Origin of the sequence: Moraxella catarrhalis (assembly GCF_001656295.1) — a bacterium.
In the GTDB taxonomy this organism is placed as follows: Bacteria; Pseudomonadota; Gammaproteobacteria; order Pseudomonadales; family Moraxellaceae; genus Moraxella; species Moraxella veridica.
Map to the genome: position 1 here is coordinate 1 of NZ_LXHE01000016.1, position 43,731 is coordinate 43,731.

Consider the following 43,731-nt stretch of genomic DNA (forward strand, 5'->3'; position numbering starts at 1 on the left):
TGGTTGGTTGGTTGGTTGGTTGGTTGGTTGGTTGGTTGGTTGGTTGGTTGGTTGGTGAAAAATATTGATAATTTGTCAATACTTTTGGCTCAAAAAGTACATCAATGTCTTGTCTGTCCATCTCTAAATGCAAAAAGCGTTCGTTGCGTGCGGTGTCTTCTTTACTCATGCCTGCTTCTAGCACAGTATCTTTGAATGGGAAGCTGAGCACCACGTCATCGTTGTGCATCAAAAATCCTGTACGCGCATCGTTGGTGGTGAACAGTCCGATTTTGTTGCTATGGCGCGTGTAATTACCTTTGGTGAGTGAATTGTCTGACATAGATTATTCCTGAATGGTTAAAAATAAGGACGCCTGACACGTCCTTATTTGATGGTCAATGGTTATAGTTTGTGCTTTAAATCATCTAGCACAGATGCCAATGCTTTATCGGTGCCATCAACGTCATTGGCGCCGCCTTGGGCAAAATCAGGTTTGCCACCGCCTTTGCCATCAAGGTCTTGGCAAAGCTGCTTGATAATATCGCCTGCCTTGACTTTGGCGGTCAAGTCTTTGCCAACACTTGCTGTCAGGGCGACTTTGCCATCTGAGACACTGGCTAATATAGCAATGCCATCGTGTAGTTTTGATTTGATATCATCTGCCAGTGAACGCAGTGATTTGGCATCCAATCCTTGAAGCTTGGCAACCAAAACTTGAGTATCATTAATGGTGATAACTTTATCCATCAATGATTTGGCTTCTAGGCTTGCCAGTTTTTGGTTGAGCTGCTCAAGCTGTTTTTCCAAATCGCGCTGTTTATCACTTAAGCTTGTGATACGCGGCAATATCTCATCTCGCTTGGCTTTTAGGTTACCTGCCAAAGTGCTTAGTGTGCGTTCGCCATTTTGAATATATCGAAGTGCACCCATGCCTGTTAAGGCTTCGATGCGGCGAACACCGGCAGCGATACCGCCTTCTGAGACGATCTTAAACAGACCGATATCGCCAGTTCTGTGGACATGTAGACCCCCGCATAGCTCGATAGAAAATGCAGAGCGGTCTTGATTTTCGCCCATGGTTAGTACCCGCACAGTGTCGCCGTACTTTTCACCAAACAAAGCCATGGCGCCTTTTTGCATGGCTGAATCGATGTCCATATGCTCAATGCTAACTTCGGTGTTCTTTTGAATTTGCTCATTGACCAAGCGTTCAACTTGAATCAAATCATCAGCGCTAATTGAGCCATCATAAGAAAAATCAAAACGCAACACTTCACTGGACACCAAAGAGCCTTTTTGGGCGACGCCATCGCCTAATACAGTGCGCAGTGCTGCATGTAGTAGGTGGGTGGCGGAGTGGTTCTTGGCAGAGGCGCGGCGTACATCGTCAATCACTTGTGCGGCGGCATCTTGGTGATTGGAGATTTGACCCATTTTGACAGTGCCATGATGAATGACGGCATTACCTGATTTTTTGGTATCTTCGACAGCAAAGACGCCCGATGCTGTGCTGATTTCGCCTGTTTCACCAACCTGTCCGCCGCCTTCGGCATAAAACGGTGTGGCAGACAGTACGATTACACCTTGATCGCCTTCGCTGAGTTGATCAACTTCTTTACCTTCTTGATATAAACCGACAATGGTGGTTTGTGCTGCCAGTGACTCATAACCCAAAAACTCAGTTGGGCCATCAACCCTAATTGCAGCGGTGTAATCAATGTCAAATTTACCTGCATCGCGGGCGCGTTCACGCTGAGCTTGCATATGGATCTCAAATCCATGCTCATCAATGCTAATCTCTCGCTCACGGGCAATATCGGCAGTCAAATCGGTTGGGAAACCGTAAGTATCGTACAGCTTAAATACCGTCTCACCGTCCAACGTCTCACCGGCGCTAAGCTTGTCAAGCTCGGCTGAAAGTAGGCGCAGACCTTGTGCCAGTGTCTTGGCAAATTGTTCTTCTTCTTTTTTGATGGCGCTTTGGATTTCGTTTAGTTTTTCGTTCAGCTGTGGGTAAGCTTCACCCATCTCGGCAGCCAATGCAGGCACCATTTGATAGAAAAAGGCACCGTCAGCACCTAGCTTATTACCATGACGGACGGCACGGCGAATGATACGGCGTAGTACATAGCCGCGACCTTCATTACTTGGGCGGACACCATCTGCAATCAAGAATGAAACCGCACGAATGTGATCAGCGATGACTTTGAGCGACGCTTGACCGTCATTACTGATGCCCAAAATCTCAGCAGCCGCGTTCATTAAATTGACAAAAATGCCCAATTCATAGTTGCTGTGCAGGTTGCCTGTGATGGCGCTGATGCGCTCAAGACCCATGCCTGTATCGACCGATGGCTTTGGCAGTGGCTCCATTGTTCCATCTTTTTGGCGATTAAACTGCATAAAAACGCAGTTCCAAACCTCGATATAGCGGTCGCCATCTTCTTCGGGCGTGCCTGGCAGTCCGCCCCAGATGTGCTCACCATGATCATAAAAAATCTCTGTACAAGGACCACAAGGACCTGTATCACCCATCATCCAAAAGTTATCAGACTGATACGCGCCGCCTTTATTGTTGCCGATGCGGATGATGCGCTCAGGCTCAAGTCCGATGTCTTTGCGCCAGATGTCATAGGCTTCATCATCAGTGTGATAAACGGTGACGTATAGTCGGTCTTTGGGTAAGCCTAGCCATTCATCTGAAGTCAAAAACTCCCAAGCATAAGCGATGGCACTCGCCTTAAAATAATCCCCAAAAGAAAAATTGCCCAGCATCTCAAAAAATGTATGATGGCGCGCGGTGTAACCCACATTATCAAGGTCGTTATGCTTACCGCCGGCACGCACGCATTTTTGAGACGATACCGCTCGGACATAGTCCCTTTTTTCAAGACCTAAAAAGGTATCTTTAAACTGGTTCATGCCTGCGTTAGTGAATAAAAGCGTCGGATCGTCATGGGGAATTAGGCTAGATGAATGGACATGGGTGTGCTGTTTTGAGATAAAAAAGTCAATGAATGCTTTACGAACTTCATTTAACTGCATGGTTTTCATATAAAAAAATCCTTGACCAAAGGCGGCGGGTGTTTTGTATTTATGGGCTAAATTGATAGGGCAACCAAGTGGGCTTGGATAGACAAAATGCTTGTCAAAAATTACTCGCCATAGTCACCGCAAACGATTAATTTTAGCATAAATGATGATAAATGTAAGTGATTTATGCAGGCTTGGTGCAATTTTTGTACATAAAAAACAGCATCATAAAAATTTCATAGAAATTTTTGAAAAATCGCTTAACATTTGTGCAAAAAAAGTGTATAAATATAGTATTCCACAAAAACTATGGGGTTTTATATGAATATACCATTATTTAGTGCGATTTTTTCAATTGCGTTTACAGTGATTATTGGCGTGCTGATGATTGTTGCTTTTGTCACTGGGTTTGATCAAGGTATGCATATCATTGGTGCTGTGATTATTGGTGCAGTCATCAGTTTGCCTGTAGCACTCTTTGTTACCAAAAGACTTGCTCAGCTGACAAGTGGCCCAAATAAAGCACCAAAAGCGTAGTTAATTTTAAAAAATATCCGCTTGCCAATCTTATCAAAAGCCAGCTAAAAAATCACCGCAAGTTCACTAAGCGGTGATTTTTATACAATGTATTATTATAAATTATTTAAGATAATCTTTAATATTTTTTGCTTGAATGTCAGCATTGCCAATATAGGTGGCGGGGGTCAAGTCTGCCAAGCGTTCTTTCTCACTTGCTGGCACGGCATTTAGCTCATCACCATGAATAAAATCCAGCATCATCTCACGGGTCATGGCTTGTCCACGGGTTAGGGCTTTTAATTTTTCATACGGTTTTTCTATATTATAGCGACGCATGACGGTTTGAATGGGTTCAGCAAGCACTTCTTGCGCATTGTGCAAATCTTCATTAAGACGATTGGCGTTTATCTCCAACTTGCCAATGCCTTTTAAGCAGGCGTCAAAGGCAATCAAACTTTGGGCAAAACCCACGCCCATGTTGCGAAGGACGGTTGAATCGGTTAAATCTCGTTGCCAGCGTGAAATGGGTAATTTTTCACCCAAATGAGCCAAGACTGCATTTGCCAGACCAAGGTTGCCTTCAGAATTTTCAAAATCAATCGGATTGACTTTGTGCGGCATGGTGGATGAGCCCACTTCGCCTTCTTTGAGTTTTTGTTTGAAATATCCCAATGAGATATAGCCCCAAACATCGCGGTTAAAGTCGATTAAAATGGTGTTAAAACGACGCAGCGCATCGAACAGCTCTGCCATATAATCATGTGGCTCAATCTGTGTGGTGTATGGGTTGAAAGTCAAGCCTAAGCTTTCTACAAAGTCTTGAGAATGCTTCGCCCAGTCAATCTCAGGATAAGCTGACAGATGAGCATTGTAATTACCTACCGCGCCATTGATTTTACCCAATAATTCGACCGCTTGGAATTGCTTGATTTGGCGGTGTAGGCGATAGGCGACGTTTGCCATTTCTTTGCCGAGCGTGGTTGGACTTGCGGTTTGTCCATGTGTGCGAGATAGCATGGGCTGAGCGGCATGGGTATCGGCAAGTTTGGCAATCTCATCAATGATCTGCTGCATGGATGAAACCAGCGTATCGCGACCTGATTTTAGCATCAGGGCATGTGACAGATTATTGATGTCTTCAGAAGTACACGCAAAATGGATGAATTCGCCAGCATTTGCCAACTCGTCGATGTCAGCGATTCGCTCTTTTAAAAAATATTCTACTGCCTTAACGTCGTGATTGGTGGTGCGCTCAATTTCTTTGATGCGCAGGGCGTCTTGTTCGCTAAAATTGGCAACAATGGCATCTAAGCGCGCGTTGGTTTGGTCTGAAAAAGCCGGCAGCTCACCAATCTGTGGGTGGCGAGACAATGCCTGTAACCAGCGCACCTCAACAGTGACGCGCGCATGAATCAAGCCAAATTCTGACAGATACGGACGCAAAGCATCGCATTTAGAAGCATAGCGACCATCAAGTGGGGATAGGGCAGTAAGGGCGTTTGGCATAGTCTTAAGTTTCCTAAGCTTATTTTTGGGTTGTTCAATTTTTTTTGGGTTGTTCAATATTGTTAAATATGTACTGTTTGGCTTTATATCATAGTAAAGCATTGATGACTTATCATGATTTATCTAGGTTGTCTTTCACCAACTGAGTCATGTCTTGTTTGATTTCTTGGTCATTAATCACCGAATTTTCAATCAGTTGATTTAATTGTTTTTCATCGGTTTTATTAAAACTTTGTGAATCGTCTAATTTTTTTTGCATCAAAGCATAGATATGGCGGCGATTAATACGCTCGGTTTTAATCTTTTTATGGTTTTTTATCCATGCCAACGACAATACGACAAGAAGCAACATACCAATGTAACCAATGATGGGGAACATGATTGAGACCAGTTTTTTAAACCCTGCAAAGCTTAAGATAAAGCCGACCAAAACCAAGCCAATCAATATCCATTTAAAGCGTTGGTTGTCATCACCTGCAAAACGCTTGGCCAGCGAGTAATATAAACTGATGGCGGTATTAAAAATCATGGCAAAAATGATAAAACTCATCAAAGTGCCAAGCCATGGATGAACATTTGCCACCAATAATTGCATTGGTAAGTCAGCATCTAAAATCAAATCAATGTTGGCAAAGATGGTAAAAGCGGTGCAAGCACTGATTAAGCCGATGAGCGCACCCCCTAAAAATCCCCCACGAGCAGCTTCGCCGACATACATGGTTTTACCACCAAGCACAAACGCCATGGACGCACCTGTCATAATACACAAAGCGTAATAGTTGATTAAAGACAGCCACGCATTAGGAAAAATTTTAGGCTCTGATGACGCAATGCGGTCAAGATAATCCCAATCGTAGCTTTTGCCAACAAAGGTGTAGAGTGTCAAAGCAAAGATGATAAATACCACAATGGGTGTAAAGATACCGATTACAGCGGTGACTTTTTCAAAGTTTAGCATGCTAATGCCAATCACCAATAATGAACAAAGGGCTGCCCCAAGCCATGTGGGCGCCCCAAATTCTTGATTTAAATTAGCACCAGCACCAGCAATCATGACAAAGCCTAAGGTAAAACCACTGATAATCAATGACCAATCAAGTAATTTTGTTACCCAAGGACCTGCGATATTATCAAGGACTTGGCTATGTTCATTGGCACGATAAAACGAACCCAATGCCAAAATAATGCCCCCAAAAATGGCGTGCAAAATCCCTAAAATCACAACACCTATCATGCCCATTTTGCCAAAGCTTGCAAAATATTGAAAAATCTCTTGACCAGAAGATAAGCCAGCACCTGTGATGACGCCAACATAAGCCAAAGCAATGATGATGATTTTTTGATGGTTAAATGAATATTTTGGTGGGTTTTGATGAAGCATTGGTATGATGAATTTTGATAAATGGCTAATGATTTTAACAAAAAATAACAATAAAATCAATAAATCTTTGCATTCGTGCTCTCAATCACACCGCCGCCCAAGCACACTTCATCAACATAAAATACACACGACTGACCGGCAGTAACGGCACGCTGCGGCTCATCAAATACGACTTTGACTTTATCACCATTTTGAAAAACGGTGCAAGTTTGATCAGGCTGACGGTAGCGAGTTTTGGCGGTGCATTTTAGACCCTCACCAAAAATCTCAGGCGGCGCACCTGTCACCCAGTCAAGCTTGTAGGCGGTCAGCTCGGTGCTCTGTAGCCAAGGATGGTCATGACCTTGACCGACAGTCAAGCGATTATTCACCAAATCTTTGTGTAGCACAAACCAAGGCTCTTCAGGACGACCCGACACACCACCAATACCGATACCGCCGCGCTGACCGATGGTATAGTACATCAAGCCGTCATGTGCACCGATCCGCACACCGTCATCGGTGTAGATATCGCCTTTTTTGGCAGGTAGATAAGTTTGTAAAAAGTCTTTAAACTTACGCTCACCGATAAAGCAAATGCCTGTTGAATCTTTTTTCTTGGCGGTTGCCAAATCATATTTTTCGGCGATGGCGCGCACTTCGGGTTTTTCAAGCTCGCCGACAGGAAATAGCGTACGCGCGATCTTATCCCCTGATACAGCGTGCAAAAAATAGCTTTGATCTTTATTATTATCCAATCCACGCATGAGCTTAGCGACACCCTCAGTGGCGTGACTTCTGCGAGTATAGTGACCTGTGGCAATAAAATCTGCCCCCAAAGTGATGGCATAATCCAAAAACGCTTTGAATTTGACTTCCTTGTTACACAAAATATCAGGATTTGGGGTGCGACCTGCGCCATATTCTGCCAAAAAATGCTCAAAAACCCGATCCCAATATTCCATCGAAAAGTTAGCGGTGTGTAGCACGATGCCGATCTTATCCGCCACCGCCTGCGCATCCGCCAAATCAGTCATGGCAGTGCAGTATTCTGTGCCGTCGTCTTCTTCCCAGTTTTTCATAAATAAGCCTTCAACATCAAAGCCTGCTTGCTTTAATAATACGGCAGAAACCGAAGAATCGACACCGCCAGACATACCGACGATGACTTTGATGTCTTTTGGGGATTTATTTAGGCTGGGCGCAACATCGAGAAGCGTAAATGGGGTAGTTGTCATAGATGATAAAATACTGAAATAAAATGGATGATGCCAAAAATAAACTGGCTAAAATGATCAAAATTGGCAAATTTGACTGCCAAAGCTTTGCATTATTATAACATTTATTTGTGCTATAATTGGTGAATTTCAATGTTAACTCAAAGGTTTTTATGCTAAGAATTGGTCAAGGGTTGGATGTACACGCATTTACAGACGGTGATTTTGTGACGCTTGGTGGCATACAGATAGCGCACACGCATGGCATCAAGGCGCACTCTGATGGCGATGTGCTTTTACATGCCTTATCAGATGCACTGCTTGGGGCGCTGGCTCTTGGGGATATCGGACAGCATTTTCCTGATACCGATGATGCGTATAAAGGTGCGGACAGTAAAGTGCTGCTTCAGCATGTGTATGAGATGGTCAAATCAAAAGGGTATGAGCTTATCAATGCTGACATGATGGTGATTTGTGAATTGCCAAAACTATCGCCGCATAATCTTGCCATGCGCGAATGCATCGCAGGCGTTTTGGATGTTGATGTGGACTGTATCAGCATCAAAGCCACGACTAATGAGAAAATGGGTTATTTGGGGCGCGGTGAGGGGATTTTTGCCAGCAGTGTGGTGCTTCTACAAAAAGTGAGTGCCAATCATGAATAAAAATACGGCGCTTGTTTTAATAGATTTGCAGCGTGGTTTTGATGAGGTGAGCCGTTGGGGCGGCAATCGTAATAATCCTGACTGCGAAAAGGTGTGTCATCAGCTTTTAAAGCAGTGGCGCGACTATGATCTGCCGATTTTTCATATCCGCCATAATTCCACCAATCCCGACTCTGCGTTACATCCCAGCCATCAAGGCAATCAATTCAAAGCATTGACTGCGCCATTAGCCCATGAAATTATCATTGAAAAAACGGTTAATTCTGCATTTATTGGCACCAATTTTCATCAATTATTAACCGATAATAACATCTCTCAACTGGTGCTGGTGGGGCTGACAACCAATCATTGCGTCTCTACTACGGCACGAATGGCGGGCAATTTAGGGTTTGAGGTAGTGGTGGTCGAAGATGCAACGGCGACTTTTGATAGGGTGGGTTTTGATGGTAGGCATTATGACAGCCAGACAGTGCATCAAATCAGCCTTGCCAATTTACATGGTGAATTTGCCACCGTCATGAACAGCCAACTGATTTTGAGTGATAAATTTTGGCAAAATCTTAAAAATAGCGTATAATCAGACGATCGCTTATTAAACCATTTGGAGAAATTATGACTCAGATCAATCCAGAAATTAAAACACTGATCGAAAATCAAATCAAAGATCATGCTGTTTTGTTATACATGAAAGGTACGCCGCAGTTTCCACAGTGTGGCTTTTCGGCGCGCGCGGTGGAAGTGCTGACACAAATTGGTCGCCCATTTGCATTTGTGAATATTTTGGAAAATCCTGAAATTCGCTCAACTTTGCCACTGATCGCAAATTGGCCAACTTTCCCTCAGCTTTGGGTGAATGGCGAGCTGATTGGCGGTAGCGACATCATTTTACAGATGTATCAAGCTGGCGAGCTTAAGCCGCTGATCGAAGAGCACAGCCCAGAAGTCTGATGACTGAAGCATGCTAATGAACGACCGCTGAGGAAATTGGCGGTCGTTTTTTAAATTTGATTGAATTGTTGACTGGTATTATCTACAATGACAAGTACACTTTATTAAGATCAATCAACTAAAGCGAAGGAGCGCGTATGACCAAAACCTATCTATTGACCGTATTGGCAATCTCTATGTCGATCTCGGGGTGCCAAGCCATCGGTGGCAATCAGGCAAAGACTGATGATCAGCCTACTGGCATCGTAGGCGCTGACGCTCATGCCCCTGAGCGCGCAACAGGATTGACCGAACAAAGACAGGTGATTGCCAGTGATTTTATGGTGGCGTCAGCCAATCCACTGGCAACGCAAGCAGGGTATGATATCTTAAAGCAAGGCGGCAGTGCTGCAGATGCGATGGTAGCAGTGCAGACCACGCTAAGCTTGGTGGAGCCACAATCGTCAGGCTTGGGCGGTGGTGCATTTGTGCTGTATTGGGATAATAGCGCCAAAACGTTGACCACCTTTGATGGGCGTGAGACGGCACCGATGCGCGTGACGCCAGAATTATTTTTGGATAAAGACGGTCAACCATTGAAATTTATGGAAGCGGTGGTCGGTGGTCGCTCGGTTGGCACGCCTGCCATCCCTAAACTGATGGAGACAATACATCAGCGATACGGTGTATTGCCTTGGGGAAAATTATTTGATACGCCGATCCACTTGGCAAAACAAGGCTTTGAGGTGTCGCCAAGGCTTGCCATCTCGGTTGAGCAAAATCAGCAGCATTTGGCACGCTATCCAAAAACAGCCGCTTATTTTTTGCCGAATGGTGTGCCGCTACAAGCAGGCAGCTTGCTGAAAAATTTAGAATTTGCTGACAGTGTTCAGGCATTAGCAGCTCAAGGTGCAAAAGCTCTGCATACTGGCAAATACGCCCAAAATATCGTGTCGGCTGTCCAAAATGCTAAGGATAATCCAGGTCAATTATCCTTACAAGATTTGTCTGATTATCAAGTGGTAGAGCGTCCGCCCGTTTGTGTGACTTATCGTGTTTATGAAGTATGTGGTATGAGCGCACCAAGCTCAGGTGGGATTGCTGTGGGTCAGATTTTGGGGATTTTAAATGAATTTTCACCCAATCAGGTGGGGTATGATGCTGAAGGCTTGCGTCTCTTGGGCGATGCTTCTAGGCTTGCCTTTGCGGATCGTGATGTCTATTTGGGCGATCCTGATTTTGTACCTGTACCCATTCGCCAGCTGATTTCCAAAGATTACCTAAAACAGCGTAGCCAGCTGCTTGAGCAGTCAGATAAAGCGCTGCCCAGCGTATCTGCAGGTGATTTTATTCGTGAATGGGTATCTGCAAAAGCGATTGAGTTACCTTCTACCAGTCATATTTCAATTGTGGATAAGGCGGGGAATGTGCTGTCTATGACGACTTCTATTGAAAATGCGTTTGGCTCAACCTTGATGGCAAATGGTTATCTGCTCAATAACGAGCTGACGGACTTTAGTTTTGAGCCGACACAGCAGGGCAGACAGGTTGCCAATCGTGTTGAGCCTGGTAAGCGACCACGCTCTTCAATGGCACCAACCATTGTATTCAAAGAAGGCAAGCCTTATATGGCGATCGGCTCTCCAGGTGGTAGCCGAATCATTGGCTATGTCGCTAAGACGATTGTGGCGCATAGTGACTGGAATATGCCCATCCAAGATGCCATCAGTGCACCCAATTTATTAAATCGCTTTGGTAGCTATGAGCTAGAAGCAGGCACAGATGCCACCGAGTGGCAACAAGCCTTAACCGACTTGGGCTATAAGACTGATGTGCGTGAGCTTAATTCTGGCGTTCAAGCCATCGTTATTGAGCCAAGCAGACTGGTGGGCGGTGCCGATCCACGCCGAGAAGGTCGAGTGATGGGTGATTAGAGGCTAGGCTTGTATTTTGTGAATTTGACCTCATTAAATCTAATCAAAAATGGGGAAAATTATGACAAATCAAACAAAAGTGCAAGCCATCAAGCAAGTTTCTGAACAGATTTTGACAATTTGTGAGACGCCAAACACTGCTCTGCAAGCCATCCATCTGATATTACAACATGGCGGCGCAGGTGAGCTGTCTTGGCAAGTGGTGTATAATCGCGTGATGGCAGATGAAGATGTGATCGGTGCCAGTTATTTGGTTGATTTTGCACAGACTGCCGAAAATTTACCCTTTGATGTGCTGCCTTTGATCAGTTTAGTATTAGAAAAGGGTGGTGATGCACTCAAAGCCGCCATGCTAAACAAACTGCCTGACGACGCCAAAGAAAACTTGCGTATCATGGGCTATATGTCTTAGCTTTTTAAAGTATCTTTTTGGTCAAAAACCATTCATAAAAAAATCACTCATCGGTTGCCTGATGAGTGATTTTTTATGTTATTTATGTCGGCGTGGGGGTAAACCTGTATGCTGGCTAAGCACTTGCCCCTTTTTGGGCTACCCAGACGGTTTATTGGTGTGATGAGTCTGAAACTTTTGAGTGCGTCTTTTGACGCTATCGCCTTGCTGAGATGAGTTTTTCTTACGCGCTGACGTATAATTACCGCCACTACCTGCTGGTTGATAAGTCGGGATGAGATGGCGTTTGGAATTACCGATCAAATCACTGCGCCCCATGTCTTTTAAGGCTTGATGAAGTAGCTCCCAATTATTGGGATCGTGATAACGCAAAAATGCCTTATGTAGGCGGCGGCGCTTTTCATCTTTAACAATATCGACATCTTCACTGTGACGCGCCACCTTAGATAACGGATTTTTCTCGCTATAATACATCGCTGTGGCTGTCGCCATGGGTGATGGATAAAAGGTTTGTACTTGATCCGCTCGAAAGCCGTTTTTCTTCAGCCAAATTGCCAAATTCATCATATCATAATCACTGGTGCCAGGATGGGCTGCGATAAAATAGGGGATCAAATACTGCTCTTTGCCTGCTTCGCGGCTGTAGCGCTCAAACATCTGCTTAAAGCGATCATATGTGCCAATGCCGGGCTTCATCATTTTGGATAAAGGCGCAGCTTCGGTGTGTTTGGGGGCGATCTTTAAATAGCCGCCAACATGATGCGTTACCAGTTCCTTGACGTATTCAGGACTTAAGACCGCCAAATCGTAGCGCAGACTAGAGCTGATGAGAATTTTTTAACGCCTGGGATTTGGCGTGCCTTGCGATACAGCTGAGTGAGCGGCGCATGGTCGGTGTGCAGATTTTGGCAGACACCAGGGAAGACACAAGACGGCTTGCGGCAATTACGCTCAATCTCAGGATTCTTGCAGTGCAGGCGATACATATTGGCGGTCGGACCGCCAAGATCAGAGATGATGCCTGTAAAATTGGGCGCAGTATCACGGATAGTTTCAATTTCTCTTAAGATGGATTCTTTGGATCGATTTTGGATAATGCGTCCTTTGTGCTCGGTGATTGAGCAAAATGTACAGCCGCCAAAGCAGTCACGCATGATATTCACCGAAAACTTAATCATATCAAAAGCAGGAAAGCGCGCGTCGCCGTAGCTTGGATGAGGTAGGCGCGTGTAAGGCAGATCAAAAACTGCGTCTAGCTCTTCGGTGGATAATGGCAGTGCAGGCGGATTTAGCCAAACATCACGATCGCCGTGGCGCTGTACAAGCGCTCGGGCATTACCAGGATTGGTCTCAAGATGTAAAATACGGTTAGCATGCGCATAAAGAACGCGATCGTTGGCAACTTCTTCAAACGACGGCATACGAATCACTGAAAGCTCGCGTGGTGGCAGCTTATGTTTGATGACTTTAGGGGATTGTAATTGAACCACCTATGTGTCATCGGGCAGGTCATCGCCTGCTTTGACGACAATACCTTTGACAATGTCTTTATTAAAATTGGTATACTGAGAGAATTTTTGTTTTTCGATGTCGCAATCGGCGACATCTTCGGTCATCACATAAGGATTGATGATAGGATCGACGAGACCGATGGTATCGACATCATTGCTGGCGATTTCTATAAAATTTGCTTTTAAATGGCGATTGGATTTATTCAAAATAAACGCTGTACCTCGCATATCGACGATGTTCTTGATGGATTCGCCTCGTGCTAAGCGATACATGATTTCGATCAAAGCGAGTTCACCGTTTCCATACACCAAAAGATCAGGCTTGGCATCCATCAGCACCGAGCGGCGCACTTTGTCTGACCAATAGTCATAATGCGCAATCCGCCTTAGGCTGCCCTCAATACCGCCAAGAATGATCGGTACATCTGAATAAGCCTCGCGGCAACGCTGCCAATACACCGTTGCTGCGCAATCAGGTCGCTTATTAGGCTCATTATTTGGCGAATACGCATCATCGGAGCGAATCTTACGATCGGCGGTATAATGGCTGATCATCGAATCCATATTGTCCACTGTGACCCCAAAGGCAATGTTAGGCTTGCCAAGTGCTCGAAAAGCATCTGGTGATGTCTAGTCTGGCTGAGCGATGATGCCGACGCGAAAGTCTTGGGCTTCAAGGGTTCGTCCGATCACGCCTGAACAAAACGATGGATGATCGATATAAGCATCACCGCACACCAAAATAAAATCACAGCTGTCCCAGCCGAGCATGTCCATTTCTTCTCGGCCCATCGGTAAAAATGGCGCAGGTTCAAAGCAAGACGCTCAATATTTGTCATAATCTAAAATATTCTTGGCGGTTTGGCAGTTTGGCGGTGGACATGACTAACCTAAAATTTTGACTTGAAAATTTCTCATTTTAACATGAATAAATTTCAAATGCTTAAGTTTATGGGTTTTAATCAACTAAAATACACCATTTAGCAATGAAGCATCCGCCAAATCATAAGATAGGTTTGATGCGTATCTGTGATGCAATAAAAAGCCTGCTGTAAATTTGCAGGCGCTTTATAGATGGATGGCTTAATGGTTTTCTTTGGCGTGATTCAGAGTGTACTTTGGGATTTCAATGACCAGATTTTCATTAGCAACGATGCATTGACAAGATAGCCGTGAATCTGGCTCAAGCCCCCAAGCGCGATCCAATAAGTCGCCCTCGATGTCGTCCATCTCCTCTAGGCTATCAAAGCCTTGGCGGACGACGACGTGGCAAGTAGTGCATGCTTTGGACATGTCGCAGGCGTGTTCAATTTTAATGCCGCGATCAAGCATGGCTTCACACAGATTTTCGCCGGGATTAACTTCAATGGTGGTGCCTTCTGGGCAGATTTCGTGATGCGGTAAAATGGTTACAACGGTCATGAGTTTCTCTTATTAATGCATTAAAATTTTAAAATGAATCAAATCAACGATCATTTACCAATCGCTGGTGCGTGTGCCAGCAAGGGCATCTTTGACATTTTTATCCATGATCACACTGGCGAAATGGTCGCTATGCACCTTCAGGGCTTTGATGGCTTGATCAATGACTGCTTTGTCATCAGTGGTAAGGGCATCTGTCATCGCTTGCATATGATGGCGCAAATTGGCGTGCTCATCATCGCTTAGCAGATCGGCAAAGTCAGCCAAGGCTGATTGCAGAGCAAGCAGCTCTCTTTCGGCTTCGACTTTGGTTTCGATCAACATACGAGCGGCTTTGTCTTCAGCGGCATGAATGAAACCTGCTTGCAAAAGCTGCTCTTGCTGCTCTTCAGACAGACCGTAGCTTGGGCTGACCTGGATTTGGCTGACGATATCGGTTGTGGTCTCGCGGGCAGACACGGTCAATTGTCCATTGGCATCGATGGCGTAGGTCACCTCAACACGCGCCAAGCCTGCCTTCATCGGCGGAATGCCATGTAGCTCAAAGCGTGCCAATCCTCGGCAATCCGCTACTGTATCACGCTCACCTTGCACCACTTGGATGATCATACCCGTCTGACCATCTTGATGTGTGGTAAAAACTTGGCGGCGAGTCACAGGAATGGGCGTGTTACGCGGAATGATCACCTCCACCAGTCCGCCCATGGTCTCAATACCAAGTGAAAGCGGGGTGACGTCTAATAATAGCAGGGCATCTTTGGATTGGTTGATTAGCTGATCGGCAGCGATACTAGCTCCGATCGCCACGACTTCATCTGGGTTGATGCTGCACAAAGGCACACGCCCAAAATGTGCCTCCACAGCATCTCGTATCACCGGCATGCGTGTGGAGCCGCCCACTAAAATGATGTCATTTAAGGCAGATTTATCCACTTTGGCGTCTAGCATCACCTGCTCACAAGATTGCAGGGTGCGACGAATCACAGGCTCGATGATCTGGCTTAAAGTGGCATTATCCAAGCTGACCGATACTGGCGTATTGGCAATATTAAGCTCAATCAAAACGCTATCTTGCTCACTTAAAGCCTGTTTATAGGTTTTGGCAAGTTTTGCTAAGCGAGATTTTTCAGTTTCATTAATCTCTGCTGGGGTCAGCTGAGATGACTGTATTAACCAATGTGCAATCAGTCGGTCAATGTCATCGCCACCAAGGGCAGAATTACCCCCTGTGGCAAGTACCTCAAAGACACCCTCAGACAAGCGAAGCAATGAGACATCAAAAGTACCACCCCCAAGATCATAGACCAAATAGTTTCCTTGAGCGGTATTTTTATCGATCCCGTAAGCAATCGCTGCAGCGGTGGGTTCATTGAGCAAGCGAAGCACGGTCAAGCCTGCAGCGGTGGCGGCATCCTTGGTGGCAGTACGCTGTGCATCATCAAAATAGGCAGGCACTGTGATGACCGCACCTTGGATGCTGTCAGGCGGCAGGGCGGCAGCGGCATGATTTTTTAGGTGCTTTAGGATATGCGCTGAAGTTTCCACAGGTGATTTTTCACCTTGAGCGGTCACGAACGCCGGCATGGTCTTGTCATTACCAGCAAGCGTATAAGGATGAGAAAATTTAATGTCAGACTTAGCGCGCCCCATAAAGCGCTTGGCGGAGATGATGGTATTTTTCAAATCATCAGCATAGACCAAGGCAGCATTACCCACCACAGGCGCACTACTTTTATTACCATAATAGACCACGGAAGGTAACAGTGGCGAATCGCCAAAGGGCAGAGCATTAGCGCGACCTGAGCGCACGACCGCCACCAAAGAATGTGTTGTGCCCAAATCAATGCCAAGGGCATAACGATGTTGGTGAGGGTTTTTGCTTTGATTGGGTTCGCTGATGTGTAATAAGGACATGATGAATTCTTATACTGGCTAAAAATAAGAGCTTAAGTGATTGGGCATTAGCCTAAAAGTCACTTAAAATGAGTGCATTATACGGTAATTACTAAGCTTTTAAAATCCTGCTATGCCAAAAGTTTGATAAAACGGTCTGACTATACATACAAATCATCGTCATCATTACTTTGAGATAATGAGTCGGTGACTTTGGCGTCGACATCAACCAATAGCTTACCAAGGAATTGAAGCTTACGCGTCGCATCCATGGCTTCTGCCCAGGCTTGGTTTTGATAATTTTGTACAAATCTTGTGGATTGATCTTTGCTCAGTGCCTGAACTTGGCTTGAGATTTGATCCAAAGCCGATCTGTCGCTTGTCGCATCCAAGCGAATGCGCAAGTCCATCATCTCATCCAAAAAATCCCAATCATCAATGGATTGTGACAAATCCACAGTCTGATCAGACAGCTCAAGCATATACGCCGCTCGGCTGTCGTCATGAAAGAGAATTTGATAAGCGTGATTGATGAGTGAAGCTTGGTTAGTACTGGTTTTATTGGCGTCTACGCGATCGGGATGATGCTGTTTTTGTAGTGATAATAATGCTGATTTTAAGGCGTTTTTATCAATTTCAAATTCGATAGGCAATCCAAATAAACCAAAAAAATTAGCCTCACTCATCATAAGCTCCTTATCAAAATTGGCGGTCAAACAGTGAATGACTCGCCGCAGCCGCATTCGCCCGTTTGATTGGGATTGGTGAACTTAAAGCCAGAATTGAGGCCTTCTGTCACATAGTCCATTTGTAGCCCATTTAAATATACCAAGCTTTTTGGGTCAATGAATACCGAAACGCCTTGGGATTCAAAACGCTCATCGGTACCGTTTGGATCATCAACAAACTCAAGTACATAAGCAAGACCAGAACATCCTGCCGTACGCACACCGACTCGGATGCCCACGCCGCTGCCACGATTTTCAAGGAAATCCTTGATATGTTGTGCGGCACGTGTGGTTAAACTGATCATAGTTACTCCTTAATTAACCAAAATTGGCAAGTTTGCTCAATTAAATTCAATACAATCAAACAAATTATGCTTGCGCTTTGGTTTGATAATCTTCAATGGCTGCCTTGATGGCATCTTCTGCCAAGACGGAGCAGTGCACCTTGACAGGCGGTAGAGCAAGCTCTTCGGCGATGTCTTTATTCTTGATGGCAGCGGCTTGATCCAGTGTCTTGCCTTTGAGCCATTCGGTAACCAATGAGCTAGAAGCGATCGCAGAGCCGCAGCCATAGGTTTTAAATTTCGCGTCTTCGATGATGCCATCATCGCTGACTTGAATTTGTAGGCGCATCACATCGCCACACGCAGGCGCGCCTACCATGCCAGTACCGACATTTTTAGCGGCTTTATCTAAATTGCCCACATTGCGTGGATTTTCATAATGATCGATGACTTTGTCTGAATATGCCATAAATTTCTCTCTTAAAAGTTAGGTTCATTTATAAAACCTTGCGTCTGCTGGATTTATGTCGAAATTAAGCTTGTATCAGCTGAGCGTCTATCCATCAATCCGCCCAGCCAGCCGTTATCTTAGTGTTCTTGCCATTCTACGGTATTTAAATCAATCCCTTCTTTGAACATATCCCAAAGTGGTGATAATTCGCGCAGCTTATCCACGGCTTCGTGAATTTGGGTCAATACCAAGTCAATGTCTGCCTCGGTCGTATAGCGACCAAAGCTAAAACGAATCGATGAATGAGCCAGCTCATCAGGGCGTCCAATCGCACGCAGCACATACGAAGGCTCAAGGGTGGCTGACGTACAGGCTGAACCTGAAGACACTGCCAAGTCTTTTAGGCTCATCATCAAGCTTTCGCCTTCAACGAAGTTAAAGCTGACATTTAGGACATTGGGCACACCGTGTTCAATTGAGCCATTTAAGTAAACTTCTTCGATGTCTTGTAAGCCATTCCAAAGCTTATCATGCAGCGCCTTGATATGTGCCTGGTCTTCATCAAAGCGCTGTACAGACAGAGCAAATGCCTCTCCCATACCAACGATTTGATGAGTCGCTAATGTACCTGAGCGCATACCACGCTCATGACCGCCGCCGTGCTGTTCAGCCTTGATGCGAACGCGCGGCTTACGACCGACATACAGAGCGCCGATACCTTTTGGTCCGTAGATTTTGTGACCGCTAAAGCTCATCAGATCCACTTTTAGCTCGCCTAAGTTGATCTTGATTTTACCGACCGCTTGGGCAGCGTCTACATGGAATAGCACGCCTTTTGCCCGCGTAATTTCGCCAATGCCAGCGATGTCGGTAATGGTACCAAGCTCATTATTGACCGCCATCAGACTCACCAAAATGGTGTCATCACGCAGCACCTGCTCGACTTGCTCAGGGTGGATCAAGCCTGTGCCTGCTTCAGGCTCAAGATAAGTGATCTCAAAGCCTTCTTGCTCAAGCTGACGGCAGGTATCTAGCACTGCTTTATGCTCAATCTTACTGGTGATGATATGCTTGCCACGACCTTCATAAAAATGCGCCACGCCTTTGATCGCCAAGTTATCCGACTCGGTCGCACCTGAAGTAAACACAATCTCTCTAGGATCAGCGCCAACCGTTTCGGCGATTTGTAAGCGTGCGTTTTCAACCGCCTCTTCTGCTTGCCAACCAAAACCGTGCGAGCGTGAAGCAGGGTTACCAAAAGTACCATCAAAAGTAAGGTACTTAACCATTTTGTCTGCTACTTCATTAGCGACAGGTGTGGTAGCGGCATAATCTAAATATATCAATGAAGTCTGGCTCATGCTGGATTCCCGATTAAATTAATTGTTGTGATTTGTGATTTGTCTTTTTCATAGCCATTCAAACGATTCACCTGAATGTCTGCAATGGCTTGAGTGTTTTTGGTTTCTAAGAGTTGAGCGAGCGTCACTTTTCTTAGATACGTTTCAATATGATTGGATAAATTATGCCATAAATCATGAGTTAAGCACATCGCACCATCATGACAGTCGCCTTTACCGCCACACTGAGTGGCATTGATGCTTTCGTCGACTGCAGTAATAATACTCATAATATCAATATCTTCAAGTGGTTTTGCTAAATGATAACCGCCCAAAGCGCCACGAGTACTATTAACCAATCCTTTTTTACGCAGTTTTGAAAATAGCTGCTCTAAATAAGATATGGAGATGGATTGGCGTTTGGCAATGTCTGATAAAGACACTGCGCCTTGATGGCGACTCTCTTGGACAGCCAAATCCAATAAGGCAGTGACGGCATACCGTCCACGAGTTGTTAAACGCATTGAAGTACTTCCATAATTGCCTAATTTTGGTCAATATAAGCATTGATAAAAATTTTGATGGTGAATGGCGTTATTATAATAATTCCGAGTAAATAGGTCAAGATTAAAGCAAGAAAAAATCCATCAGATATTTTAATCTAATGGATTGATTTTATTAATTTGTTATATTATAACAAGTTAATATGTCATAAAATCATCAGGTTTAAATCACAAAATGCATAATAATACTCACCACTGCCACAATGATAGCAATGATCATAACAATAAAAGTGGTTTTATTTTTGCTTTTTTGCTCTGCCAGCTGAATGGCTAAGCGTTTATTTTCCATAGATAACGCATCGATACGCTCAGCCTGCTCATTGATTTTTAATTGATAATTGGCAATTTTTTCAGCTTTTTCTTCGGGGGTGGGTTTTTGCTTATTGCCCCCTGTGAATTTGGCTAAAGCATTATGAATCGCACCGCCAATGCCCATGCGCACCATCAACGCTTTTAGATTTTCAACCAATGCTGCATCGCCACGAATTTGCAGGGCATCGACATGATCAGGATTGTGATTGATTAAGGCATTGATCAGCTGAAAGCTATAACCATTGATGATGATATCAGCTGCAGGTTTATCTTCGGGCAGTTCGCTGTCTAATAAAATCCCCCGATAACCAAAGGTGGCATAAATGGTGATGTGCGGTAAATACGAGCGAATGCAGACAACCGTACCTGCCTTGGCAAGCGGATAAGCCAATTGGCGTAATTTTGGGTCAAAGCGTAACATTAATGTCAGTGCAGACTCAACAAAAATTAATACAATGCTCAGCAGGCTTTTTGAGACGATGCCTCCGCTAGAATGAGTGTTTACTGTATTTGAATTCTCAGTTGTCATAAATTTTCCTAAAATAATAACTCTAATTTTAATCGCACATTATCAGTCGAACAGGCCTAAAATATCATCAAAGCCGATGAGCCGCCCTAGATTTTCAAGCTTTAAGATACCGATGCTTGGAGTGGGTGTCAATATTGCAAATGTTACCGCTAACCCAAATCCTGAATGACTGCCTGGTGTGATCAATAAATTTTGTTCATATTACTGTATATTGAGTCATAAAAATAGCATTTTTTTACAGCTTTTACATAAAAATATGTAATTTTACTTGCTTATTGTTACTATGCTTGTTATAAAGGTAGCCATGGCTTTGCACGATTTTGCCTTAGATTTATAAATTTTTGTTAGGTTTGGGTATTAAACCATAAAATTTTTGCAATTTTTCTACAAAATTTTGTATTTAGCACTTGTAAAAGCTCGGGGATGCTTTTAAAATGCGTTGTTATAGAGATGCTTTGGTAACTTAGCAGAATCATTTGAAAAAATTTCATTCATTGTAAAGAGGATATCTTATGAATAAGTCTGAATTGGTAGATAGCATTGCACAAAGTGCTGGCCTAACCAAAGAGCAAGCTGCCAAAGCGGTTAATGCATTTACTGAAAGCGTTCAAGGCGCATTACAGCGTGGTGATGATGTTGTATTGGTTGGCTTTGGTACTTTTAGTGTCAAAGAGCGTGCTGCTCGCATGGGTCGTAATCCAAAAACTGGCGAAGAAATCCAAATCGCAGCCAGCAAAGTACCTAGCTTTAAAGCAGGTAAAGGCCTAAAAGAATCAGTAAACTGATTGACTTAGTGATGATAAAAAAGCTGCTCTATTTGGGCAGCTTTTTTTGTCAAGCATGAAAGATATTTTAAATAAATAACCCGTCTTGGATTACAAAAAGTGTTTTGAGAAATCTTATAAATTAGCGTATGATATGTAAGTTTTATTGTCACTATTTTATTTGTAACACCGACTGATTTGTAGAGTATAGCAAACCTATGGAAAATATGCGTAACTTCTTAAAAAGCTGGCCGGGTCGGCTGCTTTTGATAGGCACTTTGATACCAATGGCTTTTTTGGGCGTGGGCACGTTTGGTGGTCCATCAATCCAGCCCAATGAGCTGATTAAGGTGGGTGATCAAGTGGTGGATGTCGCAACTTTTCAAGCTGAGGTCAATGCTGAACGCAATGCCTTGATTGAGCAGGGCATCGATGCCAGTTTGATTAACGAACACGCACTACAGCAGCTGATCTTAAAACGGTTAACTGATAAAGCACTGCTTGAAAATCAGGCGTCATATTTGGGTATGACGGTTTCTGATGAGATGCTGACGCAGATTTTGCAGCGCTATGAAGTCTTTCATGATAATGGACAGTTTTCAAATGATCGTTTTGCTGCTTATCTACAGCAAAATGGTCTGACCAAAGATGCTTTATTCGCCATTGAGCGACTGCGATTAAGCTTGCGTCAGCTGATTACTGGTATCGTTGGCACCGCAATTTATCCAAACAGCGAAGTCTCAAAATTGATTGATTTACAATTGGAGGCGCGCGAGGTTTGGGTGCATCGGTATCATTGGCAGGATTATGTGGATCAAGTACAAATCAGCGATGCGCAAATCCAAGCTTATTTTGATGAGCATCAAGATAAGCTGATCAAGCCTGCGACAGTGGATCTAAGCTACATTGAATTGGATCCAAATGTGTTGAACGTTGAGACGCCAACTGAACAAGAAATCAGCGCACAGCACGCTGCCTATCTTCGAGAAAATGGCATGACAGACGGTCGGGAGTTGGCACAGATTTTATTGACAGGTCCAGATGCTCAAAAGCGCGCTGCCAAAATCCAAGCTAAACTGGATGCTGGAGAGTCTTTTGAGGCGTTGGCCAAAGCCCATTCTGATGACCCCAGTGGCTCAAATGGTGGCGTGATTGGCAGCTTTAATCCTTCGGTATTTGGAGAGCATGCCGCTGGGGTTGAGCAGGCTTTGTCAGGGTTGGGTGTTGGTCAGATCAGTCAGCCTGTCCAAACAGAATTTGGTTATCATATCTTTAAAGTGACTAAAGTCAGCGACGATGCGCCGAATATCGCCAGTATGCGCGATCAATTGATGGACAGAGCTGCCAAACTTAAGCGCGGCCAAGCATTTGCAGATCTATCTGCTCGGATTAACACCATGGCAACTGATGGCATGGGTGTGGCTGATATTGCCAAAGAAGCTGGTGTGGAAGTAAAGCAAATCACCGCCTACCCACAAACCAATAATATGACAGCATTGCCACAGCCGGCAGTGATCGCCGCAGCTTTTGACGATTTCACCATTCAAGATCAAGGCGTAAGCCCAAATATTTCTTTGGGTGAGAAAAATGTTTGGGTACAGCCGACTAATTATGAAGCAGAGCGCCCATTGACATTTGATGAAGCCAAGGCGCAGATCAAACAAACACTAGCCAAACAAAAAGCCATTGAGCTTGCGATGGTAGATGCTCAAAGAGTCGCCGATGAGGCTAAAACTTCTGGCGTGGCTGCTTTGACTAACACCGCTGCTAATATTGGTCTGGCGACACGCATGAGTCCTTTATTAAGCCCGCTTGAGCTTGCCAGTTTGTTCCTAAATCGCAGCGCAGAGGGTCATGATGTTTGGGCGACTCAAACCGAAGAGGGTGCGAGCGTCATTGTGGGCGGTCCAGTGAATCAAAGCAGCGAATCTCAGCTGTCAGCCGCTGATCGTCTGCGTGCTGTGGCGGTGATCCGAGATAATGTCGGTGCCGATCAGTTAGAGGACTATGTGCATTATTTGCGTGAAAGCAGCGAGCTTGTTATCAACCAAGATGCGCTTAAGGCACAGCAATTTTAACCAAGCTTTCATGCTTAAGCGGTATTAGAATCAATAAAAGCCCAAAATTTTGGGCTTTTACTTTATACGATTCTAAAATAGTGCATCGGTTTTTGCCGCCATGATAAAGTCATTTTGGTGTAGACCGCCTGCTTCGTGCGACCACCACGTCACCGTCACCTGCCCCCATTCGACAAGTAAAGCAGGGTGATGACCTGCGGTTTCGGCGATCTCGCCAACTTGATTGGCAAAATCAAGTGCTTTTTTAAAATTTTTAAATGAATATACTTTGGTCAGCCGATCAATATGATCAACAGTGATGATATGCCAGTCTGATAACTGATCGAGAAGGCTTTGGTATGCTTCTGGTTGTATGAGCGGCGCGCCGACACTGCAGGCTTGGCAGGTCTGATTTTTTAGTGATGTTGACATCATTTCTCCTTAAGTGTTGGGTGATCCTTTGTCCATTAAGCTTGGATGTATCGGATACATACCATCGATTTTGGCTGTCTCGATGGCGGATAGTAGCTGATTTTCATCCAAATAAAAAAGCTCATCAGGGTTTTTGATGACATAATAAATGGGCTGCAGCTTATCAATGCGATATGGCGTACGAAGCACGTCATTGAGCCGAAATTCTCGATATTCTGGCGCATCGCTTAAGGCGTATAGCGTCTCTTTGGGTGAGCTTAGAATACCGCCGCCGTAGATGCGCAGACCTTGCTTTGTTTCCATCAGCCCAAATTCCATCGTAAACCAATATAATCGCGCCAAAAAACCACGCGTCTTTTGATCGGCTTTTTTGCCAAGTTTTCCATAAGTGTGGGTAAATTTGGCAAAAGCAGGGTGGGTGAGTAAAGGACAATGTCCGACAACTTCATGAAAAATATCCGGCTCTTGAATATAATCAAAATCCTCACGAGAGCGAATGAAGGTCGCTACCGGAAACTTTTGCGCGGCTAACAGCTCAAAAAACTTAGCAAAAGAAATCAAAGCAGGCACCGCAGCGGTCGCAAATCCTGTGTGCTTTTGTAGGATTTGATCAATGTCATTGAGCTGAGGGATTTTTTGGGTGCACAAAGACAATTGATCAAGCCCATCCAGATAATCTTGGCAGGCGCGATTTTGGATGCTGTGCTGATGTCTGGTAAATAAATCTTGCCAAATCTGATGCTCTTCATCACTGTAGTGAATGACGCCAAATTCATCTGGCGTACGAGCCTGATAGCGTGTGTGTTGACTCATAACATTCCTTTGCATGACTTTATATAATTAACTATCAAGTGGACAATCGTGCACTTTTATTTTTTTATCATAAGTAAAAAGACCAGATCTGTCTAATGAAAAATCATTGCGAAGACTTAATGATAAAAAACTATTTGTTATTAATTATAAATTTATTTAAAAATAAAATTAATTTATCGGAAATTCCCATAGTTTTAATGATGAAAATAAAGGCGGTGCTAAATATTAGCACCGCCTTTTAGGATTTTTATTAAGTTATACTATTAATCACCATGGAATCAATGGCGGAAGTGACGCATACCGGTAAAGACCATGGCGATACCATGCTCATTGGCGGCAGCGATCACTTCTTCATCGCGCATCGACCCACCAGGCTGAATGATGCACTTGATGCCTGCGGCTGCAGCATTATCGATACCATCGCGGAATGGGAAGAAAGCATCAGATGCCATCACTGCCCCTTCCACGATTAAGCCTGCGTGCTCAGCCTTGATCGCGGCAATGCGTGCAGAGTTTACGCGGCTCATCTGACCTGCGCCAACACCGATGGTTTGGCGATTTTTGGCATAGACAATGGCGTTTGATTTGACATATTTGGCGACCTTCCAAGCAAAAATCAGATCATTAAGCTCTTCATCTGATGGTGCGCGCTCTGTAACCACTTTTAGATCGGCTTTATCCACCATGCCAAGGTCTTGGTCTTGGACAAGCAGACCACTATTGACACGTTTAAAATCAAACTGGGCGGCGCGCTCAGTGATGCTTGGCAGCTCACCACAAACCAGCACGCGTACATTTTTCTTCGCGCCGGTCACTTCCAATACGCCATCTTCGACACTTGGCGCGATGATGACTTCGACAAATTGACGCTCAACGATGGCGCGCGCTGTATCAACATCAAGTGGACGGTTGAAGGCAATGATACCGCCGAACGCAGACTCAGGGTCAGTCGCATAAGCCAAATTATAAGCTTGTAAAATACCATCTAAAGAAACAGCGACACCACAAGGGTTGGCGTGTTTTACGATGACGCAAGCAGGCTTGGCAAATGATTTGACGCACTCAAGCGCAGCATCGGTATCAGCGATGTTATTATAAGACAGCTCTTTGCCTTGTAGTTGGCGTGCAGTTGCCACCGATGCTTCTTTTGAGCCGCTTTCAACATAAAACGCTGCGGATTGATGCGGGTTTTCGCCGTATCTTAGATCTTGGGCTTTGGTGAATTGACTATTAAACGTGCGCGGGAACATAGTGGTTGCGGTCGCATCGTCACTTGGGGCAGCGCTGTCATCTTTAGGCAGGCGCGCACCAAGCCAACTGGCAATCATGCCATCATAAGCGGCGGTGTGTTCAAAGGCTTTGACCGCCAAATCAAAACGCGTGCTGTGGCTAAGTGCGCCATGAGATTTTAGCTCATCTAAGACCGTTTGATAATCATTTGGGCTAGTGATGATGCCAACATGGGCGTGGTTTTTGGCAGCAGAGCGCACCATGGCAGGACCGCCGATGTCAATATTTTCAATGGCATCAGGCATGGTGACATCTGGCTTGGCAACGGTCGCTGCAAAAGGATATAAATTAACCGCGACAATATCAATGCGATCAATGCCATGCTCTTGCATGATGCCGTCGTCAGTACCACGGCGACCCAAAATACCACCATGAATTTTGGGATGCAGCGTCTTAACTCGACCATCCATCATTTCAGGAAAACCAGTATGTGCCGACACTTCAATGGCTTCGATGCCATTGTCTTTTAATAATTTAAAAGTGCCGCCTGTTGATAAGATGCCAAAACCAGTTTCTACCAAACCTTGGGCAAATTCAACGATTTGCGTTTTATCTGAGACGGATAATAATGCATAATTTTTTGTCATAATTACTGACCTAATTCCCATAATGAAAAATGCGTAAGTTTAATTCAAAAAATGCATATGGCTATTTGCATTTTTATGATAAAAAGCTGATGTGATGAGTTGTCACATATGCTGATAGCAATAAAATAATACCATTTCTCGGGGTATTTATAAAGACAAATTGGGGAAATTTATGAAAAGTGATCACAATCAGGAATTTTGGGGATAAATCGGTAATTTTTTGGTTAATGGCACAATTTTAGCCACACCTAAAAACTACATTGATAAGTTTATCTGTTTATCAATGGTAATTTGGTCATGATGAAGATAATCACTTGAGCTGTAAAATGGTTTAAGTTATAAAAAACATCAGCATCAGTGATATGACTGATGCTGATGTTGTTTTGTACAACTATGGTGAGATTGATTTTTAAGTAAAAGCTCGTGATTTATTACTTAAAAGTGAAAACCTGCACCAACTGCCGCCCCTGCATTGCCTTGGGTGTCGGCTGAACCATTGATTTTAAATACCCATTGACCATTATCCGACAGCTTAGACAGTCCCACTGCCACCGCACCTTGACCATTGTAGGTGGCAATGCCCCCTGTAACCATGGATCTGCCAGGAATATAGGCTTGTGGCATGGACGCCATCGCCATCGCTGATGAAATCCCTGCATTGGCTTTATTTTCGTTTTGGTGGATACGATGACCAAGTTCATTAGTTGCGTTGGCAATGCCTTGGGTGGCTTTATACAACTGACTGCCATTTATCGCATCGGTACTGGTGGCACTGACCTCACCTGCTGCCACATTTTGGATACGGCGTTCAGCACCTGAGGCACCCACGGAGACCGCACCAACTGCCGTTTGTCCAGCAAAGCCTTTGACAGTGCCTGTTGCACCTGCTGTGGTGGTTTTGCCTGCTGTGCCGTCAGATTTTTTGGCTTGTGTGCCTGCTTGTGTGCCTGCACTGATGGCGGAGTTTGAACCTAAGGCAACCGAGTTACTTTCGGTCACGGTGATGTTATTCCCCACACCAAAGACATCGGTTTGAGTGGCATCGGTAAACTGGTTGTTATTACCCACACTGTAACTGTTATCAGCTTTAACAGTACTTGGGTCACCGATGGCACCAGAGTGCTTACCTGTTACCACATTGCCTGTACCGATGGCGATGGATTGATTGCCTGTGGCTTGTGCCTTATCACCGATGGCGATGGATTGGCTGCCTGCTTGGGTTTGTCTGCCCACGGCAACGGCGGCTTCACCATCTGCCTTAGCCTGGAAACCGACCGCCGCTGAGTGCTTGCCAGCAGCACTTGAATCAATGCTGTTACGCCCTTGTACCACAGGTTCTTGATTGCCATCGTTGACATGGAAGAAGCGGATGCCTTGCTCGTTTATTTTATCGATGGCTTCTGCGGGGTTGTTGGTCACATAGTTGGTCTGACCTTCGACATTATAAGTGGTGAGCAGGGCTTTTTTACTGCCATCTTTTTGGGTTTTGACCCAAACATTGTTTAAATCACCGTTGGCATTACCGTCTTTATCCACGCCCACTTGTACGCCACCATTGGCAAGTTTGTCGGCATCGTTATTACCTTTACCGCCAAGTACTGTGCCTGCTTTGATGGCAGGGCTGTTAGATGATGAACCTGAATTTGGGTCTTTTTTGATGTCGACAATGTTCACCTGACCACCGCCAGCATTACCAGCGTTGCCACTGCCAGCATCACCATTACCAGCGTTACCAAGACCCAACAAGCTGCGTACTTCGTTTAACTGTTGCATGTTGGCAGCGTCGGTGTCTTTTGTGCCTTTGCCTACATTGCTGATGACCTTACCGCCCATGTCCAGCCCATCTTTACTTAGGGCGATGTTGCTGTTATCTTTGCCTTTGATGCTGATACCATCAGAGTTTACCGTGGTGGTCGTACCATCTTTGGCTTTAAATACCGCTTCTGATAAATTATTAAGAGCAACCGCATCGCCTGTACTGCCTTTATCAGCATTGGGGTTGACAAGGCTTAGACCAGCTGGGGTTTTGGCATCACTGGCTGATTTGCCTGCTTTTAGTGAGCCGTTTGGCATGAGGTCGTCTGCTTTGTAGAACTTACCATCTTTGGCTTTGATAAGCACATTGCCATTATCATCGGTCGCTGCTAAGGCGGTGTTGACGGTGATGTTACTCATCGTGCCATCAGCACTACGCATGCTTGTGATGTCGGCACCTGTACCATTGACAAAGTTGACGGTATCATAGGCTTTGACAAAGTCCACTTGATTGTTATTGGTCTGCAAGTTAAAGCCTGCATTTAGCACATCTTTGACACTGGCAGCATTGGTTTGCTGTGCTGCTGATAGACTGGGCAGACTTTGGGCTTGCCCTGCATTTGTGTTATTGTCCGTGTTTGGCGTGGCAATTTGTGGCAAAGTGGCCTTGATGTTGGTTAGAGTAATGGCATCTGAGTTGCCACCGAGTTTTGCCACCACTTGATGACCTGTATCAAGGGGTTTGCCATGAGCTGCCAGATTGGCAAGTTTGTCCGCATCGGTGATGGGGTTGCCATCTTTGTCCACAGGTACGCCGTTGGCATTGGCTTGATAGTATTTACCATCGGTGCCTTTAATGGCTTTTTGGGGCTTGCCATCGGTGCCATTGACGGGGTTGCCATTGGCATCGGTTACCACAAAGGGCAATGACGCACCTGAGTTGCTTTGGTTGTTTAGGGTATTGACTGTTTTGGCAACTTCATTAAACTGCTTAAAGTTCACCGCATCGTTATCATTGACAGCTGCACCGATGTTACTGATGCGTTTGCCACCCATGTCCAGCCCATTGGCACTTAGCACAGGGGTATTTGCTTTGGCTTGACCGTTAGGCTCTACAAAAGACACACCTTTTTCATCAATTCTGGTGCCACCTGCACTAACGCTGTTAAGATTGGTTAGGTCTTTGGCAAGTTTGAACTGTACGCCATTTGGCTGTGAGACCACGCCAATATTTTTGCCATCGCTTAGGTTTGTATAATCAGCCCCACCTGTCATGGCAAAGGTGTCGCCAAGATTCACCTGACTGTGTACGCCATCATCTGATTTAAAGGTGATGGGCGTGCTTGCTACCTGATGCAAGTCATTGACGGTAACGGCGGCGTTTTTGGTTTTGGTATCTTTGGCGGCAGTTTCAAGCCCTTTGACAAAGGCATTATCTTCGTTGATGCCATTAGCGTCATTTTCTTTCTCTTTGGTAATGACTGATTTGACATTCATTTGAGCCAATTTGCCATCTGGGGTTTGGGCTTGGGCGACCAGTTTGTCTTTGGCAACTTCTTTGGTTTTGTCCGCTTGACCGTTGTCATTGACTTGATAGTACTTCTTATCGGTACTGTCATAGATGACCTTGTTACCATCAGCATCAACATAGCCTGCTGAGTTGCCTGCTTGGCTTGCCCCTTTGGCGGTTTGGATGTCGTCAGCCAAAGTATTTAGATGGGTGGCGATGTCTTTGGCTTTAACAAGGGCGTTGTCATCAGTGGTGCTAAAATTGGTTGCATTACCATTAGCATCTGTCTTAGTGATGGTGGTGGTTTTTACGCCAATTTGTTTTTTGCCATTTTGAGCATCAACCAATGTTAAGGTTGTATCATCCACATTGACATCATACGCCACTTTACTGGTTTTGCTGGCTTCATCATAAGTTACCTTAGCAGTAGTGGCATTGCCATTGATAAAGTTGACGGTGTCATAAGTTGAGACAAAGTCTTTGGCTTCACCATTATTTTTTAAGTTAAAGCCTGCATTTAGCACATCACCAATGCTGGCGGCACGGGTTTTGTCAGTGTTATCGGCAAGCCCTTGGGTTAGTGTGTGTCCTGCACCATCATTGGTAACATTAGTTAGGGTGCTGCTTAGTCCTGTGATGGTGTTTTGACCAGCTTTACTGTCAATGACAATGCCATTGCCATTAGTGCTACCCACGGTCAGTTTAGGCGTGGTTAAGCCTTTGGTTTGGTCAATACCAACTTTGACTTTACCTGTGGTTTTGTCATTGCTGATGCTGATGCCATTTTCACCTGTAAAGGTGACTTTATTAAATTGATTGTTGTCGGTATCTGCTGTTTTACCAACAGTAAAGTTGTTGTCTTCTGTACCATCACTGATAGTAAAGGTTTGTAGGGCGGTTTTGACTTGATCAAGATCAGCTTTGTTTAAGTCAGCAACTTTATCAGCAACTTCTTTATGCTGTTTATAAGTTACTGCATCGTTATCGCTGTCACCTTGGGCAATATTACTGATCTTTTTATTACCAGCATTGATGCCGTTATCTTTGGTAATCTCAACATCGCCCACTTTTAGCTTGTCCTTATCAAGATAAGGTTTGTTTTCATCAAGTGAACCAGCTTGATTGCTAAAACCAACTTTATCTTTGGTGATGTAAGTTGTGCCTTCAAGCGGTGTATTATCGCCATTAGTAAACTTCAATCCATCAACGCCATAGACGGTTTTGCTGTTGGTGGTAGGGGCAGTACCTGTATTTTGTTTGCTAAAGGTTAAACCACCGTTTTGTAACTCGGCGATGTCATTACCAGTACCAACGGTAATTTTACCTGTGGCAGCGATGTTATTGAGCCCTGTTAGATCTTTAGCCAGTTTGACGGTTAAGCCGTCAGTACCTGCCACCACACCGATGTTATTGTCGGTTAATGCGTTGGTATCTGTTTGCCCACCTTGAACCTTTAAAGTATCGCCCAGTTTTTTAGTGACATCAGTGCCTGTATCACCTGCAAAGGTCAGCGGTGATTGTGCTAAGCCATGTAAGTCTTTAACTGTGGCGGCAGAGTTTTGCTTGTCGGAGTTTTTAGCGGCAGTTTCAAGCCCTTTGACAAAGGCGTTGTTTTCGTTGATGCCATTGCCTTCATTTTCTGTTTCTTTGGTGATGGCAGATTTAACCTTGGTAATTTCTTTATCACCTGCGTTAATGCCAGTTAGGCTTAGGTGGGGTTTGTTTGTATCAAGTGTGCCAGACCCATCATTAAAGCCAAAACCAGTTTTGGTCATGATGGCGGTATCTGCTTTTGGTCTGCCTGCTGTACTACCATTGACATCAGCAAATTTAATGCCATCAGCACCGACTTGGATTTGTTCGTTACCGTTTTTAACAGTCAAGCCACCGTTGTTTAGGGTGCTGTTGCCAACGGTCAGACCGTTATTTTGGTTAAGCCCAAAGGTAACTGTACCATCTGTTTTGGTTGTAACATCAACACCGTTTTCACCTTTGAGTTTTAGGGTGTTGACTTGCTCACCGTTTTTTTCTTTACCCACGGTGATGGCGTTGGTTTCGCTGTCATTATCATCAGCACCATTTTCATCTACCTTTTTAACTTTAAAGGTTTGTAGGGCGGTGCCTGCCATATTTTTAGCTTCATTGGCAGCGATTTCGGCACTTTCTGCTTTATCTTTGGCTTTTGTTGCTTGCTCTTGGGCAGTTGTTGCTTGTTCTTTGGCAGTTTTGGCTTCGCCTGCACTTTTTTCAGCAGCGGCTTTAGCATCATTGGCTTCAGTTTTGGCGGTTTCGGCAGCTTGGGCGGATTGATTTGCATTTTGTTCCGCTGCTGCTGCTTTTTGCTGAGCTGTTTGGGCGTTTTGTTGTGCTTCTTGAGCAGAATTCTTAGCGGTCTCAGCATCAGATTTAGCACTTTCTGCCTGTTGTTGAGCTGTTTCAGCTGATTGCTGTGCTGTTTGGGCGTTTTGCTGTGCTGTTTGTGCTTCACTTGCACTGTTTTGAGCTGCAGTTTTGGCGGCTGTTGCTTCGTCTGCACTTTTTTCAGCAGCGGCTTTAGCATCAGTAGCTTCTGATTTAGCTGTTTCAGCTGATTGCTGTGCTTGTTTTGCCTGCTCAGCAGATTGACTTGCTTTTTGTTCCGCTGCTGCTGCTTTTTGCTGGGCTTCTTGAGCAGAATTCTTAGCGGTCTCAGCATTAGTTTGGGCACTTTCAGCCTGTTGCTGAGCTGTTTGAGCATTTTGCTGTGCTTGTTGTGCTTGTTCTTTAGCGGTTGTTGCTTCACTTGCAGATGTCGTTGCTTGCTGTTGAGCCTCTTGGGCTGATTGTTTAGCACTTTCTGCTTTATCTTTGGCTGCTGTCGCTTGCTCTTGGGCTGCTGTCGCTGATTGCTGTGCTTGTTTTGCCTGCTCAGCAGATTGACTTGCATTTTGCTGGGCAGTTTCTGCTTGGGCTGCACTTTTTTGAGCTTCATTTGCAGATGTATTAGCGGCTGTTTGTGCTTGCTCTGCTTGTTTTTGAGCGGCTGTCGCTTGATTTGCAGATGTCGCTGCTTGGTTGGCGGCTTCGGTTGCTTGCTGTTGAGCCGCTTCTGCTGTGGATTTAGCAGTATCAGCTGCAGCTTTAGCATCACTGGCGGTACTGGTTGCGGTGTCAGCAGCAGATTTGGCACTTTCTGCTTTCTCTTTGGCACTGTCAGCCGTAGATTTAGCGGTGTCAGCCGTTTTATTGACTGTATTTAGATAGCCTGCCAAATGTTGGGCGGTAACTAAGCCATCGTTATTATTATTACTAACACTAAATTTATTATCACCAGTGTCAGTACTATCAAGAGTGGCGGTATTCACGCTAATGGTATAAGTTGGAGCGGTAACATTGCCATTACCATCAACTGATAGATCGCCATTATTGGCAATATTAATACCAGCACCTTTGGTTAAAGTAGGCTTGGCGGCTTTGAGTTGTCCGATGGTAACGGCATCGGCGGCGTCTGTACCTTTTTTTAGGTTGGTGATTTTGGTAGTTTGAGCGTCATAGCCTGTGACGGTTAAGCGTGGTAAGTTACTGGCAACCGAGCCATCCGTACCACTAAACCCAATGGCATCACTTTTAATGCGTACGGTTTGGTGTTTGGCTGGATTAGCATTGGTAGTGAATTTTAGCCCATCTGTGCCATAGACGGTTTTGTCTGCGTTTGCACCTGTTGTTTGGGTAAAGGTTAAACCGCTGTTTTGTAGCTGGGCGGTGTTGCCGTTATTGCCTACGGTAACCGAATTTGTGGCGGTTAGGGTTTGAGTATTAACCGATGTCAGTTCTGTTAGCTCTTTGGCAAGTTTGACTTTTAGACCATTACTATCTTTTACCACACCGATGTTCTTACCATTGGTTAGCTTGTCCGCTGTATTCTCACCACCTTTGATGGTTAAGGTTTCGCCTAATTGCTTAGTAACGCTATCGCCTGTATCGCCTTGAAATTTCATGCCTTGGCTGATTTTGTTAATATCGGTAGCATTGATATTAACATCTTTAAACTTATTAATGACAGTTTTGGCATTTTCGCTTAGGCTTACGGTGTATTCTTTGCCTTGTTCGGCGTTTGTACTCTCTGTTACATTTATCATCTCACCATTTTTCACGCTGGTTTTTTCTTGGCGATGGTTTCCAGCCACATTGACCGCATCGGTTTCGTCATTACCTGCACCGAGATTGGTGATTTTACGCTTGATATTGCTGCTACCGATAGACAACGCCCCTATGCCGCTGGTGGATTTTTGGTCATTGGTTAGGGTTGCACCATCAGGCTGATAGGCGGAATTGCTGTTATCAGAGCTGGTAACCACAGAGCCATAGCCTAGGGCGATGCCTTTGTCGGCTTGTACTTTGGTACCACGACCCAGTGCCAACGCCCCTGTTTTTAGTGCTTGGGCGTGATAGCCTATGGCGGCAGTGGTGTGGGCATCTCGGTAAAAGTGGGTGTGTAGTGAGCCATATTGTGAAAGGTCTTGACTGTCTTGTGTATTGTCAGCTGAGCCGATGGCGATGGCACGCTTGCCTGAGCTGGTGGCAGAGTGACCGATGGCGACACTGTTCTCACCCTTGGCGACCGACACCATGCCCAAAGCGACGGCATGGTCTGCCACGGCAGCGGAGTTCGCCCCCAGAGCAGCCGCCCCCAAGCCATGGGCATAGGCGGCGGTACCTACCGCCATCGATGCTTGTCCACTACCATCACTATTTTCTTTGGTTTGAGCACCCACACCCACCGCCAAAGATAGATAACTATCAGCCTCTGCCGCCGTACCTAATGCCCAAGCACCATGCTTAGCTTTTGCGTCGTCCCCAAAACGATAGCCTATGGTATCAGCTTTACCAACACTGGCACTGCCAGTTCTATCAGTCTTTTTAAAGTATAAAGGCGTTTTCCTATCTGTGAATTTTTCTCCAGATGCTACCTTTTTGTTACCATCGGTAAAACTGCGGTTCTCTGGGTTCATATAGTCCACATGAAAGGCGGTGTTAGAAGTACTTTGACCGATACCGCCCTTACCGCCTTCGTCAGCCCCCCAAGCCTGACCCCCCGTCATCACCAGCAGCACCGCCATGGCGGTACGAGTTAGGGCAGTGCCAAGCGTGGGCGTATCTGTCGCCCCAACCACTGCCTTGCGTGTACCTGTGCTGTGGGATTTGGCGTACTCTGCCACCGCCATAAATGTGCCTGTGGCTTTGTTAAAGATGACTTTATAGATGTGGTTCATGGTGACTACCTTATGTTTAAAAATATGCTAACAATTTATCATAAAAAATCTGTTAGCAATGAATAATAAATATAACTAATTGATTTAATATATCTTAATAATTTAGCTTAATTATCCATACGCACCGCTCAGCTAAGCTTAAGTAAAACATGGCTAATATTCACTAATGGCTTATCAATACTTATTAATTTGGTGTGGTATGGGTGTATTTGCTGGTTTTAATTTTTTATTGATAGTAATCAATCTTTGATTGAATCGTAGGCATTACGATAGGGTTTATCATTCAGATAAAATTATCATATCTTATTCATATTATACGCATAGGGGGGGGGAATGCAATGATTTTTACAAATGAGTTACTAAATTATGACAATGCCAGCAACAATATTCCTGCTAATATCAATGGCGATCAATGGCGGTCTAAAGCAAGTGATAAATTTTCATTTTGGTGCGTAATGTGCCACGATTGATGCCAAGGATTTGGGCGGTTTTGGATTGATTGCCGCGAGTGTGTTTCAAGGTCGCTATCAACAAAGGCTTTTCAAATTCTGCCAAAAAAATATCGTATAAATTATGCGCCTCAGCGTCGCCAAGCGCCTCAAAATAACGCTCAGCGGCACGCTCTACATGAACATGCAAAGGGATGGTGTCAATGTCATTGTGCTCATCTGTCATAACTAGACTCTAATTTGTGCAGCTGTTAACCCAGTGGCAAACCATTTAATATGAGAATGTATGGCGCTACTCAATGCTTTTTTGGCGGATCATGATTTCTTAATACCGCTTAGGCGGTGCCAGTGGTGATCTTCGGCGTCCTGATAATTAAATGGTGCCTCAATGTCAAAATACGGCGCGTAAGCTTTGATGACATCTTGTGTTTGGTTTTGAATCAAGCCTGCCAGTACAATTGAGCCGCCTGGCTTGAGCAATTGATTAAAAGTTGGCGCAAACATGATCAGCGGCTTGGCTAAGATATTGGCGGTGATGGTATCGGCTAATTGTGGATTTTGACTGCGATATTCTGTAAATTCTTCGGGCAAAAATGCCATCAAGCGCTCAGACACGCCATTTAAAGCGGCATTTTGGTGAGTTGCAAGCACCGCCTGCGGATCGATATCAACCGCCAGTACTTGACGCGCGCCCAACAGTAGTGCTGCCACACCCAAAATGCCCGAACCGCAGCCATAATCAATGACCAATTTATCCTTTAAGTCCTGCTCAGACAGCCAATCTAAGCAAAGCCGCGTCGTGGCATGATACCCTGTCCCAAAAGCCAAACCTGGATCTAAGATTAGATTGGTGGCATTAGGATCTGGCGCATCAAGCCATTCAGGCACAATCCATAAATTGCCTGCGCATTTGATGGGCTGATAATAAGTCATCCACTCACGCGTCCAATCTTTATCATCTAAGCGCGTCAGCCAAAATCGCGTGGCATTGACTTCACTTGCGATCTCAGAAGCTAAGTTTTCAAAATTGGTGCCTGCCCAGCTGTCATCGCTGTTGGTGTCAAAGATGGCAGTCATGACCACATCACTCCACAAAGGCTCTTCACCAGGCATGGGCTCAAATAAAGGTTCATCGCCAGCATCTTCAAGTAAAATAGATACAGCGCCAGCCTCATAAAATAAGGCTTCGGCAAGTTCTACGGCGGATTGTGGGCATTGTAGGTGAAGTTGTTGCCAAGACATTAAAAACCATCCTAAAAATTCAAATATGTGTTTGCTTAATGGGTTTATTATAGCAAAGTTTTTTGAAGAATTTGTGGCTAAATACTTGCGGTGAGGGCAGATGCCTTAGCCTGATCGCTTTTGATGCCAATAAGCGCCAAAAGCGATCAACCTAGTTACTACCAAGGATTATCGCTATCTTCGGCAGGCTCATCATAAATAGGCGCATCTTCGATATAGATATCTCCTGTATCTGCGATGCCTTGTGAGCCATATTCAAGCATCTGCTGATATCTTTGGTTTTGATATTGAACTTCGGCGGCACACGCGCTCATCTGATGGGGGCGATACAGATCAATCACTGGCAACCATTTTGCGCCCGCGCAAGCTTGTAGGGTGGGTAAGCCTGAATTGCCATCCATCCACTGCCAAGTCACGCCGGCGGGCAAGGGCAGATTGACAGCCGTTAAATTCAGGCGCTTCATATAATCCGTCCAGATCGGCAGGGCACCTGTGCCACCTGTCAAACCAATGGGCTTATTATCATCACGACCTACCCAAACCACGCTGACATAGTTGCCACTATAACCTGCAAACCAAGCATCACGATTATCATTGGTTGTGCCTGTTTTGCCTGCCAAGCCCAGCTGACCGTTGATGCTGTTAGCAGCTTTGGCAGTGCCTGATTTGATGACTTCTTGTAATCCGCGATTGAGCAGATAGACGGCTTGGGGCGGCGCACGGAATTGATGATTTGGCTGCGAGCGCTGCAAGATACGCCCTTTATCATCCATCACGGTGCGGATGGTGTGAATGGGTGTATAAGCCCCGCCATTGGCAAAAATCTGATACATGCCAAGCATCTGCATGGGCGATAGATCAATCGCCCCCAGCATGACTGACGGATAGGGCGGAATATCAGCGGTGATGGACAAATTACCCATTTGCGCCTTAAAGGCATTCATACCAAGCTCAATGCCGACATTCACCGCAGCTTGATTGTATGAATTTGCTAATGCGGTGAGTAGTGGCACGCTGCCATGTGAGTTGCCGCCGTAATTTTTTGGCGTCCACGAGCGACCGCCGACGGTGTAGGTGACTTGATTGTCGTTCACTGGCGTGGTGAGGTTGTATTTACCTGACTGAAAGGCGGTCAGGTATATGACAGGCTTTAGCAAGGAGCCAACTTGTCTTTTGGCATCGATGGCGCGGTTAAAGCCTGTAAACTCACTGCCAGAACCCACCAGCGCCACCAGCTCACCTGTCGCTGGGTGAGCGCTCACCAAGGCGCCTTGTAGGTCGCGCGTGCGGCTGCCTTTTTTTCTAAGCTCGCCAAGTTTATTCGCCATTGCGGTATTGGCAGCCTGCTGAGCTAAGGGGTCTAATGTCGAGATGATGCGCAGACCACGATTTTGCAGGTCTTCTTGACGGTAGTGGGTTTTTAGCTCGCGCTGCACTACATCAAAAAAATCAGGAAATTGCGGTTTGGCAATGGCGGGACTTTTGACCACACCCAGGGGCTGCTCTATGGCTTTTTGATAAGTGGCTTCATCAATTTTGCCAGTGACAAGCATATTATTGAGCACCGTATTTCGGCGATCTAGCGCACGCTCAGGATTTTTACGCGGATTGTAGTGACTTGGTCCGCGCGCCAACCCAACCAATAACGCATATTGATCCAGTGACAGCTCACCAAGCGGCTTATCAAAATAAAACTGCGAGGCGATCCCAAAGCCATTGACTGACTGATTGCCATTTTGACCCAGATTGATCTCATTCATGTAAGCCAATAAAATTTCGTCTTTATTGTAATGTAGCTCAAGTAACAGAGCCATCAAAGCTTCATTGGCTTTACGCTTAAATGTGCGCTCAGAATTCAGATAAAAATTCTTAATCAGCTGCTGGGTGATGGTTGAGCCGCCTTGCTGCACTTGACCGCCTGATAAATTGGCAATCAATGCACGGGTAATGCCACGCACCGAGATGCCATAATGCCGATAAAACGCACGATCTTCAGTTGCGATCAGAGCATCAATGAGCGGTTTGGGCATTTGATCGGCGGTGATGAGCAGGCGATCTTCATTATTATCAGGATAGATGCTACCGATTTTGATGGGCTCTAGGCGCACCATGCCATGGGGATTTGGGACAGTGCTTTTTAGGCTTTTGATGGTGCCATTTTCAAAACGAACTTCAATCAGCTGTTTTGGGTTTTTGTCGGTGTCGCCATAGTTAAAACCACGCGTATAAATGGTGTAAGTTTGACCATTTTTTTGATAGCGTCCAGTTTGATTGGTGTTGCCGCTACTGTATCTGAGCAGCTTTAGCCAAGATTCAAGCTCGGATGCTGATAAATTGGCGCCTTGATGTAGATTTAAGGGGCGTGAATATAATGTGGCGGGAATATCCCATTTGCGCTTTTCAAATTTGCTGACCACCGCTGCATTCAGATACATGGCATACACCACAAACGCTGCGATCATGACAAGTATGATAATCAGCAAAAGACCTGTGGCAACAAAACCTGACTGGCGATGATTAGGGCAAGGCAATGATTTGGACACAACAAAAACCCCAAAATGAAAAAGTTATACTATCGCCTAATTTTTATGATTTTTCAAGGCGAAACGTTGCGCTATTTTAGATAAACTGCTGAAATTTTACAAATATTTATACACAACTGTGTGTGCTTGCTTTGTTTGTTTCTACAGTCGTAATAGTGTTGCCAAAATCTGATGGGCTGCGGTCGTCTGAGTCGTTTTGGAATGTGGTATAATGATCAATTATCCTGTCTTTTATGCCTGAATATGAGCCAATCTGATATTTTGCCTGATTCTCCATCTTCTTCATCTGCTGATTTTGATGTCATCGAACAAAGCCTCATCCTGCCCCCTGAAGGCAGCTGCTTTCATTGTGGGGAAGTGTTGCCAAAAGAGCCTTTTTTTACGCCAGTATTTGATAAGCCGAGAGCGATGTGCTGCCTTGGTTGTCAGTTGGCAGCACAAAGCATCGTTGAGTCGGGATTGTCGCAGTATTATCTTGACCGCCGCGAGATCAGCCCGACGGCAAGCCTGCCTGAGGCAATGAATTTTGAGGCTTATAACCATGAAGACATCAAAGGGCAGTTTGTGTATGCTGAAAATGGCGGCAGCACCGCAGAGCTTTCGGTCAGTAATCTAAAATGTTCGGCATGTACTTGGCTGATTGAAACGCGTCTCAGATCGCTTCAGGGCGTCAAAGATTGTCAGGTGAATTTAACACAGCAGCGTATGCGGGTGAATTGGGATGATAGCATTTTGCCAATCGGCGATATCCTAAAAGCGGTGCATTCGGTGGGCTATGATGCCAAGCCTTATCGCCAAGATACGCACGAAGCCATGCTCAAGCGGCAAAATAAACAAATGCTCATACGGCTTGGCGTGGCTGCGCTCGGTGCGATGCAGGCGATGATGTTTTCGATTGGCATCTATTTTGGCGCTTATAGCGGGATGTTGGTTGAGCATCGGGATTTTTTGCGTTATGTGTCGCTGTTTGTGAGTGTTCCTGTGTTTTTTTATTCAGGCGTGCCGTTTTTTGTGTCAGCATATAATGCGCTGCGTGCTCGGCAAATTAACATGGATGTGCCAGTATCGATTGCTCTGATCTTGACATTTTTCGCCAGTTTATACGCCACCATTATTGGTGCTGGGGAGACGTATTTTGATTCGGTATCCATGTTCATTTTCTTTTTGTTGGCAGGGCGATACATTGAGCAAAACGCGCGCCTAAAAGCGTCAAATATGGCATCGGACTTGGTGGTCATTGAACCGATACTGGTGACCAAAGTTGATGAAGCGCCTGATTTGGTTCAGGTATCAGTGGATGGGCAGCTGAGCTCATCTAAGATCACGGCTTGGCTAGCTAAGTCAAGCCAAAGCGATACTTCGTCATCTTCTAAAGATCCAAGCGATGATAAAATCCTGGCTCAAAGCGTCAAAGTTGGTGATGTCATCTGGATTGAGCCTGGCTCTCAGATCGTCGCCGATGGCATACTGTTGTCAGACGCGGCAACCGTTTCACAAAGTTTATTAACCGGTGAAAGTGATTTGATTGTTAAATCATGCGGTGAGACATTGGTGGGCGGCTCACAAAACGACAGCCAGCCTTTACTCATGCTGGTCACAAGTGATGTGGATAATAGTCAAATTGCGCTCATTGATCGGCTGATGAATCGCGCCATGAGCGAAAAACCCAAAATCGCCCAAGATGCTGATCGGATGGCACGCTGGTTTGTGGCACGCGTGTTGGTGCTGTCTTTGTTGGTGTTTGCGGTTTGGTATTTTATTGATAAAACCGAAGCTTTATGGGCGACAGTGGCGGTGTTGGTGGCAACTTGTCCCTGTGCGCTGTCGCTCGCCACGCCGATTGCGCTGACGGTTGCAACCAATCGTTTGGCAAGTTTTGGTTTTTTATCGACGCGTGGACATACAGTGCAGACCTTGGTAGATGTTACGCACGCGGCATTTGATAAAACAGGGACGTTGACTGTCGGACAAGCAAATTTATTGGCGGTGATTTCTGAGCGCCCAAAAAAACAGGTGCTGGCATTGGCGGCGGCACTGGAGATTGGCAGCCGCCATCCTGTCGCTAAGGCGCTGCTAACTGCGGCGCATGGACTTCATTTACCAAAAACCGAAGAGATCAGTCATCATATCGCCGGCGGTATCGAGGCGGTCTGTGATGGTGTGCGTTATCGCATTGGGCATGGCAGCTTTGTGACCGATCAAGCAAGCAGCCACCCTGACTTTGACTATGGTCAATTTCAAGAAAATCTGGAAGAGTATCAAGCCAATATGTCAGTGCTGTTATCAGCTTGGCAAGATGGCGCTTGGCAACTGGTGGCGCGATTTTATTTTAATGATTCGATCCGTGCAGACGCTCATCAGATGATTAAGCAAATCAAATCGGCAGGCATCACACCGCTCATGCTCACTGGCGATCCCAACCCAAATGCGCTTAAGGTAGCGGGCGAGCTTGGTATTGATGAGGCGCACTATGGCTTGACGCCTGAGGATAAAGTATCCCACATCAAACGCTTGCAGAACGAAGGTAAGATCGTGCTTATGGTGGGCGATGGGATCAATGATGCGCCCGTTTTGGCAGCTGCCAATGTCTCAACCGCCATCGCAGGGGCAGCAGATTTGGCGCAAGTCTCAAGTGATAGCGTGCTGCTTGGTGGTCGTCTATTAGCCATCCCTAGAGCCATGCAGGTCTCCACCAAAGCCCAAGCCATTATTCGCCAAAACTTAAGATGGGCGCTGATTTATAATACGTCGGTGCTCTTGCCAGCGGCGCTTGGCTATGTACCGCCTTGGCTTGCAGCGATTGGGATGTCATTATCAAGCCTTGCAGTGGTTCTAAATGCCATGCGCATCAAAACCGCTTAACTTATCCTGCTTACATCTCCACCCATAATCTTTGATTTAGGTGGAGATGTAAGCACTGATGCCCTAATCAGGGCGTTCTTGTTTTTCGATATACTGTCTAATGGTATCAACGGTAGCACCACCAGTCGTTAGCAAACAATACGCCCTAGTCCAAAGTACAGGTTTCCAGTAAAAGTAAGTTAAATGCTTTGCAAATTCCTTTCTCATTAGTCGGCTAGTCACTGTTTTTAGATTATTGATAAATTTACTTGGCATGATATTGGGGTGCATATCAAGCAGTAAATGCACATGATTGACACTAAGATTGACACTAAGTAGGGTTTACGCTAAATTATAACTACATTCACTCAACTAACAAGCCATGCTCAAAGCCTACAAATACAGAATTTACCCAAACCAACAACAAGCCATAGCGTTTGAACAACACTTTGGTTGTGTTCGTTTTGTTTATAATTGGGTATTGGCATTACAAAATAGATATTACAAAATCTTTGGCAAGTCGTTATCTCGTACCCAAATCCAAAGTCAGCTCGTCAAGAAAAAGAAAACAGGCAAGTTTGCATGGCTAAACGAAGTTAATAGCCAATCGTTACTAAATGCCTTGCTAAATGTCTATACCGCCTTTACCAATTTCTTCAAAAGTCGTACCAAGTTTCCACGCTTTAAATCTAAAAAAATCCCACAGCGAAGTTATCAATGTCCCCAACATTGCACCATAAATTTTAAACAAGGCATCATCAACCTACCCAAAACCAAAGGCATCAAAACCGTATTTAGCCGTGAATTTGTTGGCAATATCAAAACAGTTACCATCACTAAGACAGCCACAGGCAAATACCATGCAAGTATTTTAGTAGAAAACAATGAAGTTGTACCAACACCCACCACAATAGAGCCTAGCCTAACTGTTGGTATTGACTTAGGCATCAGCCACTTACTTAACTTATCAGACGGCAGCAAATTTGATAACCCAAAACATTTAGCCAAAGCCAGTCAAAGACTTGCGATACAACAAAAAATCTTTGCTCGCAAACAAAAACAAAGTAAAAACCATCAAAAGCAAAAGTTAGCCGCCGCTCGTATTCATGAAAAAGTACGCAACCAGCGTTTAGACATACACCACAAAATCACGCATAGCCTCATCTGTGAAAACCAAGCAACAAGCTATGCACTTGAAGATTTGGGTGTCAAAAACATGGTAAAAAACCGAAAACTTGCCAAAGCGATTCATGATGTGGGCTTAGGGCAATTTGTTACCTTGCTTACTTACAAGGCAAATTAGTATGGCAAAAACATTCTAAAAGTAAATCGGTTCTTTGCCAGTTCTAAAATTTGCTCGCATTGTCATCACAAATTAGACAGTCTGCCGTTGTCAGTCAGGCATTGGACGTGTCCTAGCTGTCAAACACAGCATAACCGTGATACCAATGCCGCAAACAATATACGCAAGCAAGCGTTAGCTGATGCACTAGGACTTAGTGTTGTATAAAGAGTTCCCTCAGTATAATACTTATCAGCGTAAGTGTACTGGCGAAAGATAGCAACTCAATCTAAGCTTAGGTTGTTATGGGTCGCAAAGATTCCCCC

At 45.0% G+C, this 43,731-nt stretch carries 31 protein-coding genes and 2 pseudogenes; 11 read left to right on the forward strand and 22 right to left on the reverse strand.

Going from position 1 to position 43,731, the window contains the following annotated elements; genetic code table 11:
* Positions 1 to 322: PT domain-containing protein (locus AO382_RS11305; RefSeq protein ID WP_264753404.1), on the reverse strand; the 322-nt coding region annotated here is incomplete at its 3' end.
* Positions 323 to 384: 62 nt separating this feature from the next.
* The gene (gene alaS / locus AO382_RS07265; RefSeq protein ID WP_064619585.1) at positions 385 to 3,036 is read right to left on the reverse strand and encodes an alanine--tRNA ligase; all 2,652 of its coding nucleotides are present in this window, start codon (positions 3,034 to 3,036) and stop codon (positions 385 to 387) included.
* 300 nt (positions 3,037 to 3,336) lie between these two features.
* Here alaS and AO382_RS07270 point away from each other — a divergent pair, with 300 nt between their 5' ends.
* The gene (locus AO382_RS07270) at positions 3,337 to 3,552 is read left to right on the forward strand and encodes a hypothetical protein (protein ID WP_064619588.1); all 216 of its coding nucleotides are present in this window, start codon (positions 3,337 to 3,339) and stop codon (positions 3,550 to 3,552) included.
* A gap of 102 nt (positions 3,553 to 3,654) precedes the next feature.
* Here the strand turns inward: AO382_RS07270 and purB are convergent, their stop codons facing one another.
* From purB to mnmA, 3 genes are all read right to left on the reverse strand, one after another.
* Positions 3,655 to 5,040 (reverse strand): adenylosuccinate lyase, encoded by a 1,386-nt coding sequence (purB, locus tag AO382_RS07275; protein ID WP_064619591.1) that lies wholly within the window; start codon positions 5,038 to 5,040, stop codon positions 3,655 to 3,657.
* A gap of 112 nt (positions 5,041 to 5,152) precedes the next feature.
* Positions 5,153 to 6,481, reverse strand: a complete 1,329-nt coding sequence (locus AO382_RS07280) for a hypothetical protein (RefSeq protein ID WP_064619594.1) — start codon at positions 6,479 to 6,481, stop codon at positions 5,153 to 5,155.
* Complete coding sequence (gene mnmA, locus AO382_RS07285; RefSeq protein WP_064619596.1) at positions 6,478 to 7,638, reverse strand: tRNA 2-thiouridine(34) synthase MnmA; 1,161 nt, start codon at positions 7,636 to 7,638, stop codon at positions 6,478 to 6,480. Before mnmA ends, AO382_RS07280 begins: the two co-directional genes overlap by 4 nt.
* A gap of 152 nt (positions 7,639 to 7,790) precedes the next feature.
* Here mnmA and ispF point away from each other — a divergent pair, with 152 nt between their 5' ends.
* From ispF to AO382_RS10810, 5 genes are all read left to right on the forward strand, one after another.
* A complete protein-coding gene (gene ispF / locus AO382_RS07290) occupies positions 7,791 to 8,282 on the forward strand; it encodes a 2-C-methyl-D-erythritol 2,4-cyclodiphosphate synthase (protein WP_064619599.1) in 492 nt (163 codons plus the stop codon).
* Complete coding sequence (locus AO382_RS07295; protein ID WP_064619602.1) at positions 8,275 to 8,859, forward strand: cysteine hydrolase family protein; 585 nt, start codon at positions 8,275 to 8,277, stop codon at positions 8,857 to 8,859. Before ispF ends, AO382_RS07295 begins: the two co-directional genes overlap by 8 nt.
* 35 nt (positions 8,860 to 8,894) lie before the next feature.
* Positions 8,895 to 9,230, forward strand: a complete 336-nt coding sequence (gene grxD / locus AO382_RS07300; protein ID WP_049236267.1) for a Grx4 family monothiol glutaredoxin — start codon at positions 8,895 to 8,897, stop codon at positions 9,228 to 9,230.
* 137 nt (positions 9,231 to 9,367) lie between these two features.
* Positions 9,368 to 11,143, forward strand: coding sequence for a gamma-glutamyltransferase (ggt, locus tag AO382_RS07305; RefSeq protein WP_064619605.1), 1,776 nt, complete (start codon positions 9,368 to 9,370; stop codon positions 11,141 to 11,143).
* Positions 11,144 to 11,204: 61 nt separating this feature from the next.
* Positions 11,205 to 11,555, forward strand: coding sequence for a hypothetical protein (locus AO382_RS10810; protein ID WP_064619607.1), 351 nt, complete (start codon positions 11,205 to 11,207; stop codon positions 11,553 to 11,555).
* 150 nt (positions 11,556 to 11,705) lie between these two features.
* On the opposite strand, the pseudogene AO382_RS07315 reads toward AO382_RS10810, so the two are convergent.
* The 9 genes and pseudogenes from AO382_RS07315 to AO382_RS07355 form a co-directional block, all read right to left on the reverse strand.
* Positions 11,706 to 13,915 (reverse strand): annotated as a pseudogene (locus AO382_RS07315) (YgiQ family radical SAM protein); the annotation flags it as partial.
* Positions 13,916 to 14,149: 234 nt separating this feature from the next.
* Complete coding sequence (gene fdx / locus AO382_RS07320) at positions 14,150 to 14,488, reverse strand: ISC system 2Fe-2S type ferredoxin (protein WP_064619610.1); 339 nt, start codon at positions 14,486 to 14,488, stop codon at positions 14,150 to 14,152.
* A gap of 54 nt (positions 14,489 to 14,542) precedes the next feature.
* A complete protein-coding gene (gene hscA, locus AO382_RS07325; RefSeq protein WP_064619613.1) occupies positions 14,543 to 16,402 on the reverse strand; it encodes a Fe-S protein assembly chaperone HscA in 1,860 nt (619 codons plus the stop codon).
* Between the two features lie 140 nt (positions 16,403 to 16,542).
* A complete protein-coding gene (gene hscB, locus AO382_RS07330) occupies positions 16,543 to 17,067 on the reverse strand; it encodes a Fe-S protein assembly co-chaperone HscB (RefSeq protein ID WP_064612028.1) in 525 nt (174 codons plus the stop codon).
* 26 nt (positions 17,068 to 17,093) lie between these two features.
* Positions 17,094 to 17,414: an iron-sulfur cluster assembly protein IscA gene (iscA, locus tag AO382_RS07335; protein ID WP_064619616.1), complete on the reverse strand. Its 321-nt coding sequence runs from the start codon at positions 17,412 to 17,414 to the stop codon at positions 17,094 to 17,096.
* A 64-nt stretch (positions 17,415 to 17,478) separates the two neighbouring features.
* Complete coding sequence (iscU, locus tag AO382_RS07340; protein WP_049236252.1) at positions 17,479 to 17,862, reverse strand: Fe-S cluster assembly scaffold IscU; 384 nt, start codon at positions 17,860 to 17,862, stop codon at positions 17,479 to 17,481.
* Positions 17,863 to 17,981: 119 nt separating this feature from the next.
* Positions 17,982 to 19,205, reverse strand: a complete 1,224-nt coding sequence (locus AO382_RS07345; protein ID WP_064619619.1) for an IscS subfamily cysteine desulfurase — start codon at positions 19,203 to 19,205, stop codon at positions 17,982 to 17,984.
* Positions 19,202 to 19,708, reverse strand: coding sequence for an Rrf2 family transcriptional regulator (locus AO382_RS07350; protein WP_064612035.1), 507 nt, complete (start codon positions 19,706 to 19,708; stop codon positions 19,202 to 19,204). The genes AO382_RS07345 and AO382_RS07350 overlap by 4 nt, the downstream gene beginning before the upstream one ends.
* Positions 19,709 to 19,910: 202 nt before the next feature.
* Positions 19,911 to 20,588, reverse strand: coding sequence for a hypothetical protein (locus tag AO382_RS07355; protein WP_064612037.1), 678 nt, complete (start codon positions 20,586 to 20,588; stop codon positions 19,911 to 19,913).
* 512 nt (positions 20,589 to 21,100) lie between these two features.
* Here AO382_RS07355 and AO382_RS07360 point away from each other — a divergent pair.
* Positions 21,101 to 21,373 carry an HU family DNA-binding protein gene (locus tag AO382_RS07360; RefSeq protein WP_064612039.1) on the forward strand — a complete coding sequence of 91 codons (273 nt, stop codon included), beginning with the start codon at positions 21,101 to 21,103 and terminating at the stop codon, positions 21,371 to 21,373.
* A 197-nt stretch (positions 21,374 to 21,570) separates the two neighbouring features.
* Positions 21,571 to 23,430, forward strand: coding sequence for a SurA N-terminal domain-containing protein (locus AO382_RS07365; RefSeq protein WP_064619622.1), 1,860 nt, complete (start codon positions 21,571 to 21,573; stop codon positions 23,428 to 23,430).
* A 72-nt stretch (positions 23,431 to 23,502) separates the two neighbouring features.
* On the opposite strand, the gene AO382_RS07370 is transcribed toward AO382_RS07365, so the two are convergent.
* The 7 genes from AO382_RS07370 to mrcB all read right to left on the reverse strand — a co-directional run bounded on the left by AO382_RS07370 (position 23,503) and on the right by mrcB (position 39,282).
* The gene (locus AO382_RS07370) at positions 23,503 to 23,841 is read right to left on the reverse strand and encodes a 4a-hydroxytetrahydrobiopterin dehydratase (RefSeq protein WP_064612043.1); all 339 of its coding nucleotides are present in this window, start codon (positions 23,839 to 23,841) and stop codon (positions 23,503 to 23,505) included.
* Positions 23,842 to 23,850: 9 nt separating this feature from the next.
* Complete coding sequence (gene phhA / locus AO382_RS07375) at positions 23,851 to 24,654, reverse strand: phenylalanine 4-monooxygenase (protein ID WP_064619625.1); 804 nt, start codon at positions 24,652 to 24,654, stop codon at positions 23,851 to 23,853.
* A 278-nt stretch (positions 24,655 to 24,932) separates the two neighbouring features.
* Complete coding sequence (gene purH, locus AO382_RS07380) at positions 24,933 to 26,531, reverse strand: bifunctional phosphoribosylaminoimidazolecarboxamide formyltransferase/IMP cyclohydrolase (RefSeq protein WP_064619627.1); 1,599 nt, start codon at positions 26,529 to 26,531, stop codon at positions 24,933 to 24,935.
* A gap of 435 nt (positions 26,532 to 26,966) precedes the next feature.
* Positions 26,967 to 35,048, reverse strand: a complete 8,082-nt coding sequence (locus AO382_RS07385) for a YadA-like family protein (RefSeq protein WP_064619630.1) — start codon at positions 35,046 to 35,048, stop codon at positions 26,967 to 26,969.
* A 420-nt stretch (positions 35,049 to 35,468) separates the two neighbouring features.
* Positions 35,469 to 35,723, reverse strand: coding sequence for a helix-turn-helix domain-containing protein (locus AO382_RS07390; protein WP_064610606.1), 255 nt, complete (start codon positions 35,721 to 35,723; stop codon positions 35,469 to 35,471).
* An 89-nt stretch (positions 35,724 to 35,812) separates the two neighbouring features.
* The gene (gene prmA / locus AO382_RS07395) at positions 35,813 to 36,739 is read right to left on the reverse strand and encodes a 50S ribosomal protein L11 methyltransferase (RefSeq protein WP_064619634.1); all 927 of its coding nucleotides are present in this window, start codon (positions 36,737 to 36,739) and stop codon (positions 35,813 to 35,815) included.
* 158 nt (positions 36,740 to 36,897) lie between these two features.
* Complete coding sequence (mrcB, locus tag AO382_RS07400; protein WP_064619637.1) at positions 36,898 to 39,282, reverse strand: penicillin-binding protein 1B; 2,385 nt, start codon at positions 39,280 to 39,282, stop codon at positions 36,898 to 36,900.
* A 243-nt stretch (positions 39,283 to 39,525) separates the two neighbouring features.
* Between mrcB and AO382_RS07405 the strand changes: the two genes are divergently transcribed.
* Positions 39,526 to 42,144 carry a heavy metal translocating P-type ATPase gene (locus tag AO382_RS07405; RefSeq protein ID WP_064619641.1) on the forward strand — a complete coding sequence of 873 codons (2,619 nt, stop codon included), beginning with the start codon at positions 39,526 to 39,528 and terminating at the stop codon, positions 42,142 to 42,144.
* 63 nt (positions 42,145 to 42,207) lie between these two features.
* On the opposite strand, the pseudogene tnpA reads toward AO382_RS07405, so the two are convergent.
* A pseudogene (gene tnpA / locus AO382_RS11475) lies at positions 42,208 to 42,450 on the reverse strand (IS200/IS605 family transposase); the annotation flags it as partial.
* Positions 42,451 to 42,505: 55 nt separating this feature from the next.
* Here tnpA and AO382_RS07410 point away from each other — a divergent pair.
* Together AO382_RS07410 and AO382_RS11075 are read left to right on the forward strand one after the other, a co-directional pair.
* Entirely contained in the window at positions 42,506 to 43,426 is a 921-nt protein-coding gene (locus AO382_RS07410; protein WP_227513583.1) for a transposase, read from the forward strand.
* Positions 43,427 to 43,438: 12 nt separating this feature from the next.
* Positions 43,439 to 43,633, forward strand: coding sequence for a zinc ribbon domain-containing protein (locus AO382_RS11075; protein WP_081261310.1), 195 nt, complete (start codon positions 43,439 to 43,441; stop codon positions 43,631 to 43,633).
* Positions 43,634 to 43,731: the final 98 nt, after the last annotated feature.

Excerpts from the sequence above, each read along its gene's own strand:
- AO382_RS07355 (WP_064612037.1), bottom strand. The coding sequence starts at position 20,588 with ATGACAACTGAGAATTCAAATACAGTAAACACTCATTCTAGCGGAGGC.
- AO382_RS07370 (WP_064612043.1), bottom strand. The coding sequence starts at position 23,841 with ATGTCAACATCACTAAAAAATCAGACCTGCCAAGCCTGCAGTGTCGGC.
- AO382_RS07360 (WP_064612039.1), top strand. The coding sequence starts at position 21,101 with ATGAATAAGTCTGAATTGGTAGATAGCATTGCACAAAGTGCTGGCCTA.
- purH (WP_064619627.1), bottom strand. The coding sequence starts at position 26,531 with ATGACAAAAAATTATGCATTATTATCCGTCTCAGATAAAACGCAAATC.
- AO382_RS07345 (WP_064619619.1), bottom strand. The coding sequence starts at position 19,205 with ATGAGCCAGACTTCATTGATATATTTAGATTATGCCGCTACCACACCT.
- prmA (WP_064619634.1), bottom strand. The coding sequence starts at position 36,739 with ATGTCTTGGCAACAACTTCACCTACAATGCCCACAATCCGCCGTAGAA.
- AO382_RS07350 (WP_064612035.1), bottom strand. The coding sequence starts at position 19,708 with ATGCGTTTAACAACTCGTGGACGGTATGCCGTCACTGCCTTATTGGAT.
- grxD (WP_049236267.1), top strand. The coding sequence starts at position 8,895 with ATGACTCAGATCAATCCAGAAATTAAAACACTGATCGAAAATCAAATC.
- AO382_RS07270 (WP_064619588.1), top strand. The coding sequence starts at position 3,337 with ATGAATATACCATTATTTAGTGCGATTTTTTCAATTGCGTTTACAGTG.
- alaS (WP_064619585.1), bottom strand. The coding sequence starts at position 3,036 with ATGAAAACCATGCAGTTAAATGAAGTTCGTAAAGCATTCATTGACTTT.
- AO382_RS07295 (WP_064619602.1), top strand. The coding sequence starts at position 8,275 with ATGAATAAAAATACGGCGCTTGTTTTAATAGATTTGCAGCGTGGTTTT.
- AO382_RS10810 (WP_064619607.1), top strand. The coding sequence starts at position 11,205 with ATGACAAATCAAACAAAAGTGCAAGCCATCAAGCAAGTTTCTGAACAG.
- iscU (WP_049236252.1), bottom strand. The coding sequence starts at position 17,862 with ATGGCATATTCAGACAAAGTCATCGATCATTATGAAAATCCACGCAAT.
- AO382_RS07405 (WP_064619641.1), top strand. The coding sequence starts at position 39,526 with ATGAGCCAATCTGATATTTTGCCTGATTCTCCATCTTCTTCATCTGCT.
- AO382_RS07365 (WP_064619622.1), top strand. The coding sequence starts at position 21,571 with ATGGAAAATATGCGTAACTTCTTAAAAAGCTGGCCGGGTCGGCTGCTT.
- AO382_RS07390 (WP_064610606.1), bottom strand. The coding sequence starts at position 35,723 with ATGACAGATGAGCACAATGACATTGACACCATCCCTTTGCATGTTCAT.
- fdx (WP_064619610.1), bottom strand. The coding sequence starts at position 14,488 with ATGACCGTTGTAACCATTTTACCGCATCACGAAATCTGCCCAGAAGGC.
- ggt (WP_064619605.1), top strand. The coding sequence starts at position 9,368 with ATGACCAAAACCTATCTATTGACCGTATTGGCAATCTCTATGTCGATC.
- hscA (WP_064619613.1), bottom strand. The coding sequence starts at position 16,402 with ATGTCCTTATTACACATCAGCGAACCCAATCAAAGCAAAAACCCTCAC.
- purB (WP_064619591.1), bottom strand. The coding sequence starts at position 5,040 with ATGCCAAACGCCCTTACTGCCCTATCCCCACTTGATGGTCGCTATGCT.
- mnmA (WP_064619596.1), bottom strand. The coding sequence starts at position 7,638 with ATGACAACTACCCCATTTACGCTTCTCGATGTTGCGCCCAGCCTAAAT.
- ispF (WP_064619599.1), top strand. The coding sequence starts at position 7,791 with ATGCTAAGAATTGGTCAAGGGTTGGATGTACACGCATTTACAGACGGT.
- hscB (WP_064612028.1), bottom strand. The coding sequence starts at position 17,067 with ATGAGTGAGGCTAATTTTTTTGGTTTATTTGGATTGCCTATCGAATTT.
- iscA (WP_064619616.1), bottom strand. The coding sequence starts at position 17,414 with ATGATCAGTTTAACCACACGTGCCGCACAACATATCAAGGATTTCCTT.
- AO382_RS07385 (WP_064619630.1), bottom strand. The coding sequence starts at position 35,048 with ATGAACCACATCTATAAAGTCATCTTTAACAAAGCCACAGGCACATTT.
- AO382_RS07410 (WP_227513583.1), top strand. The coding sequence starts at position 42,506 with ATGCTCAAAGCCTACAAATACAGAATTTACCCAAACCAACAACAAGCC.
- phhA (WP_064619625.1), bottom strand. The coding sequence starts at position 24,654 with ATGAGTCAACACACACGCTATCAGGCTCGTACGCCAGATGAATTTGGC.